Origin of the sequence: Streptomyces flavusporus (assembly GCF_046267975.1) — a bacterium.
Lineage (GTDB): Bacteria > Actinomycetota > Actinomycetes > Streptomycetales > Streptomycetaceae > Streptomyces > Streptomyces flavusporus.
This window is the reverse complement of sequence record NZ_CP176503.1, coordinates 4,138,378-4,191,903: the sequence shown is the minus strand read 5'-3', so window position 1 is coordinate 4,191,903 and position 53,526 is coordinate 4,138,378. Positions and strand designations below refer to the sequence as shown.

The 53,526-nt window shown below is 68.7% G+C and carries 64 protein-coding genes and 4 pseudogenes (2 of these 68 cut by a window edge); 33 read left to right on the top strand and 35 right to left on the bottom strand.

From position 1 onward, the window contains the following. Positions 1–55: the final stretch of a hypothetical protein gene (locus ACKTSN_RS19880; protein ID WP_409470345.1), read on the top strand. It extends 80 nt beyond the left edge of the window; 55 of the gene's 135 nt are visible here — the last part of the coding sequence; the start codon falls outside the window, past its left edge; its stop codon occupies positions 53–55. Positions 56–210: 155 nt separating this feature from the next. Here the strand turns inward: ACKTSN_RS19880 and ACKTSN_RS19875 are convergent, their stop codons facing one another. From ACKTSN_RS19875 to ACKTSN_RS19805, 14 genes and pseudogenes are all read right to left on the bottom strand, one after another. Beyond that, on the bottom strand, positions 211–1,245 hold the full coding sequence (locus ACKTSN_RS19875) for a hypothetical protein (protein ID WP_409470344.1): 1,035 nt from the start codon (positions 1,243–1,245) through the stop codon (positions 211–213). After that, positions 1,233–1,886, bottom strand: a complete 654-nt coding sequence (locus ACKTSN_RS19870; protein WP_409470343.1) for a hypothetical protein — start codon at positions 1,884–1,886, stop codon at positions 1,233–1,235. Before ACKTSN_RS19870 ends, ACKTSN_RS19875 begins: the two co-directional genes overlap by 13 nt. 591 nt (positions 1,887–2,477) lie before the next feature. Next, the gene (locus ACKTSN_RS19865; protein ID WP_409470342.1) at positions 2,478–3,371 is read right to left on the bottom strand and encodes an ISAs1 family transposase; all 894 of its coding nucleotides are present in this window, start codon (positions 3,369–3,371) and stop codon (positions 2,478–2,480) included. A gap of 95 nt (positions 3,372–3,466) precedes the next feature. After that, entirely contained in the window at positions 3,467–3,664 is a 198-nt protein-coding gene (locus tag ACKTSN_RS19860; protein ID WP_409470341.1) for a hypothetical protein, read from the bottom strand. A 398-nt stretch (positions 3,665–4,062) separates the two neighbouring features. Next, positions 4,063–4,740 (bottom strand): annotated as a pseudogene (locus ACKTSN_RS19850) (IS701 family transposase); the annotation flags it as partial. Positions 4,741–4,867: 127 nt separating this feature from the next. Next, positions 4,868–5,509, bottom strand: coding sequence for a hypothetical protein (locus ACKTSN_RS19845; RefSeq protein ID WP_409470338.1), 642 nt, complete (start codon positions 5,507–5,509; stop codon positions 4,868–4,870). 41 nt (positions 5,510–5,550) lie between these two features. Further along, the gene (locus ACKTSN_RS19840) at positions 5,551–6,183 is read right to left on the bottom strand and encodes a hypothetical protein (protein ID WP_409470337.1); all 633 of its coding nucleotides are present in this window, start codon (positions 6,181–6,183) and stop codon (positions 5,551–5,553) included. Next, positions 6,170–6,583 carry a hypothetical protein gene (locus ACKTSN_RS19835; protein WP_409470336.1) on the bottom strand — a complete coding sequence of 138 codons (414 nt, stop codon included), beginning with the start codon at positions 6,581–6,583 and terminating at the stop codon, positions 6,170–6,172. The genes ACKTSN_RS19840 and ACKTSN_RS19835 overlap by 14 nt, the downstream gene beginning before the upstream one ends. A 9-nt stretch (positions 6,584–6,592) precedes the next feature. Next, positions 6,593–7,942, bottom strand: coding sequence for a hypothetical protein (locus ACKTSN_RS19830; protein WP_409470335.1), 1,350 nt, complete (start codon positions 7,940–7,942; stop codon positions 6,593–6,595). After that, positions 7,939–8,238 (bottom strand): hypothetical protein, encoded by a 300-nt coding sequence (locus tag ACKTSN_RS19825; RefSeq protein ID WP_409470334.1) that lies wholly within the window; start codon positions 8,236–8,238, stop codon positions 7,939–7,941. The genes ACKTSN_RS19830 and ACKTSN_RS19825 overlap by 4 nt, the downstream gene beginning before the upstream one ends. 39 nt (positions 8,239–8,277) lie before the next feature. Further along, the gene (locus tag ACKTSN_RS19820; protein WP_409470333.1) at positions 8,278–9,363 is read right to left on the bottom strand and encodes a hypothetical protein; all 1,086 of its coding nucleotides are present in this window, start codon (positions 9,361–9,363) and stop codon (positions 8,278–8,280) included. Then, a complete protein-coding gene (locus ACKTSN_RS19815; RefSeq protein ID WP_409470332.1) occupies positions 9,360–10,031 on the bottom strand; it encodes a hypothetical protein in 672 nt (223 codons plus the stop codon). Before ACKTSN_RS19815 ends, ACKTSN_RS19820 begins: the two co-directional genes overlap by 4 nt. Before the next feature lie 219 nt (positions 10,032–10,250). After that, a complete protein-coding gene (locus tag ACKTSN_RS19810) occupies positions 10,251–10,592 on the bottom strand; it encodes a hypothetical protein (RefSeq protein WP_409470331.1) in 342 nt (113 codons plus the stop codon). Next, positions 10,589–10,888, bottom strand: coding sequence for a hypothetical protein (locus ACKTSN_RS19805; RefSeq protein WP_409470330.1), 300 nt, complete (start codon positions 10,886–10,888; stop codon positions 10,589–10,591). Before ACKTSN_RS19805 ends, ACKTSN_RS19810 begins: the two co-directional genes overlap by 4 nt. 163 nt (positions 10,889–11,051) lie before the next feature. Here ACKTSN_RS19805 and ACKTSN_RS19800 point away from each other — a divergent pair, with 163 nt between their 5' ends. Further along, the gene (locus ACKTSN_RS19800; RefSeq protein ID WP_409470329.1) at positions 11,052–11,342 is read left to right on the top strand and encodes a GntR family transcriptional regulator; all 291 of its coding nucleotides are present in this window, start codon (positions 11,052–11,054) and stop codon (positions 11,340–11,342) included. Positions 11,343–11,353: 11 nt separating this feature from the next. Next, positions 11,354–11,578, top strand: coding sequence for a hypothetical protein (locus ACKTSN_RS19795; protein ID WP_409470328.1), 225 nt, complete (start codon positions 11,354–11,356; stop codon positions 11,576–11,578). Positions 11,579–11,677: 99 nt separating this feature from the next. Here ACKTSN_RS19795 and ACKTSN_RS19790 read toward each other — a convergent pair whose 3' ends face one another. After that, complete coding sequence (locus ACKTSN_RS19790; protein WP_409470327.1) at positions 11,678–12,625, bottom strand: hypothetical protein; 948 nt, start codon at positions 12,623–12,625, stop codon at positions 11,678–11,680. Positions 12,626–12,868: 243 nt separating this feature from the next. Here ACKTSN_RS19790 and ACKTSN_RS19785 point away from each other — a divergent pair, with 243 nt between their 5' ends. Further along, complete coding sequence (locus ACKTSN_RS19785; RefSeq protein WP_409470326.1) at positions 12,869–13,288, top strand: transposase; 420 nt, start codon at positions 12,869–12,871, stop codon at positions 13,286–13,288. On the opposite strand, the gene ACKTSN_RS19780 is transcribed toward ACKTSN_RS19785, so the two are convergent. Then, entirely contained in the window at positions 13,259–14,500 is a 1,242-nt protein-coding gene (locus ACKTSN_RS19780) for an IS110 family transposase (protein ID WP_409470325.1), read from the bottom strand. The genes ACKTSN_RS19785 and ACKTSN_RS19780 overlap by 30 nt on opposite strands. A 525-nt stretch (positions 14,501–15,025) precedes the next feature. On the opposite strand from ACKTSN_RS19780, the gene ACKTSN_RS19775 reads away from it, so the two are divergent. Continuing rightward, on the top strand, positions 15,026–15,478 hold the full coding sequence (locus ACKTSN_RS19775) for a transposase (protein WP_409474870.1): 453 nt from the start codon (positions 15,026–15,028) through the stop codon (positions 15,476–15,478). On the opposite strand, the gene ACKTSN_RS19770 is transcribed toward ACKTSN_RS19775, so the two are convergent. The 7 genes from ACKTSN_RS19770 to ACKTSN_RS19740 all read right to left on the bottom strand — a co-directional run bounded on the left by ACKTSN_RS19770 (position 15,405) and on the right by ACKTSN_RS19740 (position 19,370). Then, entirely contained in the window at positions 15,405–15,962 is a 558-nt protein-coding gene (locus ACKTSN_RS19770) for a hypothetical protein (protein ID WP_409470324.1), read from the bottom strand. The genes ACKTSN_RS19775 and ACKTSN_RS19770 overlap by 74 nt on opposite strands. 228 nt (positions 15,963–16,190) lie before the next feature. After that, entirely contained in the window at positions 16,191–16,844 is a 654-nt protein-coding gene (locus ACKTSN_RS19765; RefSeq protein ID WP_409470323.1) for a hypothetical protein, read from the bottom strand. Between the two features lie 477 nt (positions 16,845–17,321). Next, complete coding sequence (locus tag ACKTSN_RS19760) at positions 17,322–17,807, bottom strand: hypothetical protein (protein ID WP_409470322.1); 486 nt, start codon at positions 17,805–17,807, stop codon at positions 17,322–17,324. Then, positions 17,804–18,130 (bottom strand): ribbon-helix-helix protein, CopG family, encoded by a 327-nt coding sequence (locus ACKTSN_RS19755; protein ID WP_409470321.1) that lies wholly within the window; start codon positions 18,128–18,130, stop codon positions 17,804–17,806. The genes ACKTSN_RS19760 and ACKTSN_RS19755 overlap by 4 nt, the downstream gene beginning before the upstream one ends. A gap of 119 nt (positions 18,131–18,249) precedes the next feature. Further along, positions 18,250–18,477, bottom strand: a complete 228-nt coding sequence (locus ACKTSN_RS19750; protein ID WP_409470320.1) for a hypothetical protein — start codon at positions 18,475–18,477, stop codon at positions 18,250–18,252. Between the two features lie 213 nt (positions 18,478–18,690). Beyond that, positions 18,691–18,999 (bottom strand): helix-turn-helix domain-containing protein, encoded by a 309-nt coding sequence (locus ACKTSN_RS19745; protein WP_409470319.1) that lies wholly within the window; start codon positions 18,997–18,999, stop codon positions 18,691–18,693. Then, entirely contained in the window at positions 18,996–19,370 is a 375-nt protein-coding gene (locus tag ACKTSN_RS19740; RefSeq protein WP_409470318.1) for a type II toxin-antitoxin system RelE/ParE family toxin, read from the bottom strand. Before ACKTSN_RS19740 ends, ACKTSN_RS19745 begins: the two co-directional genes overlap by 4 nt. Positions 19,371–19,547: 177 nt before the next feature. Here ACKTSN_RS19740 and ACKTSN_RS19735 point away from each other — a divergent pair, with 177 nt between their 5' ends. Continuing rightward, positions 19,548–19,718, top strand: coding sequence for a hypothetical protein (locus tag ACKTSN_RS19735; protein ID WP_409470317.1), 171 nt, complete (start codon positions 19,548–19,550; stop codon positions 19,716–19,718). A gap of 368 nt (positions 19,719–20,086) precedes the next feature. On the opposite strand, the gene ACKTSN_RS19730 is transcribed toward ACKTSN_RS19735, so the two are convergent. From ACKTSN_RS19730 to ACKTSN_RS19720, 3 genes are all read right to left on the bottom strand, one after another. After that, entirely contained in the window at positions 20,087–20,458 is a 372-nt protein-coding gene (locus tag ACKTSN_RS19730; RefSeq protein ID WP_409470316.1) for a hypothetical protein, read from the bottom strand. A gap of 295 nt (positions 20,459–20,753) precedes the next feature. Continuing rightward, the gene (locus ACKTSN_RS19725; RefSeq protein ID WP_409470315.1) at positions 20,754–21,377 is read right to left on the bottom strand and encodes a hypothetical protein; all 624 of its coding nucleotides are present in this window, start codon (positions 21,375–21,377) and stop codon (positions 20,754–20,756) included. A gap of 38 nt (positions 21,378–21,415) precedes the next feature. Then, on the bottom strand, positions 21,416–22,129 hold the full coding sequence (locus tag ACKTSN_RS19720) for a hypothetical protein (protein WP_409470314.1): 714 nt from the start codon (positions 22,127–22,129) through the stop codon (positions 21,416–21,418). Between the two features lie 472 nt (positions 22,130–22,601). Here ACKTSN_RS19720 and ACKTSN_RS19715 point away from each other — a divergent pair, with 472 nt between their 5' ends. Genes ACKTSN_RS19715 through ACKTSN_RS19675 form a run of 9 tightly spaced genes read left to right on the top strand, consistent with a single transcriptional unit; the run spans position 22,602 to position 29,063 of the window. Further along, positions 22,602–23,318, top strand: a complete 717-nt coding sequence (locus ACKTSN_RS19715; RefSeq protein WP_409470313.1) for a hypothetical protein — start codon at positions 22,602–22,604, stop codon at positions 23,316–23,318. Between the two features lie 17 nt (positions 23,319–23,335). Beyond that, positions 23,336–24,193, top strand: coding sequence for a hypothetical protein (locus ACKTSN_RS19710; protein ID WP_409470312.1), 858 nt, complete (start codon positions 23,336–23,338; stop codon positions 24,191–24,193). Next, complete coding sequence (locus ACKTSN_RS19705; protein ID WP_129799372.1) at positions 24,190–25,497, top strand: CpaF family protein; 1,308 nt, start codon at positions 24,190–24,192, stop codon at positions 25,495–25,497. Before ACKTSN_RS19710 ends, ACKTSN_RS19705 begins: the two co-directional genes overlap by 4 nt. A gap of 2 nt (positions 25,498–25,499) precedes the next feature. Then, positions 25,500–26,477: a type II secretion system F family protein gene (locus ACKTSN_RS19700; RefSeq protein WP_409474869.1), complete on the top strand. Its 978-nt coding sequence runs from the start codon at positions 25,500–25,502 to the stop codon at positions 26,475–26,477. Between the two features lie 11 nt (positions 26,478–26,488). Further along, positions 26,489–27,400, top strand: a complete 912-nt coding sequence (locus ACKTSN_RS19695) for a type II secretion system F family protein (protein WP_409474868.1) — start codon at positions 26,489–26,491, stop codon at positions 27,398–27,400. A gap of 52 nt (positions 27,401–27,452) precedes the next feature. Next, entirely contained in the window at positions 27,453–27,704 is a 252-nt protein-coding gene (locus ACKTSN_RS19690; protein WP_129799371.1) for a hypothetical protein, read from the top strand. A 17-nt stretch (positions 27,705–27,721) separates the two neighbouring features. Further along, the gene (locus ACKTSN_RS19685) at positions 27,722–28,186 is read left to right on the top strand and encodes a TadE family protein (protein WP_409470311.1); all 465 of its coding nucleotides are present in this window, start codon (positions 27,722–27,724) and stop codon (positions 28,184–28,186) included. Positions 28,187–28,188: 2 nt separating this feature from the next. Further along, positions 28,189–28,605, top strand: coding sequence for a TadE/TadG family type IV pilus assembly protein (locus ACKTSN_RS19680; protein ID WP_409470310.1), 417 nt, complete (start codon positions 28,189–28,191; stop codon positions 28,603–28,605). Then, on the top strand, positions 28,602–29,063 hold the full coding sequence (locus ACKTSN_RS19675) for a TadE/TadG family type IV pilus assembly protein (protein ID WP_409470309.1): 462 nt from the start codon (positions 28,602–28,604) through the stop codon (positions 29,061–29,063). Before ACKTSN_RS19680 ends, ACKTSN_RS19675 begins: the two co-directional genes overlap by 4 nt. Before the next feature lie 16 nt (positions 29,064–29,079). Here the strand turns inward: ACKTSN_RS19675 and ACKTSN_RS19670 are convergent, their stop codons facing one another. From ACKTSN_RS19670 to ACKTSN_RS19660, 3 genes are all read right to left on the bottom strand, one after another. Next, entirely contained in the window at positions 29,080–29,412 is a 333-nt protein-coding gene (locus ACKTSN_RS19670) for a hypothetical protein (protein WP_409470308.1), read from the bottom strand. A 166-nt stretch (positions 29,413–29,578) separates the two neighbouring features. Next, on the bottom strand, positions 29,579–29,770 hold the full coding sequence (locus ACKTSN_RS19665) for a DUF397 domain-containing protein (RefSeq protein ID WP_409470307.1): 192 nt from the start codon (positions 29,768–29,770) through the stop codon (positions 29,579–29,581). Positions 29,771–29,780: 10 nt separating this feature from the next. Next, positions 29,781–30,632 (bottom strand): helix-turn-helix domain-containing protein, encoded by an 852-nt coding sequence (locus tag ACKTSN_RS19660; protein WP_409470306.1) that lies wholly within the window; start codon positions 30,630–30,632, stop codon positions 29,781–29,783. A 220-nt stretch (positions 30,633–30,852) separates the two neighbouring features. Between ACKTSN_RS19660 and ACKTSN_RS19655 the strand changes: the two genes are divergently transcribed. Beyond that, entirely contained in the window at positions 30,853–31,269 is a 417-nt protein-coding gene (locus tag ACKTSN_RS19655; RefSeq protein WP_409470305.1) for an ATP-binding protein, read from the top strand. 4 nt (positions 31,270–31,273) lie between these two features. Next, entirely contained in the window at positions 31,274–31,600 is a 327-nt protein-coding gene (locus ACKTSN_RS19650; RefSeq protein ID WP_409470304.1) for a hypothetical protein, read from the top strand. A 180-nt stretch (positions 31,601–31,780) separates the two neighbouring features. On the opposite strand, the gene ACKTSN_RS19645 is transcribed toward ACKTSN_RS19650, so the two are convergent. After that, positions 31,781–33,100 carry an alpha/beta hydrolase domain-containing protein gene (locus tag ACKTSN_RS19645; protein WP_409470303.1) on the bottom strand — a complete coding sequence of 440 codons (1,320 nt, stop codon included), beginning with the start codon at positions 33,098–33,100 and terminating at the stop codon, positions 31,781–31,783. Positions 33,101–33,716: 616 nt separating this feature from the next. On the opposite strand from ACKTSN_RS19645, the gene ACKTSN_RS19640 reads away from it, so the two are divergent. From ACKTSN_RS19640 to ACKTSN_RS19625, 4 genes are all read left to right on the top strand, one after another. Next, positions 33,717–36,659 carry a BTAD domain-containing putative transcriptional regulator gene (locus ACKTSN_RS19640; RefSeq protein ID WP_409470302.1) on the top strand — a complete coding sequence of 981 codons (2,943 nt, stop codon included), beginning with the start codon at positions 33,717–33,719 and terminating at the stop codon, positions 36,657–36,659. Further along, positions 36,656–37,414: a prepilin peptidase gene (locus ACKTSN_RS19635; RefSeq protein WP_409470301.1), complete on the top strand. Its 759-nt coding sequence runs from the start codon at positions 36,656–36,658 to the stop codon at positions 37,412–37,414. The genes ACKTSN_RS19640 and ACKTSN_RS19635 overlap by 4 nt, the downstream gene beginning before the upstream one ends. Before the next feature lie 72 nt (positions 37,415–37,486). After that, positions 37,487–38,686: a cyclic dehypoxanthinyl futalosine synthase gene (mqnC, locus tag ACKTSN_RS19630; protein ID WP_409470300.1), complete on the top strand. Its 1,200-nt coding sequence runs from the start codon at positions 37,487–37,489 to the stop codon at positions 38,684–38,686. Position 38,687: 1 nt separating this feature from the next. Continuing rightward, entirely contained in the window at positions 38,688–39,290 is a 603-nt protein-coding gene (locus tag ACKTSN_RS19625) for an imidazolonepropionase-like domain-containing protein (RefSeq protein ID WP_409470299.1), read from the top strand. Between the two features lie 3 nt (positions 39,291–39,293). Here the strand turns inward: ACKTSN_RS19625 and ACKTSN_RS19620 are convergent. Continuing rightward, positions 39,294–39,467 (bottom strand): annotated as a pseudogene (locus ACKTSN_RS19620) (hydrolase); the annotation flags it as partial. On the opposite strand from ACKTSN_RS19620, the pseudogene ACKTSN_RS19615 reads away from it, so the two are divergent. From ACKTSN_RS19615 to ACKTSN_RS19605, 3 genes and pseudogenes are all read left to right on the top strand, one after another. Then, positions 39,466–39,651: pseudogene (locus ACKTSN_RS19615) on the top strand (hypothetical protein); the annotation flags it as partial. The pseudogenes ACKTSN_RS19620 and ACKTSN_RS19615 sit on opposite strands and share 2 nt — an antisense overlap. 9 nt (positions 39,652–39,660) lie before the next feature. After that, positions 39,661–40,130: pseudogene (locus ACKTSN_RS19610) on the top strand (hypothetical protein). A 23-nt stretch (positions 40,131–40,153) separates the two neighbouring features. Next, the gene (locus ACKTSN_RS19605) at positions 40,154–40,846 is read left to right on the top strand and encodes a demethylmenaquinone methyltransferase (protein WP_409470298.1); all 693 of its coding nucleotides are present in this window, start codon (positions 40,154–40,156) and stop codon (positions 40,844–40,846) included. Positions 40,847–40,867: 21 nt separating this feature from the next. Here ACKTSN_RS19605 and ACKTSN_RS19600 read toward each other — a convergent pair whose 3' ends face one another. Together ACKTSN_RS19600 and ACKTSN_RS19595 are read right to left on the bottom strand one after the other, a co-directional pair. Beyond that, the gene (locus ACKTSN_RS19600; RefSeq protein WP_224733301.1) at positions 40,868–41,206 is read right to left on the bottom strand and encodes a PASTA domain-containing protein; all 339 of its coding nucleotides are present in this window, start codon (positions 41,204–41,206) and stop codon (positions 40,868–40,870) included. Between the two features lie 93 nt (positions 41,207–41,299). Beyond that, a complete protein-coding gene (locus ACKTSN_RS19595) occupies positions 41,300–41,815 on the bottom strand; it encodes a GNAT family N-acetyltransferase (RefSeq protein WP_409470297.1) in 516 nt (171 codons plus the stop codon). Positions 41,816–41,912: 97 nt separating this feature from the next. Here ACKTSN_RS19595 and ACKTSN_RS19590 point away from each other — a divergent pair, with 97 nt between their 5' ends. Further along, positions 41,913–43,232 carry a geranylgeranyl reductase family protein gene (locus ACKTSN_RS19590; RefSeq protein WP_385512519.1) on the top strand — a complete coding sequence of 440 codons (1,320 nt, stop codon included), beginning with the start codon at positions 41,913–41,915 and terminating at the stop codon, positions 43,230–43,232. Between the two features lie 22 nt (positions 43,233–43,254). Here the strand turns inward: ACKTSN_RS19590 and def are convergent, their stop codons facing one another. After that, positions 43,255–43,881, bottom strand: a complete 627-nt coding sequence (gene def / locus ACKTSN_RS19585) for a peptide deformylase (RefSeq protein ID WP_409470296.1) — start codon at positions 43,879–43,881, stop codon at positions 43,255–43,257. 175 nt (positions 43,882–44,056) lie between these two features. Beyond that, positions 44,057–44,899, bottom strand: coding sequence for a C40 family peptidase (locus ACKTSN_RS19580; RefSeq protein ID WP_409470295.1), 843 nt, complete (start codon positions 44,897–44,899; stop codon positions 44,057–44,059). 713 nt (positions 44,900–45,612) lie between these two features. On the opposite strand from ACKTSN_RS19580, the gene ACKTSN_RS19575 reads away from it, so the two are divergent. The 8 genes in view from ACKTSN_RS19575 to nuoH are tightly spaced (at most 14 nt apart) and all read left to right on the top strand, a layout consistent with a single transcriptional unit that may run on beyond the window. After that, positions 45,613–45,972 (top strand): NADH-quinone oxidoreductase subunit A, encoded by a 360-nt coding sequence (locus ACKTSN_RS19575; protein ID WP_007383963.1) that lies wholly within the window; start codon positions 45,613–45,615, stop codon positions 45,970–45,972. A 14-nt stretch (positions 45,973–45,986) separates the two neighbouring features. Next, positions 45,987–46,541 carry a NuoB/complex I 20 kDa subunit family protein gene (locus ACKTSN_RS19570; protein WP_094215591.1) on the top strand — a complete coding sequence of 185 codons (555 nt, stop codon included), beginning with the start codon at positions 45,987–45,989 and terminating at the stop codon, positions 46,539–46,541. Continuing rightward, positions 46,538–47,281, top strand: coding sequence for an NADH-quinone oxidoreductase subunit C (locus ACKTSN_RS19565; RefSeq protein ID WP_409470294.1), 744 nt, complete (start codon positions 46,538–46,540; stop codon positions 47,279–47,281). Before ACKTSN_RS19570 ends, ACKTSN_RS19565 begins: the two co-directional genes overlap by 4 nt. Further along, the gene (locus tag ACKTSN_RS19560) at positions 47,278–48,609 is read left to right on the top strand and encodes an NADH-quinone oxidoreductase subunit D (protein WP_129799348.1); all 1,332 of its coding nucleotides are present in this window, start codon (positions 47,278–47,280) and stop codon (positions 48,607–48,609) included. Before ACKTSN_RS19565 ends, ACKTSN_RS19560 begins: the two co-directional genes overlap by 4 nt. Further along, positions 48,606–49,478, top strand: coding sequence for an NADH-quinone oxidoreductase subunit NuoE (nuoE, locus tag ACKTSN_RS19555; protein ID WP_409470293.1), 873 nt, complete (start codon positions 48,606–48,608; stop codon positions 49,476–49,478). Before ACKTSN_RS19560 ends, nuoE begins: the two co-directional genes overlap by 4 nt. Continuing rightward, complete coding sequence (gene nuoF, locus ACKTSN_RS19550; protein WP_409470292.1) at positions 49,478–50,824, top strand: NADH-quinone oxidoreductase subunit NuoF; 1,347 nt, start codon at positions 49,478–49,480, stop codon at positions 50,822–50,824. Before nuoE ends, nuoF begins: the two co-directional genes overlap by 1 nt. After that, complete coding sequence (locus ACKTSN_RS19545; RefSeq protein ID WP_409470291.1) at positions 50,821–53,325, top strand: NADH-quinone oxidoreductase subunit G; 2,505 nt, start codon at positions 50,821–50,823, stop codon at positions 53,323–53,325. Before nuoF ends, ACKTSN_RS19545 begins: the two co-directional genes overlap by 4 nt. Beyond that, on the top strand, positions 53,322–53,526 hold the 5' portion of the coding sequence (gene nuoH / locus ACKTSN_RS19540) for an NADH-quinone oxidoreductase subunit NuoH (protein ID WP_409470290.1). It continues 1,160 nt past the right edge of the window; the window shows 205 of its 1,365 coding nt (coding positions 1–205); the start codon lies at positions 53,322–53,324; the stop codon falls past the right edge of the window. The genes ACKTSN_RS19545 and nuoH overlap by 4 nt, the downstream gene beginning before the upstream one ends.

Here is a 53,526-nt window from a genome sequence, read left to right as displayed (position 1 = left end):
CCTGGCCTACGCGATCACCGCGATCGACATCGGCTGGCTCTGCTACCGCTGGTGACGCACGGTCCTCGACGCCCGGCGTGCGCGGGAGCGGATACGGAAGCTGTGGAACAAGGGCAAGGGCAAGAGCCGGGCGGCGCGGCGGAGTGGTTGACCGGAACTACGGCCGAGGTGGTGTCGTCGGACTCGCACTCCCCGGCCGTGGGCCCCGGCTCAACGGTTCACGGACTGGATCTCCTGCACAGTGACGGCCTGGTCGGCGCCGAACGTGCCGTCGGGGAGGTCGGTCGGGTTGGGGTTGCCCGTTCCCGTCCAGGTGATCTCCCAGGTGACGGTGGCTTGGAGGTTGAAGGTGCCGCCGCCGGAAGAGCGGAGGTACTTGAGACCGCAGGGTGGGGTGTCGTCGGCCTTGCCCTTGGCGTACGGTTCGCCGATCGAGCCGTCGCCGTTGAGCGCGCATTCGCCCGAGGCGGGGTAGGTTTCGGCGTCGGCCGTACCCGGCTCCAGCTTCAGGGAGACCGGCTTGGCGGTGGTGGTGGCCTGGATATTGACGCCCCCGGCGTTCAGCTGGGCGGTGACGGAGACCTCCTTGAACTTGGCCGCGTCCAGCCAGGCCCAGGTCGGGAGATTGACCTTGGTGATCTCGGCGGGGGCGAGGGTCACCTCGGTGGTCGGGAGCTGGAGCTGGTTGTAGGCGAGCTCTGCGAGGACCTGCGGGGTCACCGCGTTATCGACCGGCGGTGCGTCACCGGTCTCGACCCAGAAGGGCGCCTCGTCGCAGAGCTGAGCCTCGGGCTCCATCCAGCGGTCCTCGTCCTGGACGGCGACCCACCAGCTGCCCTCGTCCTTGATGTCTAGGTTGTAGTTCTTGTACTTGCCGTCCTTGTACTCGTCCCGGAACATCCCGACCGAGGTCTTGGCGTAGCTGTGCTGGCCCGGCGTGTTGACCGTCTCGGTGTACATGTCCTCGACGTACTTCGAGAACTCCTCTGCGGAGCGCGGCTCGTACCAGCAGGCGGGCGGAGTCCAGTCAGTCACCGGGGTGACGCCGCCGGTGCTGCCGTCGCTGCCCTTAATGCTTCCGGAGTACGTGATCTTCGAGGTGAGGGTGGTGCCGGAGCGGCCGCCGCTGGTGTCGATCTCGGACTCGGACTGGCCGGGCCCCTTGGCCTGCGCGGTTCCGGCGAACGTACCGAAGGCTATGACGAGAGCACTCACACCGGCAGCGCGACGGGTCAGGACGCGCATGTCTCTTCCCCCCTCTTCGACACCACGTTGGTGGTCTGCCACACACCCTTGCTGTTCTTCTTCAGCTGCGTGCTGTACGTGACGTACGGGCTCTCGTCGGAAGGTGACTTGTCCACCTTGCCGGTCTTACGGTCCTTGTTGTAGGCCTTGCTCTCGTCCGCGCAGTACACGACCGCGGCCGTATCTTGATCGGCGACCTTGATGTTCGGCTTGAAGTAGCGCGTGACGCCTGTGAAGCTGAGGTCCTCGTCGAGCCAGGCCTGGATCCACTTCTGCGCGCTGACGAGCGCGTCGCCCTGGCGGTAGTACGCGACCGCAGCCGAGTTGGTGTCGCCGCGAAGGATGGCGTCGTCGACCGCGTTGACCGTCTGGGCCACGTCGGACAGCACGGCGTCCTCGGTCGGATCGCCTGTCTTCCAGTTCTCGAACTTGTTCTCCACGTCGTCCGGGAACGTGATGTCGGGCCGGTCGGCGGGACCAGAGGCGGTTGCGCTGGGCGACGACGACTCCGTCGCACCCGTGTCGGCGCCCGCGATCTTGTCGTTGGTGTCGGACTGGTCGTCTCCACCGCCACATGCGGTCAGCAACAGGGCTGCGGACGTGGCGAGCACGACGGCAGTGGGCAACGTGCGGCGCTTCACAGTGGACTCCCCGTGAGACAGAAATTCAGTCAAGAGATCTGACGGTATCGAGGAGGCTCTTGGTTTCGCCAGAGCGAACTTCCTCGAGAACGTGGTGATTTCCGGGCGTATGGCCTCTTGCTGAATGTGCTCTGTGTCCTGATCGTGCCCAAACGGGCGGCGGCCCCGGTGCCTTGGTGTGCTGCGTCCGGGGCCGTCGTTCTGTGGAGTTTCGATTCGCTATCGCGGAGTCTTGCATCTGGGGCAGGTGCTCGGCGGATACGCCGATGTGCACGGCACCGGATCGGTGTGCCCGCCGGCCAGGATCTCGACCTCGCCGCGGTCCTCGGTCACGAACCTGACCGCCCGCCGCGCAGTCCGCGAACTCCGCGAACGCGGCTTTGTAGTCATGCCCCCCCGCGAAGGGCACCTTCGTCGCGTACCCCGCTGAAGCCGACGAGTCCGCAGACGCCGACCAGAAGCGGCGAGGGCGGCTCCGTCACACGCGTTCAACGTGGACATCGCCCGGGTTCAGCATGTCCAGGTATGCCTCGATGTCCTCTGGGTCGCTGGTGAAGATCACGGCACTGCCGTGCTTTGCGGCTGACAGGGCTAGCCAGGCATCCACAGCGTCTGGCTTCTCCTTGGTGGGGAGTTTCGCTTCTTCCAGTGCCGCGCCGATGCGGCGCCAGTCGGTGAGGTCCGGGCCGGTGGCGCACGCGATGCACTCCGGCTGACCAGCCTTCGTCGTCCGGTCTCGGAGGCGGTGTGCTGGACGGGGATGCCCCGCCATGGCAGGGCCGCGAGCTGACGGTGGGCGGTGGGCTGGTTGGTCTTGATCACGGCGATGTAATGGGCGTTCTTGCTCTCGACCCGCCAGGAGATGTTCGCCTTGACCGAGTGCAGGGCGTCGAAGGTGACGACGGTGCCGGTCAGGTCCAGTGGTGCCAGCAGCGGACGGAAGTGTCCCGTTTCGTTCGTCTTCGCACCGACCTCCACCTGAGCGAGGGGCACGACGGTGCCGTGGGTGACCGCGGAGAGCAGATGCCGGCGCGTTGCGGTGAGCCGGGCCGATCCCTTGAGTGCTTTGCCGTCGACAGCGATCACGCGCGGCCGCCCGGACGCCGAGGGCGACGGAGCCTGGACGGGCTCGGTGGCGGCGCGGTGCCGGTCGGCCAGGTAGGCACCGACCGCCCGGTCCAGGGCGTCACCGTCAACAGCCCCCAGCACACGGCCGAGCGTGGCCGGCGACGGAGTACGCCGCCATCTGAGCAGGTGGCGCCGGATCCCGATCACTGCCAGGAGTGCGTTCGAGGCACGCTGGCCCCACTCGGCGAGTTCGTCGATGCTCTTCGCTCCCGAGACGACCGCGCAGGCACACACCAGCAGGATCGCTGTCAGTGAATACCAGTGGCCCCGCCGTGCGCGCGGGTCGGGCACCGAGTCGAAGTAGGGGCGCAGGTCGGCGATCCGGCCGGTGTCCAGCGGCCCCAGTTTCACCAGCACGGCAGGGATGGGAGAGGATGCAGCAGCAGGCACGGGCCACCTCATGATCATCTGGCTTAGACATCACAATGATCACGAAGCCCGTGCCTGCTCTGCTATGCACCCCAACCGGTCGCTACCCGACCAGCCGCACGACCCCGGAACTTGCAACCGTCCTGGACCTGCACCATGCCGCCGACGGCACGCACGATCGCCAGAATCCGGCGATAGTCGGCGGGCAACGCGGCCTCGTCGTCCGTCTCACTGCGGTGCTGGACCAGCAGCACCGCACGCCCCGCCACCTGCGCTTTCACCGGATCCGCCGCCTCAACAGCCTCCGTATCGGCCCGGTCCTGTTCGGCCAGGAGGAGCAGGACCCACGCTCGGCGATCCCCAACTCCTCCCCTCCCGCTCGGCCTCGACCGCCCCGAGCCGCTTGGCCAACTCCTCGGCGAGCGCGTCCAGGTCGCTACGGCGAGCCGTGATCCGCTCCAGATCGGACATCCCACACCCTCCCCACGATCTCCGACGTACCGACACGGTGACGGATCGTAGGCGGCCCACTGACGCAGGCGCAGCAGAACCAGAGAACCCTCCCGGCCGACCGGTCAGACGATCTTCACCATGGACACCCGCCGCCGAACAGCCCGAGCACTCCCGGCCTCGCGCACACCAGCCCGCCCGATCTGCAGTTTTCACGATGCACACTGCTCAGCACATAGGGCACGGCATTCTCGTGCAGGAAGGCGCGCAGGGCGGGGTCCTTGCCGTAGTCGGCGTCGGCGGCCACTCAGGCAAAGGGCAGGCCGCGTGCGATGGCGCCGCGCAGCATGGCGATGCCCAGCTCGGGCTTGGTGGCGAAGGTGATCTCCTCGGGTACCCCCGCGTCCCGGTGGCGCGGCGCGTCCTGGGCCCAGACGGCGGGCAGGTACAGGCGCCGGTCGAAGAAGGTGTGCCCGCCCTCGGCGGCGTAGGTGAGCATCACCATGACCTGGCAGCTGCGCACGTCCCCGGTCACCCCGCAGTGCTGGCGGGCCACCCCGACCGACCGGGTCCCCTCCTTGATGACCTGGGTGTCGCCCAGCACCAGCGTGGCCTGCGCATCCCCGAGGTGGCCGGCGATGTAGCCCTGGACCTCGGCCAGCAGCGCATCCGCGTCCCAGGACGCATTACCGAGGAACTTCTGGGTCCGGTGCGGGGTGGCGTGCCCGGCCCGCTCGGCCATCGTCCAGCCGCGCTTGCGGCCCAAGCCCGACAGCAGGCCCTCGATCAGGTCCGCGAACACCTCCCGCGGCTCCGGCCGCGCAAACAAGTACCCCAACCCTGCGGTGAGCGAGGCCAGTACCTCCGCCCACCCCTCCACGTGCTCTGGCGCCACATCAACCAGCATGACTAGACAACGACATCACCGATCAGCAGTCACAAGACCTGAGGCTGTAGTACTTGGCGTCCTGGACGGGCATGCGGAATGCCGCTCAACAATGCTCACCGCTTGAATCCGCCCCAGGCGGGGCCGGTCAATGGGCCGTCCCGGGAAGTCGGAGCGTCCGCGCGAAGTCGTCCAGTGCCTCCATTGCCGCGGCGATCACTTCCGGATCGTCGTGGTGGCCGCGGAGCAGGACGTCGGGGAGGCCGGGCGGGGTGTGCCAGTGGTACGTCACCGAGGTCATCATGATGGTGCTGTCCGCAGGGTAGGAGCGGGTGACCCGGACCCCGTCCGCGCCCAGGTGCGGAGAGGCGAACGGCACGCTGCCGGTTCGCTGCTGCCACTCGGGGATTTCCGGGTGCGGCACCGTGAGCGCGGTGACTCCCTCGCAGGAGGCTGCGTCACGGGCCTCGCAGTGGAGGCGGGTGGCGTGCATCACCAGCGGCATGTAGGTCAGCGGAACGGGGTGGTAGACGAACGCCTCGTCGGCCTGGAGCTTGTCCCGGAGCGTGACGATCGTCTGCTCGTAGAAGCTCTTGTGGAAACGCCGCAGTTTGCGGGTGAGTTCGATGTCGTGGACGGCGGCCAGGCCGGTCAGGTGCAGGTCCAGCCATTCCTTGAAGGTCTTCTTGTCGATCTGGAGGTGAAGATAGCCCCAGAGGTCTGGGTTGGCATCCGTGTCGATGTGGAGCGGGGCGCCGAGGTCGGTGCTCCACAGGGTGCCTTCGGACATGAGTGGTCTCTTTCTTCGGGGGGCACGGCAGAAGGGAGCCTTCAGGCGTAGCTCCAGCGGAAGGTGCCCATCACGGCATCGAACAACTCCACAAGGGTGTCGTAGAAGGCGGGATCCGAGCCAGGCGCGATCAGGGCGCTGAAGGAGAAGGTGAGGTACTGGTCGGGGGCGCTGTCCGGGACGGGAACGAAGTACTCGACCCGGCGGTGAGCGACGTCGACGCCCTGCGCCGCGTCGGCGGGTACGTCTCGCTCCGAGCGCAGGGCCGCGGTGGCGTCGAGCTCCCGCGTCTCGGCACCGGGAGTCACGGAGGCGAGCGCCGCCAGGACCGCTTCCGGGCCGCTGTTGGGCCTGACCCGCGGAATCTCGATCGGCTCGGAGGCCACGATCGAGACGGGCAGCGCGACGCCGTGGAGGCGTTCGGTGGGGAGGTAGAGGGTCATTCCCCCCTTGGCCCTGGCCCGGCGGACGACCTTCTTCATCTCCTGGGTGAGCTTCAGCCGGGCCTTCGGAATGTCGTCCTTGGGGAAGCCGACGGGCAGCTGTGCTACGGCCTTGCGCACGATGCGGTCCATCGCTTCCTCGGTACCCGTACGCAGCGGAATCACGTCCCAGCCGGGTGGCGGCACCAGGTTGAAGCCGTTCGGGGCCCGGCGGTGCTCAGCGGTGGTCATTGCGCCCCCGCGTCACTTCCACGGCGTAAGCAACGCCTACGAAGAGCGCCCACGCCGGGGCGGCGATCATGCCCGGCCAGAAACCGAAGAACAGCGAGGGCAGGTAGAAGCCGCCGCCCATGGCGAGGTCCCGGGTGAGGTAGGGCGGACGGTCCGTGTGCCGGGGGTACTTCACGAACACCCAGACGTAGTGCAGGAGGCAGCCGACGATCCCGGCCTCATAGACGTAGAGCACGTCATTCATCAGGGACTTCGGCACCAGGATCATGATTCCCAATACCGGGAGGAACAGCGGCATCCCGATGATCAGCGTCAGCCGGAGCCGCCGGTTAGGGCCGGTGCCGAGCCCGGTGCGGGCGGCTTCGGCCTCGGCAATGCGATGCGCCGAGTTCAGGTCCATGGTCATTCCTCACCAGTGGGTGTCGGGGGCGGGCTTCAGGGTGTTGTCCTTCCAGTCCGAGTACGCCGCGTTGTACGGCTTCTCGCCGGTACCGAACGTCTCCTTGGTCCAGCTTGTCAGGTCGCTCTTTCCCAGCGACTTGTCCATGACGTCCATCCCCATGCCGGTCCAGGCGATGCCGAGGCCCACCTGATAGGACTTGTACGCCTTGTCCGCCGCAGCACCCGCGGCCTCCGGAAAGGCAGCCTTGTTCGCCTGCAGCATCTTCGCCATGCCGGCCATCTCCTTGTCGCCGAGGTGCACCAGCGTCGACAACGGGCTGACCCTCAGCGGCCCCTTGGCGACCAGGCCGACGTTCTGGGAGATGGACTTGCGCATCGCGTTACGGGCCGCTCCGAGGGCCTGCCGCCCCGGCCCTTCCGGCAATTTGGTCATCATCCGCCCCGTGTCGTCCAGGACGCCCTTGACGCCCCTGAGCCCTCGGCTCAGGCCGGCGGTCCGGGCGGCCTGAGCGGCGCCCACGGTGGCCTTGGCGCCACTGGCGAGCTTCGCGGCAGCCCCGAGGCCACCGACGACGAGCAGTCCGCCCACGACGTCGAAGATGACATCCGTCCAGCTGGCGTCGCCGGACGCCACCAGTAGGAGTCTGAGCCCGATCGTGAGCGCCGCGATGCCAAGGACGAGCAGGTTCAAGCCGGGAATGGCGAGCGCCAGGAAGCCAGCTGCCGTCGCGACCCAGCCGAGAACATCGATGAAAGCCTTGATCCCGTCCGCATGGTCATGGACCCAGCCCTTGACGTCGTCCCACCACGAGTCCTCGATCACGTCCTCGATCTCGTCGCGGATCTTCCCGGCATGATGGTTGGCGCGGGTGTCCCGGGCTCCGGTGATGTCGTTCAGCCGGTTTCGGTACGGCTGGAGGGGATCGTGGTCCGTGCCGCTGGCGGAGGGCCGGGGAGTGTCCTTGTCAGCGGAGTCGGCTTCCTTCTTCTTCTCCGCCTCGATCTCGCCCTGCTTCTCCTTCGCCTGGTGCAGGACCTTGTCGGCGTCCGACTGGAAGTCCTCCAGATCGTTCGCCCACTTGGTCAGATGGCCGTGTACACGCTCGTAACGGCCGGCCACCTCCCGCATGTGCTTCTCCAGCGTGCCGGACTCCTCGCGCAGGCGTTTGACGTACTTGCCCTTGAGGGTGTCCTCGCCGCTGATCGCCTTGAGGTTCTTGGCCTGGTCCCGGAGTTTCTTGGCGACCGAGACCATGTGCTTGACCTCGGCGCGGATCTCCTCCGGATCACCGGGCACGGGGTCGGAGTCGCACAGCGGCTGCCAGTCGACCGGACGGCGCTTGGATGTAGGTGTCACTTCTTCTGCTTCTTCTCGCCCTGTTTGGCCAACTGCTCGTCCAGGTCCTCGAACGCCTTCTTGGTTCCGGCCACCATCTCGCCCACCGACTTGAGTGACTCGACGAGCCGGGTGCGGTAGTCGTCCCAGTTGTCGACGAAGTCCTCCATGACGTCGGCTATGGCACCGGAGCCCCAGTGCCTGTCCATGTCGTCGCGACGGTTCTCGATGTCCTCGAAGGTCTTCTTGAGCTGCCCGAGCTTGCGTTCGCAGTCCGCGAGGAACGCGTAGTCGACCGTCAGGTCCGAATCGTCCATGGATACCCCTCCCCCGTGCGTGTTCTCGTCGCTCTCGGTTCACCGGTTGACGGCCTGGATCTCCTGGACGATCACCGCCTGGCCGTTGCCGAACGTCCCGTCGGGCAGGTCGCCGCCGGCGCCGCCGGTGCCGGTCCAGGCGATTTCCCAGGTGATGGTGGCCTGGAGGTTGAACGTGCCGTCGCCGGAGGAGCGGAGGTACTTGATGCCGCAGGGCGGCGTCTGGTCGGCCTTGCCCTTGGCGTAGGGCTCGCCGATGGAGCCGTCGGCGTTGATGGCGCACTCGCCGGAGGCCGGGTAGGTCTCGGCGTCCTCGGTGCCCGGCTCCAGCTTGAGGGACACCGGCGTGGCGGTGGTCGTGGCTTGGATGTTGAAGCCGGGGACGTTGATGGCGGCCGTGGCCTGGACCTCGTCGAAGACGGCCTTGTCGAGCCAGGCCCAAGTCGGCAGGTTCACTTTGGTGTTGGCCTCGGGAGCGAGGGTGACCTCGGTGTCCGGAAGCTGCATGTGCTGGTAGGCGAGGGCGGCGAGTATCTCCGGGGTGATGGCCTCTTCGTACTGGGGCGGTGGAGCCTCGCCGTTGTCGACCCAGAAGGGGACGTCGTTGCACGAGCTCCGTTTGAGCAGGTCGGGCTCGTTGGGATTCTCGACGCCCGCCCAGAACATCCCCTTGCCGTCGTTCTCTACGTTGTAGTCCTCGTAGCCGGGGGCGCCGGGAAAGCCGTACCCATTCTCGTAGTGGCGCTCCAGTTCGCCGATCGCCGCGCCGGCGGTGCCGCCCATGCCGGGTGTGTTCTTCTGGTCCTCGATGCTCTTGGACATCTCCTTCTTGAAGTCCTTGGCGCCGAGGTAGGGGGCGTACCAGCAGGGTGGTGGTGTCCAGTTGACGTCGGAGGACGTCACGTTTCCGGTGCTGCCGTCCTTGGTGACGGCTCCGGAGTACTGGATTTTTGCGGCGGCGTAGATGCCGTTGCCGTCACCGCCGCCCGACTGTTCTGTGTTGGAGCCCTGGGCGTTGCCCGGCTGTTCTCCCGCGTAGGCCGGTTCCGCGAGGACGAGGACACCCAAGGCCAGTGTCAGTGCAGCCGCGCCGGTGCTGAGGGCCGTACGCCGTGACCTGTTCACTGACACTTCGCCGCCTTTGTCTCGACGTACACCTTGGACGCCTGCCACAGAGCGTCTCCGGTGGGGAGCTTGACCATGATGATCTTGAAGTAGTCGAAGTCCGTGATGCTGGGCGTACCCTTCAGGATCTTTCCGGTCTTGACCTCTTTGGAGTAGAACTTGCTGGAGTCCACGCAGAACGCAACCTCCACCGAGTTGCCGTTCGATGCGGACCGGGTGGTGGCCTGGTAGTGGCGCCGGGTGCCGGTTGCCGTCCAGCCGCCTTCGAGCCTGACGTCGATTTGCGTCTTCGCGTACTTCAGCCCATCGCCTGTGGAGTAGGCGGCCAAGGCGGCGTCCTTGGTCGTGCGCTTGTCGACGCCCCGGTAGATGGCACGGAAGAAGTTGGCCGTGTCGGCCATCGCGGCCGCCTCGTTCTTGTCCTCCGGCTTGTCCCAGTCGAAGACCAGGTTCATGTCCTTGGGCAGGGAAACATCAACGCCGTCCGGCTTGTCCTCTGCCGGTGCTCCCGAGGGCTCCGCCGACTTCGTCGGCTTCTCCGTTCCCTGGTCGGCGCCGACGATCTTGTCATTGTCGCTGGATTCGTCGTCCCCGCTGCCGCAGGCCGTCAGGAGAAGGGCTGCGGTCGCGGCCAGCGCGGCAGCAACGGGCAAAGGGCGGCGCTTCACAGTGGGCTCCCCGTGAGACAGAAGTTCAGTCAGGAGGTCTGACGGTATCGAGGAGGTTCTTGGTTTCGCCAGAGCGAACTTCCGCGAGAACGTGGTGATTTCCGGGCGTATGGCCCCTTGCCGACTGTGCTCTGTGTCCTGATCGTGCCCAAACGGGCGGCGGCCCCGGTGCCTTGGTGTGCTGCATCCGGGGCCGTCGTTCTGTGGAGTTTCGATTCGCTATCGCGGGGTCTTGCATCTGGGGCAGTTGCACGGCGGGTACGCCGACGTGAACGGCACCGGATCGGTGCGCCCGCCGGCCAGGATCTCGACCTCGCCGCGGTCCTCGGTCACGGTGCCCTCGGCATTGACCTTGAGGACGTGGAGGGTGAGGCGGGAGCGGCGGCGGGCGGTGTCGAGGAGTTCCAGTGCGTTCGTCAGGGGCGGGTAGTGCTCGACGCAGTCCGGGCACGCGTAGACGTTGAAGCCCGGGCCTGTGGCGGCGTGGACCTCGTGGACCAGGACCGGTTCGTCTGTCGTGCGCTGACAGCGCGCGCACATACGGACGGCGGGGCGGGTCATCGGGTGGCCGCCGGTACTCGTGCGCCGTGGATGTGTTTCGGGCCTACGTCGATGCCGAGAGTTGCCAGGCGAGCGGCTCGGCGGCGTTCGCGTTGGCGGCGGTGTTCGGCGGTGTCCAGGAGGTAGGGGCGTACGAGACGGGAGGCGTTTCCGTCGAGCGGTTCGGTGAAGCGGGGCGGTGGGGGAATGGGGGTGATCCGCAGGGGCTGCAGTGCGCCTTGGCGGTGACGGCCGCGCGGGCGTGGGGTGCAGATACTCAGCATCCACGCGAGGGCACGGACGATAAGGTCCAGCATGTCGACGCTCCTTTTCAGCGTTGGCCATGCCCCGGGACGGCTTGCCTCCGTCGCCGGGGTCTTTCCATGGAAAGACACGCTACAGGGTGCAGCTGGGAGGTGTATAGCGGTTGGGCGCACTCCATGGAGACATGGTGCTGACTGCTGTCGTACGTTGTTCGATATGACGCCAGATCCCGGTCAGTCTCCGATCGACCCGAACAAGATCGCGTACGTCTATATGCAGATGGCTGACCACATCGCTGAACGGATTGCCCGAGGAGAGCTGCGGCCGGGTGCGCGGCTCCCCGGGGAGCGTGATCTTGCTGCTGAGTATGGGGTCGCGCATCTGACCGCCCGCCGCGCCACACGCGAACTCCGCGAACGCGGCCTCGTAGTCACGCTCCCCGCCAAGGGCACCTTCGTCGCGTACCCCCAAACCGATGAGGCTGTGGACGGCGAGGGACAGGAGTAGTACTCACGCCGGTGAAGGCCGCAGGGATCGCTCAGGAACGCGTCTTCGGAGACGTGCTCATCACCTTTCCCGGCGCGGTCTGCCCGACCCTCGCCGTGGGGTCGTTGTTGTACCTGATCAGCGGCCTGTCAGCTCCTGGCCTACGCGACCACGGCGGCTGCCCTGGGCTGGCTGTGCTGCCGCTGGCGGGGGTGCGGTCGTCGAGGGGACGGCGCGAGCGGATGCGCAGGCTGTGAAATAAGGGCGAGGGCCGGGCGGCGCGAACGCGCGGTTGACTTGCTGCACGCACGGCCGAGGCGACATACGGTCACGCGCCTCGGCCGTGCGAGACCTGCTCAGCGGTTCACGGACTGGATTTCCTGGACCGTGACGGCCTGATCGGCGCCGAAGGTGCCGTCGGGGAGGTCGGTCGGGTTGGGGTTGCCCGTTCCCGTCCAGGTGATCTCCCAGGTGACCGTGGCTTGGAGGTTGAAGGTGCCGTCGCCGGAGGAGCGGAGGTACTTGAGGCCGCAGGGGGGAGTCTGGTCGGCCTTGCCCTTGGCGTACGGCTCGCCGATCGAGCCGTCGCCGTTGAGCGCGCATTCGCCCGAGGCTGGGTAGGTCTCGGCGTCCGTCGTGCCGGGCTCCAGCTTGAGCGAGACCGGTTTGGCGGTGGTGGTGGCCTGAATGTTGAAGCCGCCGGCGTTCAGCTGGGCGGTGACGGAGACCTCCTTGAACCTGGCCTTGTCCAGCCACGCCCAGGTGGGCAGGTTGACCTTGGTGGTCTCGGCCGGAGCGAGGGCCACCTCGGTGGTCGGGAGCTGGAGCCGGTTGTAGGCGAGCTCCGCGAGGACTTGCGGGGTCACGGCGTTCTCGACCGGCGGTGTGTCTCCGTTCTCGACCCAGAACGGTTGCTTGTCACAGGTGTTGGCCTCCGGCTCCATCCAGCGGTCCTCGTCGCGGACGGCGACCCACCAGTTGCCTTCGTCCTCCTTGGCGAGGTTGTAGTTCTTGTACTCCTCGTCCTTGTACTTGGCCCGCGTCTCGCCCGCGCTCGACTTGGCGTAGCTGTGCTGGCCGGGAGCGTTGACGGTGGTCTCGTACATGTTCTCGATGTACTTGGCGAATTCCGTGGCGTACCTCGGCTCGTACCAGCAGGCCGGCGGGGTCCAGTCGCCGACCGGTGTGACGGCTCCGGAGGTTGAGCCCTTGCCTCTTGTGGCACCGGAGAAGGTGATACGGGACTCAAGGGATCCACCAGACTGGCTGCCACTGGCTTCAGAAGCCGTATCTCTATCGATCATGAGGACGGTTCTGATCGAACACGTTCCTTGCTCGGGTGATCTCGGCCGGGTGGATGCATGAGTACAGGGCCCCTTGGTAGCTCGGGGTTGCGACCACTCGAGCGCCAGGAGGCCCTGTTGTTCCAGTCTTGCGTGACGGTCCCCGTCTCGTCCAACTCCCGCGTGTCGTCGTGCGATTGCCTCGCGCACAGGTTCGGGAACGCGGCCGACCGCCCGGAGAGGGTGCCGGTGTATCCGTCGGACATGACGGACGCGGAGTGGGCAGTGGTGCGGGACGCGATGCCGGTGCCGGCCTGGCTGGAGGGCCGCGGCGGGCAGCCGGAGGGCTACTGCCACCGCGTGATGCTGGACGCGATCCGGTACGTCACCGACAACGGCATCAAGTGGCGCTCTATGCCAGCCGACTTCCCTGCCTGGGACCGGGTGTATGCCTTCTTCCGCAGGTGGCGGGAGCACGGCCTGGTCAGGGAGTTCCACGACCGGCTGCGCGGCCGGACCCGCGAGGCCGAGGGCCGGGACCAGGAGCCGACCGCGGCGGTCATCGACTCGCAGTCGGTCAAGGGCGCCGCCTCGGTGCCCGCCGCTTCACGCGGCTATGACGGCGGCAAGAAGACATCCGATGCGGAAGAACTGTCAAGCGGCCTCGGCGAGTTGCGTGTCTGATGATGCGGGGAAGGCGACGGCTTCGCTGTAGTGGACGCGGTGGGTGAGGCAGTGGTGGAGGCAGCCGAGCATGCGGTTGAAAAGGTTGCGCTGGGCGGCGGTGTGGCGGTCTCCTGCCTCGCGGCGACGGTCGTAGTGGGCTCTGGCGCCGTCTGAGTGAGCCATGGCTGCAAAGGCCCACACGTAACCGACGCCGGCCAGCCGCTGGTTCTTGACCCGGCGGGCCAGGACGGCCACGCTCTTGCCGGAGGCCCTGGTGATCGGGGCCGATCCGGCGTAGGCCCTGAGGCTTTTCGCGCCGGCGAAGCGGGATCGGTCGTCTCCGATCTCGGCGAACACCCGGGCGCCGCTGAGCGCGCTGAGCCCTGGGAAGCCGGTGATGATCTCGGCGTCCGGGTGCTTCTCAAAAGACTCCATCGCGGCTTCGGCGAGGTCTTCGGCGCTGGTGCAGGCGGCGTCCAGCTGCCGAAGCAGCGCGAGCGTCTGGCGGCCCATGGCCTCTTCGACCAGAGGGAGCTGGCGCATCTGCGGGGCACGCAGCGTCGTCTGGAGGCGCTCGGCCTCTGCGTCGATGGTGTTCTTGCGGCCGGCCTTCTTCAACAGCGACCGCAGCTGGGCGCGGGTCAGCCGGGCGGCCTGGCCTGGGGTGGGGGCGGCCGCAAGCAGGACGCGGGCGATGGGGTGGCAGACGCCCTCGCGGCGGACGCCGACGGCGGTCAGGAAGCCAGGGAAGTACTCGCGCAGGTGCGAGGTGAGCTTGTTGGCGGCCTGGGTGCGGTCCCACACGGCGTCCTGCTGAGCGCGGGCGAGTACTGCGATGGCCTGGGCGAGCTCGGAGTCGGCGGGCAGTTTGCGGTGGGCGGCGGCGTCGGTCCGCAGGATGTTCGCGAGGACCATGGCGTCGAGGTGGTCGGACTTCTTGCGTGAGACCGAATGCCGGTCGCGGTAGCGGGCGGCGGCCATCGGGTTGATCGCGTAGATGGGGCGGCCGGTTGCACGCAGGCAGGCGACCAGCAGGCCGCGGGAGGTCTCGATGGCCACCGGGATGGGGTCTTGGGCGGTGTCGCCGTGCTCGGCGAGCATGTGCAGGAGCTGGGCCAGGCCGTCGGCGTTGTCGTCGATGCGGGCCTTGTCCAGTAAGGATCCGGTGTGGTCGACCAGGACGACGTCGTGGTGGTCGCTGGCCCAGTCGATGCCGCAGAACACGCTCAATACGGTTCACGTCCTCTCGGGTGAGTCGCGTATTTTTGCTGGTCACAGCCGTGCGGGGCACGCGTCTCCCTAATGGCAGGGCTCGATGGCCCGTCATCCGATTAGCCGTTCGTGACCCCAGCGACCCTCAGGGCCCTCAGTCTTGAGAAGAGCTCGGTGGCTCCCGAACAGGTCAGAGGTGATCCCTGCGAGCGGCTCGGACCATGAACATCAACGGTCCGATCATGTGATCGGTCACGCTGCCGACCACGAGCGCCAACACCCGCCAGTCTTTTTCAAGGGCTCAAGCCCGGATCAACGGAGGGCATCGTGCTGGCGCCGGTGCTCGGCAACGTGACCGGGACAGCGGGAGGAGCGGCGGCTCGACTCTGCATTCAAGGGGTCCTGGCCCCGGGAACCCACGACGAGTACAACCCGCCCCTCCCGCCATCGATTGGAGTCAGAACCATCGAGCCACTCTCGATTTCAGGGTTCATCGACCTGGGTCAGGACGAGGCTTCTCCGGCTCCAACTGCTGCCCATTAGATCAACGGAAGGCGCCGGCACGTCATCACGGACTGCCTGGGCCTGCTGCTGATGGTGCTGGTGTGTGCCGCCGACGTCACCGACCGCCAGGCCGCCCGCATCATGCTGCCCCGCCTGCGATCCCGGTTCCGCAAGATCACGCTGGTGTGGGCCGACGGCGGCTACACCGGCCGCCTGGTCACCTGGGCGAAGGAGAAACTCCGGCTCACGCTGCAGATCGTCAAACGCAGCGATGACATGAAGGGGTTCGTGGTACTCCCAAGACGCTGGGTAGTAGAGCGCACGCTGGGGTGGCTGATGCGCTCGCGCCGCCTGGTGCGGGACTTCGAGACACTGCCCGCCAGCAGCGAGGCGTTCATCTACTTCTCGCAGGCCATGCTCATGAGCCGTCGCCTCGCCCGCCCGGCTTCCCGGCGGCGGCAGGAACAGCCACGGTGGGCTGCCGCGGCGTGAACCGTCCGGACGGCGACAGGGCCAGCCAGCCCCGTTCGGCAAGGCGCCTCGCCTTGGACCGCACCCCCTCGATCTTCGCCGGCACCAACTCCAGCCCCAAACCGGACGCGATCTCCTTCGCCGACACCCCCTCACCGCCTTCCGGACCGGACTCCACCAGCCCCACGATCCGCCGGTAATCCGGCGCGAGCGCCTCCACCGTCATCCCCTCCCCGAAGTGCGGCACGATCGACCCCACGACCGGGACCTTCACCGCTTTGGCCGCCGGCACCGGCTCCGGCGCCTCCTCCACGGCCGCATCCGCCGCATCACCGGGAGCGGCCAGGGCCTCGGCCAGCTCCACCCGAGCAATTGCCCGGCGTTCCAACACCGCCTGGGCCACGGCGAGTTCGGACAGGATCCGGTCCGCCTCCGCCTGAAGCTCCTCCACCCGCACCCGGGCAGCGGCCTCCCGCTCCTCCAGCAAACCCATCACCGATGCCACCGGCCACCTCCGCATCGTCGAGGACGAACTGATCGCCCGAACGCTCCCACGAGGACACCAGAACCATGCCTGAGCAGCGGAAACTCAGTCATCACATCCGGTAAGACAACGGCTTCTCATAGCTGCCCTGGGAGGGTTGACCGCGCCCCCGGTCGGCGAGAGCCGTGCCGGGCAACAATGCGAGTGCGGTGGCGCTGGCTATCACTGCCAGCCGTTTCGCGCGTGTCTTCACGGCGTGCACTTCTTGTTGCCCCTTTCAGAGCTCAGCATGCTGGTCTGCCAGACACCCTTCGCGTTCCGGTCCATCCGGGTGTTGTAGAAGACGTAGGACTGGTCCGTGACAGGTGTTTTGTCGACCTTGTTGGTCTTACGGTCTTTGTCGTACGCCTTACTCTCGTCTGCGCAGTAGGTGAGCACAAGTGAGTCCTTGTCGAAACTCGTGAGCTGAGGGTTGTAGTAACGAACCGTGCCAGTGATCGTGTAGTTGTCGTCCGTGTAGCCCTTGATCCAGTCGGCGGCGCCGACGAGGGCATCACCCGTGTAGTAGAACGGAATTGCCTCGGACTCGACATTGCCGCTCGCGATGGCGGCATCCGTGGCATCAATGCGGTGCTTCGCGTCGGCCAGCGCCGTCGCCTCATCCGTGTCGCTCGAGGTCCAGCTCTCGTAGACGTTCTTCACGTCTGCGGGCAAGGACACCTCGGGACGCTCGACAGTGTCCGGCGACGCGCTGGGTGAGACTGTCTCGGTGGCGCCCTCTGTCTCGGCACCTGCGATCTCGCCCTTCGACTTGGAGTTTTCATCTCCGCTGCCACATGCGGTCAGCAACAGGGCTGCGGACGCGGCGAGCGCGACGGCAGTGGGCAACGTGCGGCGCTTCACAGTGGACTCCCCGCGAGACAGAAGTTCAGTCAAGAGCACTGACGGTATCCAGGAGGTTCTCGGTTTCGCCAGAGCGAACTTCCTCAAGAACATGGCCAATTCCGGACGTATGGCCCCTCGCCGACTGTGCTCTGTGTCCTGATCGTGCCCAAACGGGCTACGGCCCCGGGCACCTTGGTGAGCGTCTTCGGAGCCGTCGTTGCTGCAGGGTTTCGATTCGCTATCGCGGGGCCGTGCACCTGGGGCACGCGCGCGGCGGATACGCCGACGTGAACGGCACCGGATCGGTGCGCCCGCCGGCCAGGATCTCGACCTCGCCGCGGTCTTCGGTCACGAACCTGGTCGCCCGCCGCGCAGTCCGCGAACTCCGCGAGCGCAGCCTCGTATTCACGCTCCTCGCGAAGGGCATCTTCGTCGCGTACCTGCTGAAGCCGACGAGTCCGCAGACGCCGACCAGAAGCGGCGAGGGCGGCTCCGTCACACGCGTTCAACGTGGACATCGTCGGGGTTCAGCATGTCCAGGTACGCCTCGATGTCCTCCGGGTCGCTGGTGAAGATCACCGCACTGCCGTGCTTTACGGCCGACAGGGCCACCCAGGCATCCACCGCGTCCGGCCTCTTCTTGGCGGGGAGTTTCGCTTCTCCCAGTGCCGCGCCGATGCGGCGCCAGTCGGTGAGGTCGGGACCGGTGGCGCACGCGATGCACTCCGGCTGACCAGCCTTCGTCTCACGCATGGGCGGTTCGGATGCGCGAGCCCTAGGCACGGTGCAGTCCCTCAGGGCGCCGGCCAGGGCATGGATGACCGCCGGTCGGGGGCGCCAGACCTGGGCCAGGACCGGGCCGAGGACGAGTGCGCGATGGGGCGTGGCCTTGATGCCGTTGTGCAGTGCCACAGCCTTCGCCTTGCGGTCGGCGAGGGCGATGAGCATTCCGGTGTCGTACACCGGGACCCGTGCGGTCACGCGACCCGCCCGGGGCGGGCGTCCTGGCGGTCTTCGCCGTAGACCAGATTCAGGGCGGCATCGACGTCCCGCCGTTCCTGTTCGGTCAACTCCTCTGCAGCCTCGTCCGGTTCGTCCGGCAGGGTCGCCGCTTCCGCTTCGGCCTTCGCGATGAGGGCGTCGATTCCGGAGAACTGTTCCTCTATGGCCTCGGTCTCCGCCATCTGGCGCGTCGCGGCGTACACGAGGTACGCCGAGACGTCCAGCCCGGCCCGCTCGGCGTGCCGCCTGATGCGCTCCGCCTGCTCCTGCTCGAGGCTGATGCTGATCCTGGTTCTGGCCATGGAAAGAGTGTATGACGCGTATTACGGTCTGCTCAAGCGGAAGCAGGCGTGGGGAATGGGGATCGGCCTCGGCCGCGCTTCCCCGGCTGCTCCGCGAGTCCGATGGCCGCCTCTTTGATTCAGGCCTCGTCCGCCACGAACAGTTTCTCGGCTGCTTCGACATGCACGGCTCGGATGACCCACGTGCGGAGTGTGTCGAGGTCCGTGCAGGTCATGATCCGTTCGCGCGTGGCCTCCGGGACCTCGATGCCGCGTGACTCGAGGATCAGGAGGACGTCCTCGGCGCGCCCCATGGCCCGCAGCCGCTGGGAGGTCTGTGAGCGGAAGAAGGACAGGTCCACGGACATCAGTTGCCTCCAGGTCTCGGCCGCGGGGGTGGCGCCGAGGCCGAGTTCGGTGAGCTCGGCGAAGATCCTCGCGGTCTCCTCGTCGATGGTCCTCAGGGCGACGGCCAGGGTTTTGAGTACGGCAGGAGCATTCGGGTCCTTACCGTGCGTGATGGCGTTCAGTGTGGCGAGATGGGCGATGCATGACGAGGGGGCCGCTGTGGCTTTTCGGGTTCAGGCGGCGCTGTCCTCGAACCGGAACTCGGGGCTGGTACGCGGATCGATGTGCGCACCGGCGTCCATGGCGGTCGCCAGCCGTTCGATCAGCTCGAGGGTCGGATCGACACCGCTCTCCTCGATGGACTCGATGTCCGCTTCGGGCAAGCCAGCCCGACGGGCCAGCTCGGCGGTAGTCCAGCCGAGAGCGGCCCGCCGCTCGTAGACAGCCTGCGCGAAGTCCATACGGCGCCCTGCGGCGCGGTACGCCGGATCCTCGCGGTGCTCGGCCGGGACCTTCCAGCCGGTGTGGTATCCGCTGCTCATCGGGCCTCCTCGTCCCTACTGTAAACGTCGTGCTCACTGGCCGGAGGGTGTTCGGCCTCGCACAGCTTCCGCGCCCGCTGCGCCCTCAGCACTTCCTCCGTCTCCCGCATCCGGGTCTTGCGGAAGACGGTGAGCAGAATCGCTCGCCGCCCTGGAGCGAGCCAGTAGGTGACGCGGAAGGCCCCGATACGCAGCTCCCGCAGCCCGTCGCCGAGGTGACTCGCCAAGGGAAAGGGCAGAGCAGGCCCGTCGGTGGCCAGCCGGTCGGCGAAGCGCTCGACAGCCCTGTACTCGGGCAACGAAAGCGTTTCGAGCCAGGCGTGCACCTCGGGCTCGAGTTCGATCGTGTACAGGCCGGGTGGTTCGGGCACGGTGATCCATTCGTGTGAGGTCGTAGGCCCCCACTCAAGTGAGCTGGTCGGCGCGCTCTGGATCGGTTCCTGGAATTTCATCCGATCGGGGATCGCGCGGCAGCCCTGTATCGAGACAAAGCACACCACTGCACCGTTGCTCAGCGAAGTCACTGTTACGGGCACAGGACCCTGCCGGTGCTGTCGGATCTGCCCGGTGGCTCCTGGACGGTCGGTCTCGTGCGGGGGCTGGTCACTGTCCTCGGGTGCGTCGGTGGCTGGGCGCTGGTGAGCCAGGGGGCGGGCGGCGCGGGGCGGCCCGGCTCGCTGGTGCGTGTGGTGGGCTCGTGGTGGGCGGCTGCTGGGTAGCGGTCGGGCCCTTGTCTCTCCTCGCCAGTGGCGTTCCGGGGTGGAGCTGCCGTTCGTCCAGGCCGGAGTGCACGTATGTCCCCGGTACAGGGACCGCACTCCTCGTCTACCTGGGCAGCGCCGCCCTGATCGGCCGGATCTGGCACCGGTGGCACAGCTCGGTGGTCGAGGCGCGGCAGGCGCGGGAGCGGGAGCGACTGCGGAAGCTGCGCAAGAAGGGGAAGGGCAAGAGCCGGGCGGCGGCGCGGCAGCGGGAGCGCCCGCCCGGCACGAGGCGGGCGTGTCAGCGGGCGGTGATCACCGTCTCGTTCAGCCCTCCGTGCCGGCGAGGCGTGGCGGAGGGCTGCCCGCCGTGGACTGCCTTTGATTCAGGCTTCGTCCGTCACGAACAGTTCCTCGGCCGCTTCGACATGCACGGCCCGGGCGACCCACGTGCGGAGTGTGTCGAGGTCCGTGCAGGTCGTGATCTGTTCGCGGGTGGCCTCCGGGACCTCGATGCCGCGTGACTCGAGGATCAGGAGGATGTCCTCGGCGCGGCCCTCGGCACGCCCCTCCGCGCGCCCCTTGGCGCGCCCCATGGCCCGCAGCTGCTGGGAGGTCTGTGAGCGGAAGAAGGACAGGTCGACGGACATCAGTTGCCTCCAGGTCTCGGCCGCGGGGGTGGTGCCGAGGCCGAGTTCGGTGAGCTCGGCGAAGATCCTCGCGGTCTCCTCGTCGATGGTCTTCAGGGCGACGGCCAAGGCTTGCAGTATGGCAGGAGCATTCGGGTCCTTACCATGCGTGACGGCGCTCAGAGTGGCGAGAGGGATGTCCCGGGCCGCGACTGACGGGTCGGTGATGGCGGGGACGTTGTGCGGTCCCAGGACGAGGGCGCGCAGGGTGAGCGTGGGCCACTGCGGAGGGCCGATGCGGAAGGGTTTCGCCGCCTGCTCCGCAGTGGCCCTGTCCTGGCATGTGACGAGAAGGACCGGCGGGATCCCGTACTTCCCCCGGAGGTGCGCGACGTAGTAGCGCAGGCGACCGCATGTCCCGCCGTCACAACCCGTCCAGCCGGTTCAGGATGCGGCCGGGCAGGGACACCAGGGCGCCGGGGAGGGAGAGATTCCGTGTGTAGGCGCCCTCGAAGACAAGGGCCAGGCCGATGTCCAGGGCGTCCGTCGGGCCGTGGCAGACGCCGGAGATGAGGTGGGGTTTCTTCCAGTGTGAGCGGGTGATGTGCACGCGTATGCCGTCGCGGATCAGTTCGTGGTTTCGCTTGTTCTGGAGCTGCCGGTAGCGGTACGTCCGGCCCTCCGCGGTGATGCGGAGGGCCCGGCCCTGTTTGGAGATACGGAAGGAACCTCGCCTGATCTTCGCTGGGTTCCAGTCGACGCGCAGCTCTTGCCGGGCCAGGAGGGGGCGGTGCCCGTAGCTCAGGGCCAGGTAGGTGATCAAGGGAAAGCCGGGGCCCGTGACCGACACCTGGCTGTAGCTGTCGGGGTAGTTTTCGTGCTTCGTGGGGAAGGCGACCTCTACCGCACCGAGTGCGCCGACGGTGCCGCCCCAGGCGTACCGACCATCCTTGAGCGCCCTCGGCGCCTCGGGCGTCGGCTCCAGTTCGCGCAGTTCGAACCGGAACGGACCGAGGCCTGTGGCAATCGTCTCGTCTTGTGGGTTCACTGGTTCCCGCCCGCCTCTCCTGACTGTCGGCTCATGCGTCAGCTCAGCTTCCCGTTCTGCGCCTTCACCACCGCCGTCGACAACTCCGCATCGCTCGGGTGCCCGTTGGCCATGGCCATGCCGTCGGCCGAGAAGTAGACGGCGATGACGTCGGCGCTGCGAACTGCCTGGGTGTGGAAGGTGTGGGAGGTGCCGCGGAAGGTCATCGTGGCGTTGAAGGCGACCGTCTCGTCGCCGGCGGGTGCGGCGGGCTCCTCCGCCGCGACCGAGTCGTACGTGCTGGTGTTGCCGTTGGCCTCGGCCTTGAACCCGTCGCCGCAGGCGTCGATGCCCTTCGACAGGTCGGTCATCGTCGACTCCGCCTCGCCGTCGGCGTAGGTGGTCAGCGTGATGTGCGTGAACGGGTCCTCCATGCCGCCCGAGACGTAGCGAGTGAGGTCGGCCTGCGGGGCGCCGAGGGGGAGTTGGTTCATCGCGTACGCCAGTGGGGCGCAGGCCGGCTTGTCGACGGTGACCTCGTCCGGGGACTTGGCGAAGACGAACTCGTCGTCGACCTCCTGCACCTCCTTGCCGGAGATGTCCGTCTTGGTGATCATCAGCTGCGCGAGGCGTTCGGCGGGGGAGACCTGCTTTGCCTGGGAGGCCGAGGACTTGGGGGCGGCGGAGGTCTCGGCATCATCGTCGTTGGCCGAGCACGCGGTCAGCAGTACGGCTGCGGAGAGTGCGGTGGCGGTCAGTGCGGTGCGCTTCATGGGGGGTCCTCAGTGGTCCGTCTGTCGGTCTGTCGTGACCGCGAGGGGGACGAGGGCGATGGCGAGGTTTCCGGCTTCGGCCCGATCGGTTCCCCCATACCTTCCTACGGCGACCAACGATCATGGCATGCCGGTCCCACCCCTTCGTGAGTGAGTCGTGCAGGGCTGGTGGTCGCCGCGTGATGGCGTGCCCGATTCGCTCCCGCACAGCGGTGGGTTCGCCTCGGCCCGCGTGGCAACGGGAAGGAAGGGGGCTCAAGTTGCAGCTGGATAACGGTGCGTCCGCTGCGGTGCGGGGCGCAGGGCGCGCCTTGAGGGGGTTATGTGCGGCTGATACGGTGCGATGGCTTGACACTCTGCCTCGCGCTGGCTAGTTCGTCCCGGCGCGTCCTGTGCAGGCGCACACGGGCGAAGTGTCCGGATTTACAGAGAACTTGGCAGACGAATTCTTGGGTGTACGGGGAGCGGTTGCGTGAAGATCCAAGAGCGTACGGGGGCGGGCGCGGGGCGTTCCGCGGTTCCGGCTCAACCGTCGGTCGGTGACCGGCTTCCCACGCCTCCTCGCGAGCGCAAACCGGCGTTGGCCGCGCTTGCGGTGCTGTTGATTCTGGTGGGCGCGCTGGGCGCGACGATGCTGGTTCTGCAAGCCGGGGACCGGATCGAGGTCGTCAAGGTGACGAAGGACATCCAGGCCGGTGAGTCCGTCACGGAGAAGGACGTCACCTCCGTGATGGTCGCCGACGACCCGAGCATCAACTACATCAAGTGGTCCCAGCTCGAGACGCTCAAGACTCTCAAGGCCCGCACGACTATCTACGACGACACGATCGTGATGGGGCAGATGTTCGGCGAGAACGCCGAGTTCCCCGCCGGTAAGGCCTCCGTGGGCCTGGCCCTCAAGGAGGGCCAGTACCCGTCGGACATCAAGGTCGGCGACACCGTGGCCGTCTACAACGTCGACAGCAGCAGCTCCGACTCGACCGACAGCGACTCGTCCTCAGCGTCGACGTCGTCCGGTGGTCTCCTCGTCGACAAGGCGAAGGTCAACACCAAGAAGGACAGCGGTGACGCCACCGTGAGCACCGGCAACCTCTCCCTGACGCTGCTCGTCGACCAGGCCGACGCCGAAGCCGTGGCCAAGGCCGCCGCGGCCGGTGCGGTCGCCATCGTGCACGTCTCCGGCAACTAGAAGGCGAACGCACACCCATGGCGCTCATCGCTCTCGCCGCCGACAAGGGTTCCCCCGGCGTCACCACCGCAGCCGTCGCCCTCGCCGCGGTCTGGCCGCGGCGCGTCCTGCTCGCCGAGACCGACCCGGCCGGCGGCGATCTGGTGTACCGCTCCGCCGCGGCGCACGGCGGTCTGCTCAACCCCAACACCGGCATGCTGTCCATCGCGGCCACCGCCCGACGCGGACTGGTCCCCGACCAACTCTGGGACCACGTCCAGCCGTTGAGCGGCGGCCTCGAGGTCCTCGTAGGACTCGGGATCGCCGAGCAGGCCGCCGGGCTCGCGGGCCTCTGGCCCACCCTCGGCCGGGCCTTCGCCTCCCTCGCCGACTCCCCGCACGCGCCCGCCGATGTCATCGCCGACTGCGGCCGGATCAGCGGGGACACGCCTGCCGTCGAGCTGTTCCCGCACGCGGCCCTCGTGCTGCTCGTCTCCCGTACCGAGCCGGAGGCCATCGCCCGCGTCCGTGACCGCGCCGCCGCCCTCTCCGCCAAGCTGCACGGCGGCCCGCGCGGTGCCGCGAGCCTTGCCACCCCGCTGATCGGTGTCGTCCTCATCGTCGATCCGAACAACGCCGGCAAGCTGGCGGGGCAGGTCAACGACATGCTCGTGCATGCCCAGACCGGCGCCCGCGTCGTGGGGACGATCGCCGATGACCCTGCCGGCGCCGACCAGTTGGCCGGGCGTAAGCGCGGGCGCCTCGACAAGTCGCTGCTGATCCGGTCGGCCCGTAAGGTCACCGCGGATCTGTACCAGCAGTACGGCGCCGCCTGGACCGTACCCTCACAGAGCCAGAGCCAGAGTCACCAGGCCCCGCAGGGAGCCGGCCGATGACCGCTGTCGACCACCAGTTGGTCAAGCGGTTCCGGCAGGACGCCGGTGACCGTATCGCCGAGCAGCGTCGCCTCGACCAGGTCAACGGCGTCACGCCGATGTCCAGCGAGGACGAGCGGCACTACGCCCGCGCGGTCATAGCCCAGATCCTGGAGGAGTACGCCCGCACCGAGATCAACGCGGGTCGTACGCCGCTCGACGCCGAGACCGAGGAGCAGTACGCGGCCGCGGTGCACGCCGCCCTGTTCGGCGTGGGCCGTCTCCAGCCTCTCCTCGACGATCCGCAGGTCGAGAACATCGACATCAACGGCTGCGACCAGGTCTTCGTCGGGTACGCCGACGGGCGTGAGGTGAAGGGTGAGCCGGTCGCGGAGACCGACGAGGAGCTCATCGAGCTCATCCAGGTGCTCGGCGCGTACTCCGGCCTCTCCTCCCGGCCCTTCGACTCCGCCAATCCCCAGCTCGACCTCCGGCTGCCGGACGGTTCGCGCCTGTCGGCCGTCATGGACGTGGCCCGGCGGCCCGCCCTCTCCATTCGTCGCGCGCGGATGGGCAAGGTCTTCATCTCCGACCTCGTCGGCAACGGCACCCTGACCCCCGAGATCGGGCACTTCCTCGCCTGCGCGGTCCGGGCCCGCAAGAACATCATGATCGCGGGCGCTACGAACGCCGGTAAGACGACGCTGCTGCGCGCCCTCGCCAACGAGATCCCGCCGCACGAGCGGCTCATCACCGTCGAGCGGGCGCTGGAGCTCGGGCTGGACACCTTTCCCGAACTCCACCCGAACGTCGTGGCGTTCGAGGAGCGGCTGCCCAACTCCGAGGGGCAGGGCGCCATCTCCATGGCGGAACTCGTCCGCCGCTCCCTCCGTATGAACCCCTCCCGCGTCATCGTCGGTGAGGTCCTCGGCGACGAGATCGTGACCATGCTCAACGCGATGTCGCAGGGCAACGACGGATCGCTCTCCACGATCCACGCCAACAGCTCCAGCGAGGTCTTCAACCGTATTTCCACCTACGCCCTTCAGGCCTCCGAACGCCTCCCCATCGAGGCCAGCCAGATGCTGATAGCCGGCGCGGTGAACTTCGTCGTCTTCATCCAGCGGCGCAACGACTTCCAGAACGGCGGGCGCCTGCAACGTATGGTCACCTCCGTCCGTGAGGTCAACGGCGTCGACGGCCGCGTGCTGTCCAGCGAGGTGTTCGCCGAAATGCCCGACGGGCGGGTGGTGCCGCACGCGCCGATCGCCTGCGTGGAGGATCTGATCGCGCAGGGCTACCGGCCGACCGGGACGTGGGGGTGACCATGAACAACCTCGGCTCCATGGGCGGTCTGTTCTCGACCACCGTCCTGTACTCCATCGCCTGCGGCGTCGCCGTCGGCGGCGGGCTCGCGCTGTTCGCCGTCGCCGTCCGCGGACTGCCCGCGAAGCCCGAGCACGAGAAGCAGAAGGCGAGCGAGCGCGCGAACGAGCTCATACGGTTCGCCGGGCGACGCGGTTCGCTCGCCGCCCTGGTCGGTCTCGCCGTACTGCTCCTCACCCGCTGGGCGGTCGCCGGCATCGCCGCCGGTGTCCTCGTCTTCTTCTGGGACCGCCTCTTCGGCGGCGCTGCGGAGGAGCGGGCCGCCATGCGGCGCGTCGAGGCCCTCGCCTCCTGGACGGAGTCCCTGCGCGACACGATTGCCGGCGCCGTGGGCCTGGAGCAGGCCATTCCGGCCTCCGCCCGCGCCGCCGCGCCCGTACTCCGCCCCCACCTGGACGCCCTGGTCGACCGCCTGCGCGCCCGCACCCCGCTGCCGGAGGCCCTGCAGGTCCTGGCCGACGAGATCGACGATGCGTCGGCGGACATCATCGTCGCCGCACTCATCCTGAATGCGCGGTTGCGCGGCCCGGGTCTGCGGCAGGTGCTCGGCGCGCTGGCCAAGTCGGCGCGCGAGGAGGTCGACATGCGGCAGCGCGTGATGGCCCAGCGTGCGTCGACCCGTCGCTCGGTGCAGATCGTCGTGGGCGTGTCGATTGCTTTCGTCCTCGGTCTGTCCATCTTCAACCGGGAGTTCGTCGAGCCGTACGGCACCCCGGTCGGCCAGCTCGTACTCGCCTGCGTCTGCGGCCTGTTCGCGCTGGGCTTCTGGTGGCTGCGCAAGCTGTCGACGATCGAGACGCCCGAGCGTTTCCTGGTGCGGGACGAGTCGTCGGTGCAGTTCGTACGACCCCGGACGCCGGCGCAGGCTTCTTCCGGTTCCGCTCAGACTCTTCCGTCGGACGAGGGGGTACGACGGTGAACGACCTGACGATGCCGATCGTGGTCGGCGCGGTCATCGGCCTGGGCGTCTACGCCCTCGTGCGCGCCCTGATGCCCAGCAAGCGGAGCCCGATCGCGCAGGTCGCGCGGATCGACGCGATGCGGGCGCGTGGGGCGGCGTACGAGTCGGCGCGGACGGCGCAGGATTCGGGTGGCCGTTTCGGCTCGCTGCGGGCCCAAGTGGGCGTGCGGGTCGCGGAGTTCTATCTCCAGCAGGGGTGGGAGCAGCGCTCGCTGCGGGCGGACCTGGCGGTCCTGGACCGCAGCTGGGAGAAGTTCCTGGCGACGAAGGCGCTGCTGGCCGCGGCGGGGTTGTTCTTCGGGCCGTTCTTGTTCGCGGTCGTCTGGACGATGGGCTTCGGCAGCAGCCCGATCATCCCGGTGTGGCTGGCGCTGCTCTGCGCGGTGATCTTCTTCTTCCTGCCCGATGTGGAGGTACGGCGGGACGCGGCCGAGAAGCGCCGTGACTTGCGGCGCGTGATCGGCGCGTACCTCGACCTGGTGTCGATGAGCCTGGCCGGCGGACGCGGTCTGCCCGAGGCGCTGATGGCGGCGGCGGAGGTGTCGGACGGTTGGGCCACGCACCGCATCCGCAACGCCCTCGCCGACGCCCGTATCACCGGCATCAGCCAGTGGCAGGCGCTGGGGCAGCTGGGCGAGGAGATCGGAGTCGAGGAACTCAAGGACCTGTCGGCGTCGTTGGCCCTGGTCGCCGACGACGGTGCGAAGGTCCGTGAGTCGCTCGCCTCCCGCGCCGAGACCATGCGGCACCGGGAACTGGCCGAGATCGAGGGCAGCGCGGGCGAGAAGTCGCAGTCGATGCTCGTGGCGCAGCTGCTGCTGTGCGCCGGGTTCCTGGTGTTCCTGATCTTCCCGGCGGCGATGAGGGTGTTCCAGGTCTGAACCGTTGCTCGCCAGAACTGCTCCCAACTGTCTCGAGAGGAATCAACTCACCATGAACGGACGGAACTTCAGCACCGGGATCCCGGCGATGGACTTCCTGGTCACCTTCCTGCGGGCCCGCGTGGAGCGCGCCCGCTCCGGCGAGCTGGACCGCGGTGCGTCCGCGGTCGAGTGGGTCATCATCTCCGCGGTCGTCGTGGCGATCGTCGGCGTCGTGGCCGCGATCATCAACGCCGCCCTGAGCGAGGGCGCCAACAAGGTCGGCGACTGCATCAAGGGCGCAGACGCGGGCAAGACCTGCTGAACGCACGTACAACGGGGATGACAGTGGGCGTCGTGGGCGGATGGGTGCGCCGCAGGGTGGAGGCCGCGCGGAAGGCGGCGGCCACCCGCGGCGACTCCGGCATGACGGCGATCGAGTTCGTGCTGCTCACACCCGTGCTGTTCTTCATGATCTTCGCGACGGTGCAGTTCGCGCTGTACTTCTTCGCCGACCATGTGGCCCAGGCGGCGGCCCAGGCGGGCGCGCGGAAGGCGCGGGCCACGGCCGACGCCCAGCCGGGCGGCTGGCGGGGTGAGGCGCAGGACGTCGTCGACAGCTACATCAGCCAGCTCGGCCCACAGCTGGTCCTGTCGCCCGACGTGACCATGCTCCAGCCGGAGGCGAACACCGTGGGCGTGGAGATCACCGCCCAGGTGCCGACGGTGTTCCCCGGACTGGATCTGACGGTGCATGCGCAGTCGGTGGGGCCGGTGGAGAGGTTTGTGCAGGATGGGGGCAACTGAGCATGTCCCTCGCTGATGTGCGCGAACGGGATGACCGGGGTCTGTCCACGGTCGAGGTCGTGATCCTCGCCCCGGTGATGATCCTGTTCATCCTCGTGCTGGTGGCCTTCGGCCAGCTGGTCGACGGCCGCGGCGCGATCGACGGCGCGGCCCGGGACGCCGCCCGCGCGGGCTCGATCCAGAAGGACCACGCCACGGCGATGGCGGAGGCGCGCAAGGCGGCGGAGGCGAACCTGGAGGACGTCTGCTCGGGCCCGGTGTCGGTACGACAGACCAGCGCCGGCTTCGAAGCCGACACCATCTTCACGGTCGAGGTCAGCTGCGAGGTGCGCGGCCTGGCGATGCTGGGCCTGGACATCCCGACGACGCTGACGGCGAGCTTCAGCTCACCGCTGGATCCGTTCCGGAGGTCGGCGTGAGGGATGTCGTACGTGCATGGTGGGCCGCTCGTCGGACGGAGCTGGACGACCGGGGCTCGGGCGCCGGCGCGGTCATCATCTTCGCCCTGGTGTTCCTGTCGCTGTCGGCCTTCGTCATCGACGGCGGCCTGTCCATCTCCAAGCGCGAACGCGCGGCCGACATCGCGGAACAGGCCGCCCGCTACGCCGCCCAGGACATCGACCGCGAGGCCCTCTACGACAACGTCGGCGGCCCCGCACCGATCAACTTCCAGAACTGCAACGCCCGCGTGAAGGCCTTCGCCGGCGAGATGAACATGACCGGCGCGGACATCGCGGCGAGCCACTGCGTGGCGGCCAACGCCCAGCAGGTGGAGGTCGAGATCCAGCTAACGTACTCGCCGGTCTTCACGGGGATGTTCTACGGCGGGGACGTGGTCGTGCACGGGCAGGCGGTGGCGGAAAACGAGGTGGGCTGAGCGGGGGTGCGCGGCGCTACTTGCCGCCGCCCTTCTTCTCCTCCTTCGTCTTCACTCCCTCGCGGGCCTGCTTGGCCAGGTCCACGTCGAGCTTGCGGAACTCGCGGACGACCGCGTCGGACATCTCGGCGAGGGCGTCGAGCGGCTGGGTGATGTCCTCGCGGCCGTCCTCCCAGTTGGACTCGAAGTCGTCGAGGGCGTCGTTGACGTTGCCGTGGGCGATGTCGTCCTTGTAGGACTCGAAGAGCTTCTTGGTGTGGTTGAGCCGCGTCTTGATGGAGCGCAGGCGGCTGCCGTAGCTCTCCAGCTCGCTCAGCGGGAGTGCGAGGTCGCTCTTGCTCTTGCCCATGCGTCAGTCCCCCTGCAGTCAGACGAACCGGAACGTGCTCGTCACGGCGTCGAAGATGTCGTGGAACGCCTCGGCCGGGTCCAGCGCCGGGCTGGCTCCCGAGACGAGCACAACCTGATCGGTGGTTCCCGGGGCGGATGCCGAACTCCCACCAGGACTCCGGCACCTATCGTGCGTCGGGCTTGAGGCTATCGAGGAACGCCGTGAAGGTTTCGGTGGCGAAGGTGAGGGTGGCGTGGGTGGGGCGCTTTGAGTCGCGGATAGCTATGCGGATGGGAAGCTTTGCGATCTCGACGCAGGTGTTGCCCTCGGCGCCGCCGGAGTAAGTGGACTTCTGCCAGTGCAGGGCCTGAGTCATGGGGCGCGCCTCACAGTTCCTTCGACAGGTGGTGGATGAAGTCCCGGGACGCTCTGGGGTCAAGCGTCGCCTTCTCCACCTTACGGAAGAGTGTTCGAAGGTGCTCCAGTTGGGGCTCCGTGTCGATGAACGCGGTGCTGGTGGCGCCGTCCCGGAATCCGGTGTCGAGTTGGGGTACCGGACCACCCATGTACATCATCGAGGCTCCGGCACCGCCGAAGCCGTCCTGGTCGGTGGGGATGACGCGCACGGTGATGTGTCCCTGCTCGATCTCGTCCAGGATCTGCCGGATTTGGGCACGGGAGACGTGGCGGTCGGCCACGCGGATCCGCAGGGCGAACTCGTGGATGACCGTCTCGTACGGCGTGGGGTCGTCGCCTTCGATGACCGCACGCCGCCTCATCCGGTGTTCCACTCGGGGCGCCAGCTCGCTCTCGGGCAGCTCTGGGCGCATGTACCCGAAGACGGCGCGGGCGTAGTTCGGGGTCTGGAGGAGTCCGGGAACGTAGGTAATGACGATTTCCCGTAGGAACTTCGCATGGTGCTCCGCCTCGGCCACGTCCAGGTTCACCTCGGGGAGGACTCCCCGGTACTCGTCCCACCAGCCACGCGTTCGCTCTTCCGCCATGGCTGCAAGCGCATCAATCAACGCCCCGTCTGTGCAGGCGTAATGGGCTGCCAGGCGACGGACGCGTGCCGCGCTGACGCCCGCGATCCCCGCTTCCATCTGGCTCATCTGGGTTGAGGTTGAGTTCAGGAAAGCCGCCACGTCGCGGGCCTTCAAACCTGCGGCCTCGCGCAGCTTGCGCAGTTCGGTCCCCAGGCGCACTTGTCGCGCTGTGGGATGACTCCTCGGTGGCACGCGTCCCTCCCGTTCCCAACGCCCTTGTGGCCATGCCACGTTCGGGTGCCAGACTACGCCAACCAGTTGCGGCGGCATGAATTAATGCCCTACCGTCAGTGACACGTCGCACACACTGCGAAACACCGGGACCCCGGAAGCGCACCGCTCCGCCCTGCCACGACGGCTGCGGCACTGCCACCGCCCCGCCAATCCCCCTCCAGCCTCCAGGAGTTCACGCATGCCCGAAACCGAAGCCCCCGCCCCCTGGGAGTACACCCTCTACATCCCCCACGACCCCCGCGCCGTCACCGTCTGTCGCCGCACCCTCCGGCTGATCCTCACCATGCACGGCCTGATCCGCCTCGCCGACACCGCCGAGCTGCTGGCGACGGAGCTGGTCGCGAACGCCGTACTGCACACCAAGGGGCCCGCCGCTCTACGGGTGCGTTGGTCGGCGGGCGTGCTGCGGATCGGGGCGTGGGACGCGGATCCGGCGCCGCCCGATCCGCCGGCGCCGGTGGAATCCCTCGCCGAAGCGGAGCGCGGCCGCGGGCTGGCTCTCGTCCGTGCCTGCGCCGACCTGTGGGGGTGGCAGCCGCTGGCCAGGGAGGGCAATCGCGGCAAGTACGTGTGGTGTGACCTCGTCGCGGCGTAGTTCGTTGGCGCAGTTCGTCGAGTCATGCCTGGTCGACGCCCAGGCCAAGCAGATCTGGAAGGAGCTGATGATGCCGGTCAACTACTTCTTCCGGCACGAGGTAGCCGAGAAGGTGCGTGAAGAGGGCATCGAGCAGGGCATCGAGCAGGGCATTGAGCGGGAGCGTAGGGCTACGGTCATCCGGATTCTTGGATGGCGCGACATCCCGGTGCCGGATTTCGTCCGGGACCGGGCGGAGGCATGCTCGGACTTGGACCAACTCGACCTCTGGGCTCAGCGGGCGCTCCACGCGACGCGAGCGGAGGATCTGTTCGATTGCGATCGAACCTGATGTGGCCCGCCGACGGCTCCCGGCGGTTCAGCGGTTGCGGAATGTTCGCCCATCACCGGCCAGGGAGGCGGGAGCTCGGGGCCGGCGACTCGACGTGTCTGGCCCGCCCCGAGCTTGGCCGCGGTCTCGGACGCGCTTCCCGGTCTCCGTGTCATCCGGCCGGTGACGCCCCGCCGGGGCTCATCGGGCTGTGCAGGGGCGGATCTCGACGAATTCGGTGTAGTGGTCGCGGTAGGTCTCGGTGAATGTGGAAGGCGGGCACAGCCTGGCGCGGCGGCGCATGTCGTCGGCGTCCTCCGGCAGGATGAAGCCGGCCCTTCGGTAGTCACGGAGTTTGTCGTCGAAGGCCCTGGCATAGGCCCGGTGGCTGCTGAAGCCGAGTTGCTGAACGGTGCGTACGTTGTCGTAGCTGCCGATGAAGCCGGTGATGAAGCGGGCTTCGCCGACGTCCACGAACGGCAGCCGGGGCACGCGCCGGCCGGTGCGGTCCTCGGTGATCGCGTTGCCGTTGGCGTCCCGGACGATGCTGTTGTCGCTCGCGGTGCGCAACTGCGTGCTCGTCGGCGGCGGTGACCCCTTGCGTACCCAGTCGTGCCCCTGCAGGAAATGCGCGCGCAGCGCGGGCACGAAGCTCGCCGGTGTCGACCGCCGCACCGGGAACGGCACGTTCAGCGGCGCGTCCAGCGGATCCGGAATGTGCGGGCTCCCCGCGACGACGTAGAACCGGTACCGCTTGGTCACGATGCCCCGGTCGGTCAGGTTCGTCGGATCGTCGGCTTCGGAGTTCACGATGAGCACCTTGCCCTTGTAGCGGCCCGCGGCGAGGTCGGCCTGGGGGTCGAAGCCCTCCGTGGTGATGGGCAGCACCAGGTCGAACGCGCCTGTGGCGTCGCCGGAACGGACAAGACGCAGGAGCGGATACGAGCTGTCGGAGAAGCCCGTGCCGTACGTGCGGGGCACCTTGCCGACCAGTGGACGCGCGCCGGAGGAGCGGGAGGAGAGTGCCCTGGCGAAGTCCGTGATGATCTCGTCGTCGACCCTGGTTCCGTCCTCTTCGAAGCCGCCCTCGATGAAGGTGCCGGGCACCGACGGGTCGAGGATGCGGTTGCCGAGCGTGCTCCAGACGATGCCTGCGTGCACGAAGCCCTGGCGGAACAGGAAGTCTCTGCGCAGGTAGACATTGAGTGCGCCGAGCCCCACCACGAAGTGGGACGGCTCGACGAGAGCGGTGCCGTTGGTGCGGTTCGGATCGGCAGGAGCGCTGATCCGGTAGGGCACGCGGAACCGCCCGGTCGACGTCTCGCCCTCGAACACACCGTCGTACTGCACATAGCGAATTCCGCCGTACGAACCGAGGGGCGTAACCACCGGATCGCTGAGCCGGTCTTCGGCACCGCCCTGTGGGCTGCTCACCGTGTGGCGGGGAGCCAGGGCCGGCCGGGAGTCATGGGCCACCGCCTGGGCGGGCGAAGCCGGAAGGACCGGCGTCAGCCCCGCCATCAACAGCGCACCTACCTGGAGAAACCGCGCTCGCCAGAGGCGCGGAACGGGACGTTTGTGTCGGAAACTCAGCCAGGGCATCGGGTACTCCTCCTTCCGCGCCGGAGGCACTCGTCCGGTGCACTGGCGCTGGAGTCAGCCGATCACCCGATGTCCGCGTCGGCCTTCCGCGTGATCCAAAGGAGCGAGGCGTCTCCCTCGCCCAGCCGATCGGCGACCGGACTGCCCGCGGCACAGCCCGGCCGGCCGGAGCAGCCGAAATCCGGGTCGGGTAGGGGATTCGTCCGGTCGCCCCGTCAGAACGCCTCCGGCCTTCCAGGCGTGCCGAACGCCGGGAAGGCCGGACAAGGCGTTGCTCGCAGGGCTTACGGCGAGGAGATGAGCGACAGCTGGGACAGAGAAAGGCGGGTAGAGGCCTTTCAGTGTGAACCGAGAGATTTTTAGGTGGATTTCGGGCTTACATGGATCGGAGGTGAGGAATCGGGCTATGGCAGGCGGGAGTTGGTGGCTCTCCGCTTTCGCCGGTGTCAGTGCCTGTACCTAAGATCTCTGTAGGCTCGATCCACCCCCACGACCCACAACTCAACGCCCTCCCCACACGACCAGGACACCCGCCATGCCGCGACGCAGCACTCCCAGCTCGACGGGCCCGTCGACCCCGAGGAACCGGACACCGCAGCCCATGCGGGTGCGGCGGCGTACGGTCGGGGACTTTGTGAAGGCGTTCTTCGCCTTCCTGGCGCTCGCCGGACTCGTCGTAGCGGTGCCGGTTGCGCTCGCGATGACCGCAGGGTGGCCGTTGCCGACCGAGGCGCCGAGTCTCGAGTGGCTCCAGCAGGAGATCACCGTCGGGATGTTCCTGGACATCCTCACCTTCATCGTCTGGCTCGCCTGGGCGCAGTTCACCGCGTGCGTGCTCGTCGAGGTGAAGGCCGCCCTGTCGGGGGTCGGCGTGCCGGGGCGGGTGCCCGGGGCCGGGCCCAGTCAGATGCTCGCCCGGCAGCTCGTCGCCGCGCTGCTGCTGGTCGGTGCCACCGCGGCCAGCTTCACTCCCGGCCTGTCGCAGCTCGGGCAGAGCATGGAGGGGAATCAGAAGGGGACCGTTGCTGCGGCACAGCAGACGCCGGGGCTGTTCGCCCAGCAGCAGGAGCAGGCGGCGAACACCGCTGCCGCCCTTGCCGAGCAGGCCTCGAACGTTGCCGCGCAGGCCGACGACGGCAAGGCGGCCAAGCAGGGGGACACGAAGTACTACCGGATCCAGCCGCCCGAGGGGCGCCATCACGACTCCCTGTGGGAGGTCGCCGAGCGGCACCTCGGTGACGGACGGCGGTACAAGGAGATCTTCGAGCTCAACAAGGACCGCGTGCAGCCGGACGGCTCCAAGCTGACCGAGGCCAGTCTCATCCGGCCCGGGTGGATCATGGAGATGCCGGGCGATGCGGTGGGTGGCGAGCTGGTCGAGATGCCCGACGAGGCGCCGAACGTCTCGCCCGACGTGCAGCAGCAGATCAACGAGTACGCCAAGAGCGGGGATCACGCGCAGGGGCAGCAGGGCGGGGGTGCCTCTGAAGGCTCCCACGTCTCCCTGCCCGAGCAGCGGCCCGCTCCCGACCAGCCTGCTCAGCATCAGCAACCGCAGCAGCACGCCACCCCCGCCGCCGACTCCGGCCACTCCTTCGGCCTCCCCGAAGCCCTCCTCGGCGCCCCCCTCCTCGCCGCCGGTCTCCTCGGCGCTCTCGGGCGGCGGCGTCGGCAGGCGCTGTGGCAGTCGGCGCTCGGGGCCGTCGGCGGGCGGCGCGGTATGGAGCCGCCCACGCCGACCGGGGACGCGCTGGACATGCAGGACGCGTTGCTCGTGGGCGCCGATCCCGAGGGCGTACGACTGCTGGACCGGTCGCTGCGCGGGCTCGCCGCGTCTCTCGCCGCCGAGTCGCGGCCGCTGCCGACCGTGTACGCGGCCTGGCTCAGCAACGGCGATCTGCATCTGCAACTGGCCCAGCCCGCCGGCAAACCGCCCGCGCCCTGGCAGCTTGGGCAGGACCAGACGTTCTGGATGCTGGCCCGCAGCGACGCCGAGCGCTACGAGGACGTCGACACCGCCGCCCCGTACCCCGGCCTCGTCAGCCTCGGCACCATGGACGACTCCCGTCTGCTGCTCAATCTGGAGGCCGTGCCCGGCATCGTCTCCCTGAGCGGGCGTGAGGCCGACCGGGCCGCCGTCTTCGCGTCGGTCGCGGCCGAACTGGCCACCAACGGCTGGTCGGACCGCATGACCATCACCCTCGTCGGCTTCGGGCAGGATCTGACACCGCTCGCGCCGAACCGGCTCCGCCACATCGACGGCATCGACGATCTGATCGAGACCATGGAGGCGGAGACGCGACAGCGGCGCGGCGCGCTGGGGGCTGCCGGGCACGACTCCGTGCTCACCGGGCGCACCGGCCCTGCCCAGCACACCCGTTGGGCCCCGCACCTCGTCCTCCTCGCCGCCGAGCCGTCCGCCGAGGACGCCGTCAAGCTCGCCGAACTCGCCGCCGACGCCAGCCGGCTCGGCATCGGCTACCTGGCCGGCAGCGAGAGCGGTGAACTGCCCGGCGCCGCCTGGGAGATGGAGATCACCGGCGAGGGCCGGCTGCTCGCCCCGCTGCTCGGCCTCGAACTCGACGCCCAGCTCCTGCCCCTGGAACAGCAGCGCGCCGTCGTCGAGCTGTTCGTCGACGCCGACCCCGAGCGCGGGCCCGACGGGCCGAGCAACACCCCGCCATTCCTCGTCGACGTCAGCGAGCAGGGGCGGCCCGCGGTGTACGCGCGGCTGGTGGGGTCGTACGAGATCATCGGCCTGGAGACCCCGGACGGCGAGCGCAGTGCGCTGCTGCACGAGGCGCTCGCGCTGCTGCTTCTGCACCGCGAGGGCGTCCACCCGCGCGTGCTGTCCTCCGCCCTGTGGCCGCGCGGTGTCACCGACGACGTACGCGAGGCGCTCCTCGAGCGGCTGCGCGCCTGGCTCGGCACCGACCCCGACGGCAGCGCCCGGCTGCGCACCGACGCGGCCGGGCGGCTCACGCTCGCCAAGTCCGTCGTGTCCGACCTGGACGTGCTGCGGTCCCTCTACTACGAGGCCACGCAGGGCAAGGGCGTCGACAACCGTGCCGTACGCGGACGACTGCTGACGGACGCGCTGGTGCTGGTGCGCGGGCCGCTGCTGGCCGAACGGCCCGAGGGCCGCTACCGCTGGCTCACCCACGAGATCATCGACGCCCAACTGCCACTGCTCGTCGCGGACATCGGGCTCGCGCTGTCCGCGTTCCACCTGGAGAAGGACCGCGCGGAGAAGGCCATCGAGGCGCTGGGTGCGGCGCTGCGGACGGCACCCGCGGACGAGCGGCTGTGGAACGAGCTGCTGCGTGCCACCCACGCCACCGGCGACCCCGCCCGGCTCCAGGCCCTCGCCGCCGACCTCGTCGGCCGCAGCGGGGCGCGCGGACTGCCGCCGCGCACCGAGGCGCTCCTCGACGAGCTGCTCCCGACCTGGCGCAACGGCGTCGCCGCGGCGGGATGAACGGGCCCCTGCTGATCGCCTGCGCGGCCGTGTGGGGAGCGGCAGCGGGCGCGCTGCTGCCGCGGGCCGCGTATCGGTTCTCCGTGCCGTCCGAGGAGGACTGGCGGGAGCGGTGCCCGGGCGGGCATGCCATCCGGGGGTGGATCGGGCGGGCGCGGTGCGCGGAATGTACGGCGGCCCCGTCGCCGTACGGCCCAGGCACTCACCTCATGGAGTCGTACGGCCCCAGCACGCCCCTCCTCGCCACGGCAACCGTCCTCCTCTGCGCCGCCCTCGCCGCCGTCACCGGCCCGCGGCCCGAACTCGCCGTCTGGCTGCTGATCGTGCCCGTCGGTGTGCTGCTCGCGGCCGTCGACCTGCGGGTGCAGCGGCTGCCCGATGTGCTCACCCTGCCCCTCGCAGCCGCCGCCCTCGTCCTGCTCGGCCTGGTCGCGCTGCTGCCCGGGCACGCCGGCGACTGGACGACCGCCCTGCTCGGCGCCCTCGCGCTCGGCGCCGGATACTTCGTCCTCTTTCTGATCAACCCCAGCGGTATGGGCTTCGGCGATGTGAAGCTGGCGCTCGGGGCGGGGGCGGTGCTCGGGTGGTACGGGTGGCAGGCCGTGCTGCTCGGGACCTTTGCGGGGTTCGTGTTCGGGGCGCTGTACGGGGGTGCCCTCGTCGTCGTGGGGAAGGCGGGGCGCAAGACGGCGATTCCGTTCGGGCCGTTTCTGCTCGCCGGGGCGTATACCGGTCTGCTCGTGGGCGCGGCCTGACGGCAACGTGGGAAAACGGCTGGCGTAGGCTGGTTCAGTCCGTCCACAACCCTTGACGAAAGGGACGCTTCGGTGACCGAGAAGGCCGACCTCCAGTCTGTGCTCGACCGTGCCGCGGCCGGCGGACGGATCACCCCCGAAGAAGCCCTCGACCTCTACCGCGACGCGCCCCTGCACGCACTGGGTTCCGCCGCCGACGCCGCACGCCGCCGCCGTTACGCCGGCGTCGAGCACATCGCGACGTACATCATCGAGCGGAACATCAACTACACGAACGTGTGCGTCACGGCGTGCAAGTTCTGCGCCTTCTACGCCCCGCCGAAGGACAAGGCGAAGGGCTGGACGCGCGACCTGGACGACATCCTGCGCCGGTGCGCGGAGACCGTCGAGCTCGGCGGTACGCAGATCATGTTCCAGGGCGGTCACCACCCGGACTACGGCGTCGAGTACTACGAGAAGCACTTCTCGGCCATCAAGAGGGAGTTCCCGCAGCTCGTCATCCACAGCCTGGGGGCGAGCGAGGTCGAGCACATGGCGAAGATCTCGGGCGTGTCCGTGGAGGAAGCCATCCGGCGGATCCACGCCGCCGGCCTCGACTCCTTCGCCGGAGCCGGTGCCGAGCTGCTCCCCGAGCGGCCGCGCAAGGCCATCGCCCCGCTGAAGGAGAGCGGTGAGCGGTGGCTGGAGATCATGGAGACGGCGCACAACCTCGGCGTCGAGTCCACGTCCACCATGCTCATGGGCACCGGCGAGACCAACGCCGAGCGGATCGAGCACCTGCGGATGATCCGTGACGTACAGGACCGCACGGGCGGCTTCCGCGCCTTCATCCCGTACCTCTACCAGCCGCAGAACAACCACCTGAAGGGCCGCACACAGGCCACCATCTTCGAGTACCTGCGGATGATCGCGATCGCCCGTCTCTTCCTCGACAACGTCGCCCACATCCAGGGCTCCTGGCTGACCACCGGAAAGGACGCCGGCCAGCTGACCCTGCACTACGGCGCGGACGACCTCGGCTCGATCATGCTGGAGGAGAACGTCGTCTCGGCGGCCGGTGCCAAGCACCGCTCCAACCTGCTGGAAATGATCGAGATGATCCGTACGGCGGACCGCGTCCCGGCCCAGCGCTCCACGACGTACGAGCACCTCGTCGTCCACGACGACCCGGCGAACGACCCCGTCGACGACCGCGTCATGTCCCACATCTCGTCCACGGCGATCGAGGGCGGCACGGCTCATCCGGAGCTGAAGCTGCTCGCCTCCAACTGAGTTGCTGACACTGCACGCCGACTCCAGGGGCCGATGCCTGGCCGTGCGCGGTGAGTGGATCGCCGCCGTCGGCACCCTGGAGGAACTCCTCGCCACGCATCCGCAGGCGCGGGTGCGGCAGTGGCCCGGCATTCTCACCCCGGGGCTGGTCAACCTCCACGGGCCCGAGCTGCTGGAGCAGGCCTACCACCCGGACCCGCGCGAGGCCGACACCCTCGGCACCGAGCCGCTGACCGGGGACGCGCTTGCCGCGCTCCCCATGGACGAGGCCCGCTGGGGGGCCAGCGCCCGGCGCGGGGTGCAGCGGATGCTGGCGAACGGGACGGTCGCGGTGGCGGGGGAGCTGCGCAACCGGGCCGTGGTGGCTGCCGTACGGCGGTCCGGGATCGGCGTGGTGGGGCGGCTCGGGGTGCCCGGGGGAGTGCCCGCGCTCGATCCGTTCGCCTCCGGGGTGCCGGTGGAGTTTTCGCCGGAGCGGGAGAGCGGGTCCGCCGCACGGTTCGCCGTGTTCGACGTACGGGACGAGGACGAGCTGGCCGAGCGTGGGGGCGGGAGCTGTGTGGCCACGGTGGTGGCGGGGCGGATCGTCTACCGGCGCCGATAGCGGTCAGCCCGCGAAAGCCTCCCCGAAGGCCCCCGAACTCTGCTCCACCCCGCTGCAGTTGGTCGACGCGTCGTCCTGCGCCGTGTCCTCGTCCGCGCACTGCCGGTCGCGGAACGCCGACCACATCGACACCCACGCGATTCCCTTCTCCTCCGCGAACTCCCGTACCTGGACGGCGGCGTACGCCTTCCGCCTGGACCGCGAGAAGTACCGCTACCTGCTGATGATGCCGCTGCAACAGCTGGCCTACCGCCAGATGACGTACCTCGTCCTCATCCATTCCTGCATCACCGCCCTCACCGGCGGCCGCCTGCGCTGGCAGAAGCTGAAGCGGACGGGCGAAGTGGGGACACCGGCGGGGCGGGCTGAAGTGGGCTCGCATCGCAAGGGCAGTCCGATTGCTGCGGCTGCCGCTGTGGGCAGCGGTGCCAGGGACCGCTACTTCGACACCCTCCGTGCCGCCGCCCTCATCCGCGTCGTCACCTACCACGCCTTCGGCTGGCCCTGGGCGGGCATGGTCTTCCCCTCGATGGGGGTCATGTTCGCCCTGGCCGGCACCCTGATGGCGAAGTCCCTGGAACGCCCCGCCGGCTCGACCGGATCGTGACGGTCTTCAACGCGCGCGCGGTGACCGTCTACCTGTGGCACGGGATCGCACTGATTCTCGCCGTCCCGCTGATCGACCAGCTCTGGAAGGTGCCCGCGTTCGAGGTGTACCTGCCGCTGGAGAGCCAGCGGTTCCTGTTCGGCGTGGGAGGGGCGCTGATCGCCGGCTTCGTGCTGCTGTGCGGGTGGGTGGAGGACGTGGTGGCGCGGAGGAAGCCCAGACTCCTCCCGTGAACGCGGGCTGCAAGAATGGGCCCGTGACCCGCGCATCCCTGAACAAGCAGCCGCACGAAGTCGCCTCGATGTTCGACGACGTCGCGGAACGGTACGACCTGACGAACGACGTGCTGTCGCTCGGCCAGGACCGGGTGTGGCGCAGGGAGGTCGCGAAGGCGGTCGACGCCCGGCCCGCGCAGAAGGTCCTGGACCTGGCCGCCGGTACGGCCACCTCCTCGCTGCCCTTCACGCGGGCGGGCGCGTATGTCGTCCCCTGCGACTTCTCCCTCGGCATGCTCCAGGTCGGCAAGCAGAAGCACCCCTGGCTGCCGCTGACGGCGGGTGACGCGACGCGGCTGCCCTTCAGGGACGACGTGTTCGACGCCGTCACCATCTCCTTCGGGCTGCGCAACGTACAGGACACGGACGCCGCGCTGCGCGAGATGTACCGGGTGACCCGGCCGGGCGGGCGCGTCGTGATCTGCGAGTTCTCGCATCCGACCTGGGAGCCGTTCCGCAAGGTGTACACCGAGTACCTGATGCGGGCGCTGCCGCCGGTCGCCCGGGCGGTGTCGTCGAACCCGGACGCGTACGTCTACCTCGCCGAGTCCATCCGCGCCTGGCCCGACCAGCCCGCGCTGGCCGAACGGCTGCGCAAGGCCGGCTGGTCGAGGGTGGCGTGGCGGAACCTCACGGGTGGAGTGGTGGCGCTGCACCGGGGGTTCAAGGCCTGAAGCCACCTTCGGGGCGGGCGCTCACCGGATCACCTCGAACGCATCCCCCGGTGCGTCCAGCTCGCGTTGCAGCCCGCCCCCGGGCGGCTTCGGCAGGCGCGGTTCGCGGACGCCCGCGCCACCGCCGCCCCCGCCCTCGCCGAAGTCGAACCACACGGTGACGACGGCACCGCGGGGCACCTCGACGCCGGGCAGCGGGTACTGCCGTACGACGTAGTCGACGACGGTGAGATGGAAGTCGGGCCGGTCCGGCGCGGCGAGCAGCACTCCGTGTGTCTCGGCCGTCTCGCGGGCGTCCACGGCCATCAGTCCGACGAACTTGGGCACGCGCACTTCGGGCGTCTTGGGTGTGATGCGCACAGATGTCACCCCCCAGCGGTACTGGAAGGGTAACCGCCCGGGGTGCGGTCCGGAAGCGTCAAGTGGCTTTCTGTAGCTGGCCGTTACAGTCTGTCACGTCTGCCGCAGCTCGAGTCGGTAGCAGTACCCCAGCAGATCCGACTCGGGGCTGGTGAAGGTCTCGGCGAGGTGCATGCCCAGCCGCTGGGTGACCGCGATCGACCGGGTGTTGCGCGCGTTGACCATCGCCACCACACTGCCCACGCCCGTCGCGCGCACCCGCTCCAGCGTCATCTGCGCGGCCGCGGTGACGTACCCCCGGCCCCAGTGCTCCCGTCCCAGCCGCCAGCCGATCTCGATCTCGCCCTTCGGGCCCCACTCCCGCGGCCATGGCTGCGCGCCGGTGAAGCCGATGACCCGGTCCTCCGCGTCGAGCATCGTCCACAGACAGAAGCCCAGCTCGGCGTCGTGCTTGCGCTGACGGGCGGTGAGCTCCTCGTAGACGGACAGGTCGGCGGACTTGCCGCCGTGGAACTCCATGACGTCCGGGTGGTCGAAAACCCGGTGCCACGCCACGGCGTCCTCGTCGGTGGGGACACGCAGCCGTACCACGGGGAGAGCTCGGTTCACTGGGTATCCCTTCAGCCGGTTGATCAATTCTGCTGCATAGACTGCCCATGTCCAGTGCCGGTCGGCACACAGTTTCCGAACTTGGGGAGATCCAGCCGTGACCGCCGTGACCGAGCCCCACTCCCAGCCCGTCTCCGAGCCCTTCTCCGAGAACACCGCCGATGTGATCGTCGTGGGCGCGGGACCGGCCGGCTCCACTACGGCGTACTACCTCGCCAAGGCCGGACTCGACGTACTGCTCCTGGAGAAGACCGAGTTCCCGCGGGAGAAGGTCTGCGGCGACGGCCTCACCCCACGCGCCACCAAGCAGCTCGTGGCGATGGGCATCGACATCTCCGAGGAGGCAGGCTGGCTGCGCAACAAGGGGCTCAGGATCATCGGCGGCGGTGTGCGGCTGCAGCTGGACTGGCCGGATCTCGCCTCCTTCCCCGACTACGGCCTCGTCCGCAAGCGCGACGACTTCGACGAGCAGCTCGCCCGGCAGGCCCAGAAGGCGGGGGCGCGCCTGTACGAGCGCTGCAACGTCGGCGCTCCGGTCATCGACGACCGCACCGGCCGCATCACCGGCGTACACGCCAAGCTCGGTGAGGAGAAGCGCGAGGTCACCTTCCATGCGCCGCTCGTGGTGGCCGCCGACGGCAACTCCACCCGCCTCTCCCTCGCGATGGGCCTGCACCGCCGCGAGGACCGGCCGATGGGCGTCGCGGTCCGTACGTACTTCACCTCCCCACGCCACGAGGACGACTACCTGGAGTCCTGGCTGGAGCTGTGGGACCGCCGCGGTCCCGGCGAGGACCGGCTGCTCCCCGGCTACGGCTGGATCTTCGGCATGGGCGACGGCACGTCCAATGTGGGCCTCGGCGTGTTGAACACCTCCGACTCCTTCAAGGAGCTGGACTGGCGGGAGGTGCTGAAGGCGTGGTGCGCGTCCATGCCCGAGGAATGGGGCTACACGCCCGACAACATGACCGGACCCATCCGCGGGGCGGCGTTGCCGATGGCCTTCAACCGCCAGCCCCACTACACGAAGGGGCTGCTGCTGGTCGGCGACGCCGGCGGCCTGGTGAACCCCTTCAACGGTGAGGGCATCGCCTACGCCATGGAGTCCGGTCAGATCGCCGCCGACGTCATCGTCCAGGCGCACGCGCGGGCCACGCCGGCCCAGCGGGAGGCCGCGCTCCAGCGCTACCCGCGCGTGCTCAAGGACACCTACGGCGGCTACTACACCCTCGGCCGCGCCTTCGTGAAGCTCATCGGCAACCCGAAGGTCATGAAGATCGCGGCCCAGCGCGGCCTCACGCACCCCATGCTCATGAGGTTCACCCTGAAACTGCTCGCCAACCTCACCGACCCGACGGGCGGCGACGCGATGGACCGGATCATCAACGGGCTGAGCAAGGTCGCCCCGAAGGCCTGATCAGGCGTTCGGTGCGGCCTGATCAGCCGGTCAGTGCGGCCGTCTTGGCGGCCCGGCGGGCGAAAACCTCCTCCTGCCGGTCCGCCACCTGCCGCAGCGCCTCTTTCCGCTCCCGGCTGGAGAGCCGGTCCAGGTACACGTGCCCGTTGACGTGATCGGTCTCGTGCGCGAGGCACCGGGCGAAGTACCCGGTCCCCTCGATCACCAGCGGCCGGCCCTCCTGGTCGTACCCGCGGACGACGGCCCGGTCCGGACGCGCTACGTCCATCACCGCGCCCGGCACCGACAGACACCCCTCGCCCTCGTCGAGCAGCCGTCGCCCGGCCGGGTCGAGCGGTTCCAGCACCGGGTTGACGATGTGCCCGACATGTCGGACACCGTCGTCGTCCGGACAGTCGTACACGAACAGGCGCAAATCGACGCCGACTTGGTTCGCGGCGAGCCCCGCCCCGTCGGCGATGTACATGGTGAGGAACATGTCGTCGATGAGCGCGGCGAGATCGGGTCCGAACTCGGTGACGTCCCGGCACGGCTTGTGCAGGACCTCCTCACCGACTTCGGTGATCCGCCGCACCTTGCCGCGCCGGGCCTCGGGCGCGAGCGGGGGATACGAGTCGACGGGCCGTCCCTGCACGAAGACGCTCGGCATCGCTGTCTCTCCTTCTGCTGACCGGTGTGTGAGGTGCTGCAGGCGGCCGGCAATCGACCTTCCGGCCGTTGCCGCCCGTCCCTACCCTCTCGCACTCACGACAGCAGAACAGGCAGACGGAAGGGCCGCTGCCCCCGAGCGGCTGCGGCCCTTCCGTATGTCGATGTGCCCTGCGTCAGAGCACGCGCACCGCGCCCGACGCCGGGTAGCCGGAGAGGTCCTGGATGACGACGCCCTTGGAGGGGTTGGCCGCGTCCAGGTACTGGCCGTTCCCGATGTACACACCCGTGTGGTACGCCGAACCCTTGCCGCCCCAGTACAGGATGTCGCCGACCTGGATGTCGGACAGGGGGATGTCGGTGCCCACCATCGACTGGTCCTGCGACACGCGGGGGAGGTCCACGCCGACCTGCTTGAAGGCGGCCTGGACGAGGCTGGAGCAGTCCCAGGCGTTGGGGCCGGTGGCGCCCATGACGTAGGCGTCGCCCACCTGTGCCTGGAGGAAGGAGATGACCGTCGCCACGCTGCCGCTGGCCGGCGCGGACGCCGTCGTGGACGTGGCGGTTTCGGCGGTCGTGGAGAGGGTGGCCCGCTCGGCGTCGCGTGCGGCACGCTCGGCGGCGGCCTGCCGTGCGGCCTCCGCGGCCTTCTTCCGGGCCTCGGCCTTCTTCTTGGCCTCCGCGAGGTCGGCCTTGGCCTCCTTGGCGGCCTGGGCGGCGGCCGCGTCACGCTCGGCCTGCAGCTCGTAGTTCGCGGCCGCCTGCTGGGTGACGTCCGCGGACTGGGCGACCTGGACGGACAGGTCGGCCGTCAGGGTGGGCAGTTCGAGTGTCTGCGTCACCGGCTCGGCGGCGTTCGCCGAAGCCGACGCACCCGCCACTGCCACGGTGCTGAGGATGCCACCGGCAACTCCGGCCCGCATCGCGAGCGTCGAGGCGCTGCGCGGGCGGGGTTTTCGGTGGCTTCGTATGTGAGCGGTGTGGGACATGGGAACAACCGGTATCAGGGGCTCCTCCATACCTTCAAGAAACGTGTGGTGCGCCACAGTTGTTCAACCGGCACCCCGAAACCCTGGCGTTACTTTCCTTATTGACGCCGTAACGGACATTGCGGACGCGGCCCATCAAGCCTGTGATCATGGGCTTTCTTCGTTTGGTCCGAATTGCTCCCCGCCTACCACTCGTTGGGGTGGTTGGCCAAGCCTCCTTCTTGGGCGCCTCTCATGGATGTGACGGAGGTCACGGAACGGTCACCGCGGCCACGGCGTCTGCCGCACGTGTCCACCCGCGGCGCTCGTGAACGCGTGCACGCGTCCACACTGCGGCGCCCTCCTTCCTCTGAGGTGTGAACGCCGCCCACTATCAGGACGCGACGTCCATCACCAATTTGCATGCAACGGAAGTCTCTTGATATTGAGACGACCCCTCCGAGCTGCGCCGACGAGCAGAAATGTCACGTCTGGTGATCACTTGGACGCTTCATGTGCGAAGATCGCTGCTCATCCGACTTCATGATCCTTCATCAGGTGGTGGAGATCACAAAGCTTGTGGAATACCCCGTGTCGCAGATCACAGAGCGGCGGGCATAAGATGCGAGGCAGTTGGGCTTGTGACCTGCTTCACATGTTCTCGATCTTCGCCGGGACGAGCGGGGGTCGTGGGGCCGGTGAGGCAGGTGTGAAGCCTGATGCAACCGCCAGCAGTCAGTGCCGACTGAGAGGAGCGAGGAGCGGTGAACGCGTATGCGCCCATCCTCGTACTGGGAGCCCTCGGGGCAGGCTTTGCGATCTTCTCCGTGGTCATGGCCACGCTGATCGGTCCGAAGCGGTACAACCGGGCCAAGCTCGAGGCCTATGAGTGCGGTATCGAGCCGACGCCCACGCCGGCCGGTGGCGGGCGCTTCCCCATCAAGTACTACCTGACGGCGATGCTCTTCATCGTCTTCGACATCGAGATCGTCTTCCTCTACCCCTGGGCCGTCACGTTCGACGCCCTGGGGGTGTTCGGGCTCGTGGAGATGCTGCTCTTCGTGCTCACCGTCTTCGTCGCGTACGCGTACGTGTGGCGGCGCGGCGGCCTGGAATGGGACTGAGGGGCCTTTAAGTCATGGGACTCGAAGAAAAGCTGCCGAGCGGTTTCCTGCTGACCACCGTCGAGCAGGCCGCGGGCTGGGTGCGCAAGGCGTCGGTCTTCCCCGCCACGTTCGGCCTCGCCTGCTGTGCCATCGAGATGATGACCACCGGCGCAGGCCGCTACGACCTGGCGCGCTTCGGCATGGAGGTCTTCCGCGGTTCACCCCGGCAGGCGGACCTGATGATCGTCGCCGGCCGGGTCAGCCAGAAGATGGCGCCCGTGCTGCGGCAGGTCTACGACCAGATGCCGAACCCCAAGTGGGTGATCTCCATGGGCGTGTGCGCGTCCTCGGGCGGCATGTTCAACAACTACGCCATCGTCCAGGGCGTCGACCACATCGTCCCGGTCGACATCTATCTCCCCGGCTGCCCGCCCCGGCCGGAGATGCTGTTGGACGCGATCCTCAAGCTCCACCACAAGATCCAGACCTCCAAGCTCGGCGTGAACGCCGAGGAGGCGGCCCGGGAGGCGGAGGAAGCGGCGCTCAAGGCCCTGCCGACGATCGAGATGAAGGGGCTGCTGCGATGAGCGACGCGAACGGCACCAACGGGGTCAACCCCGAGAAGGACCTCGGCGCCTCCAACCTCCCCGGACAGCGCGGCGAGCACGGTGAGGAGATCCGCGTCCAGCGCGGCATGTTCGGCGCCAACAACGGCGGCGACACCTCCGGCTACGGCGGTCTGGTCCGCTCGGTCCGGCTCCCGGGACCGGCGGCCCGCCCATACGGCGGCTGGTTCGACGAGGTCGCCGACGAGCTCGAGGGCGCCCTGGAGGAGCAGGGCCTGCTCCCCGAGAACGCCATCGAGAAGACGGTCGTCGACCGCGGCGAACTCACCTTCCACATCGAACGCGAGCACCTGGTCCGCGTCGCCCGCACTCTGCGCGACGACCCGGCCCTGCGCTTCGAACTGTGCACCGGCGTCAGCGGCGTCCACTACCCGAACGACAAGGGCCGCGAGCTGCACGCCGTCTACCACCTGCGCTCGATCACCCACAACCGGCTGATCCGCCTCGAAGTCAGCGCCCCCGACAGCGATCGGCACATCCCGTCGCTGGTCTCCGTCTATCCGACCAACGACTGGCACGAGCGCGAGACCTACGACTTCTTCGGCATCGTCTTCGACGGTCACCCGGCCCTGACGCGGATCATGATGCCGGACGACTGGCAGGGCCATCCGCAGCGCAAGGACTACCCCCTCGGCGGCATCCCCGTCGAGTACAAGGGCGCCCAGATCCCGGCTCCGGACCAGCGGAGGTCGTACTCGTGAGCACGCACTCAACAGCCGCCGCGTCGGCACGCGAGACCACCGAGGGCACCGTATATACGGTCACCGGTGGCGACTGGGACGAGGTCGTCCAGTCCGCGGCCCGGGCCGACGACGAACGCATCGTCGTCAACATGGGCCCCCAGCACCCGTCCACCCACGGCGTGCTCCGCCTCATCCTGGAGATCGAGGGCGAGACGGTCACCGAGGCCCGCTGCGGCATCGGCTACCTCCACACCGGCATCGAGAAGAACCTCGAGTTCCGCACGTGGACGCAGGGCACCACGTTCGTGACGCGCATGGACTACCTGACGTCCTTCTTCAACGAGACCGGCTACTGCCTCGCCGTCGAGAAACTCCTCGGCATCGAGGACCAGATCCCCGACCGGGCCACGATCATCCGGGTGCTCCTGATGGAGCTGAACAGGCTCTCCTCGCACCTGGTGTGCATCGCGACCGGCGGCATGGAGCTGGGCGCCACCACGATCATGATCTACGGATTCCGTGATCGTGAAATGATTCTCGACATCTACGAGCTCATCACGGGCCTCAGGATGAACCACGCGTACATCCGGCCCGGCGGACTCGCCCAGGACCTGCCGCCCGGTGCGGTGGATCAGATCCGCGAGTTCGTGAAGAAGATGAAGAAGAACCTCCCGGAGTACGACAAGCTCGCCACCGGGAACCCCGTCTTCAAGGCCCGCATGCAGGACATCGGCTATCTCGACCTGGCCGGCTGCATGGCCCTCGGCGCCACCGGACCGATCCTGCGCGCCACCGGCCTGCCGCACGACCTGCGCAAGGCCCAGCCGTACTGCGGCTACGAGACGTACGACTTCGACATCCCGACCGCAGACACCTGTGACGCATACGGCCGCTTCCTGATCCGCCTCGAGGAGATGCGCCAGTCGCTCAGAATCGTCGAGCAGTGCCTGGACCGGCTGCAGCCGGGACCGGTCATGGTCGCCGACAAGAAGATCGCCTGGCCGGCCCAGCTCGCCCTCGGACCGGACGGACTGGGCAACTCCCTCGACCACATCAAGAAGATCATGGGCACCTCCATGGAGGCCCTGATCCACCACTTCAAGCTGGTGACCGAGGGCTTCCGCGTCCCGCCGGGACAGGCGTACACGGCGGTCGAGTCGCCCAAGGGCGAGCTCGGAGTGCACGCCGTGTCCGACGGCGGCACCCGTCCCTACCGGGTCCACTTCCGCGACCCGTCCTTCACCAATCTGCAGGCCATGGCGGCGATGTGCGAGGGCGGCCAGGTCGCCGACGTCATCGTCGCCGTCGCGTCCATCGACCCCGTGATGGGAGGCGTCGACCGGTGACCACCAGTTCCTCGGAGCGGGGCGTCAGCCTGGGCATGCCCGAACTGCCCGCGCCCGACTACCCGGACGACGTTCGAGCCCGGCTCGAGCGGGACGCGCGCGAGATCATCGCCCGCTACCCCGACTCCCGGTCCGCCCTCCTGCCGTTGCTGCACCTGGTGCAGTCGGAGGAGGGCCACGTCACGCGCACCGGAATGAGGTTCTGCGCGGACATGCTGGACCTGACCACGGCGGAGGTCACCGCGGTCGCCACCTTCTACACCATGTACCGGCGCAGGCCCTCCGGTGACTACCAGGTCGGGGTGTGCACCAACACGCTGTGCGCGGTGATGGGCGGTGACGCGATCTTTGAGGCGCTCCAGGAGCACCTGGGCGTCGGCAACGGCGAGACCACCGACGACGGCAAGGTGACCCTGGAACACATCGAGTGCAACGCGGCCTGCGACTTCGCGCCGGTCGTGATGGTCAACTGGGAGTTCTTCGACAACCAGACCGTGGACAGCGCGAAGCGCCTGGTGGACGACCTGCGCGCGGGAGCGCAGGTCGCGCCGACCCGCGGGGCCCCGCTGTGCACGTTCAAGGAGACCGCCCGGATCCTGGCGGGCTTCCCCGACGAGCGGGCCGGGGCCGTCGAGGCGGCCGGCAGCGCGGGACCCGCTTCGCTGGTGGGTCTCCGCCTGGCCAGGGGAGAGACCGCACCCGCGCGTGTGGTCCACCCGCGGGAGGGGGGACCGCACGACGAGCCGCAGGACAGGGCCGTACACGAGCCGTCGCCCGCCGAACACCTCAGCTCGCACGACGCGCCGCAGGACACATCGGCATCCGACCCCGCGCACCCCGCCGGGCCTGTCGCAGAGGAGGGGGAGTGATGACGTTGGCACCCGAGCTCAAGGACCCGAGCCCCGAGAAGCTGCTGGCACCCGTGCTGTCGGCCTTCTGGGACGAGGACAGGTCCTGGACGCTGGACGTATACCGAAGGCACGAGGGATACGAGGGGCTCCGCAAGGCGCTCGCGATGTCGCCGGACGACCTCATCGCGTACGTCAAGGACTCCGGGCTGCGCGGCCGCGGCGGCGCGGGATTCCCGACGGGAATGAAATGGCAGTTCATTCCCCAGGGTGATGGAAAACCGCACTATCTAGTTGTCAACGCCGACGAATCGGAGCCCGGAACCTGCAAGGACATTCCGCTCCTCTTCGCGAACCCGCACAGCCTCATCGAGGGCATGATCATTGCGTGTTATGCCATCAGGTCGTCGCATGCCTTCATCTATCTACGTGGTGAAGTCGTCCCCGTATTGCGGCGGTTGCACTCAGCTGTCGCTGAGGCCTACGCGGCCGGCTACCTCGGCAAGAACATCCTGGGCAGCGGACTCGACCTCGACATCACCGTGCACGCGGGCGCGGGCGCGTACATCTGCGGTGAGGAGACCGCACTGCTCGACTCGCTCGAAGGCCGCCGTGGTCAACCGCGGCTCCGTCCCCCCTTCCCTGCTGTCGCGGGCCTCTATGCGTGCCCGACTGTGGTGAACAACGTCGAGTCGATCGCGTCGGTTCCCGCCATCCTGAAAAACGGCAAGGAATGGTTCAGGTCAATGGGCAGCGAGAAGTCCCCGGGCTTCACGCTCTACTCGCTCAGCGGCCACGTCGCGAGCCCCGGCCAGTACGAGGCCCCGCTCGGCATCACACTGCGCCAGCTCCTCGAGATGAGCGGCGGGATGCGACCCGGCCACCGTCTGAAGTTCTGGACGCCGGGCGGCTCCTCGACACCGATGTTCACCGACGAGCATCTCGATGTCCCTCTTGACTACGAAGGAGTGGGCGCCGCGGGTTCCATGCTCGGCACGAAAGCCCTGCAGTGCTTCGACGAGACGACCTGCGTCGTGCGCGCCGTCACCCGCTGGACCGAGTTCTACGCCCACGAGTCCTGCGGCAAGTGCACACCCTGCCGCGAAGGCACGTACTGGCTCGTGCAGTTGCTGCACGACATCGAGGCCGGCAAGGGCGTGATGAGTGATCTCGACAAGCTGAACGACATCGCCGACAACATCAACGGCAAGTCCTTCTGTGCCCTCGGCGACGGTGCCGCCTCGCCGATCTTCTCCTCGCTGAAGTACTTCCGCGAGGAGTACGAGCAGCACATCACGGGCCGCGGCTGCCCCTTCGACCCGGCCAAGTCGACGGCCTGGGCCGACCGCACGGAGGTGAACGCATGACTGTGACCACCAGCGCTGCCTCAGGTGGGGGAGAAGCGGCGGTCCCGCCGGAAGATCTGGTGACGCTGACGATCGACGGCGTCGAGATCAGCGTGCCCAAGGGCACCCTGGTCATCCGGGCTGCCGAGCAACTCGGCATCGAGATCCCCCGGTTCTGCGACCATCCCCTCCTCGACCCGGCCGGCGCCTGCCGCCAGTGCATCGTCGAGGTCGAGGGTCAGCGCAAGCCCATGGCGTCCTGCACCATCACCTGCACCGACGGGATGGTGGTGAAGACCCACCTCACCTCGCCGGTCGCCGAGAAGGCCCAGAAGGGTGTGATGGAGCTGCTGCTCATCAACCACCCGCTGGACTGCCCGGTCTGCGACAAGGGCGGCGAGTGTCCGCTGCAGAACCAGGCCATGTCGCACGGCAACGCCGAGTCCCGCTTCGAGGGCAGGAAGCGGACCTTCGAGAAGCCGGTCCCGATCTCCACGCAGGTGCTGCTCGACCGCGAGCGGTGCGTGCTGTGTGCGCGCTGCACCCGGTTCTCCAACCAGGTCGCCGGCGACCCGATGATCGAGCTGCTCGAGCGCGGCGCGCTCCAGCAGGTCGGGACCGGTGAGGGCGACCCCTTCGAGTCGTACTTCTCCGGGAACACCATCCAGATCTGCCCGGTCGGCGCACTCACCTCGGCGGCGTACCGCTTCCGCTCCCGTCCCTTCGACCTCGTCTCCTCGCCTTCCGTGTGCGAGCACTGCTCCGGCGGCTGCGCGACGCGCACCGACCACCGGCGCGGCAAGGTCATGCGGCGGCTCGCCGCGAACGACCCCGAGGTCAACGAGGAGTGGATCTGCGACAAGGGGCGCTTCGCGTTCCGGTACGCGCAGCTGCGGGACCGGCTGGAGACGCCTCTGGTACGCAACCCCGAGGGCGATCTGGTGCCCGCTTCCTGGCCGGAAGCGCTGCAGATCGCCGCTCAGGGACTCCTCGCCTCGAGCGGGCGCACCGGTGTCCTCACGGGCGGCCGCCTCACCATCGAGGACGCCTACGCCTACAGCAAGTTCGCGCGGGTGGCGCTCGACACCAACGACATCGACTTCCGTGCGCGTCCGCACAGCAGCGAGGAGGCCGACTTCCTCGCCGCGCGGATCGCCGGACGCGGCCGCGACCTCGACGGTACGGGCGTCACGTACACCTCCCTGGAGAAGGCGCCCGCCGTCCTGCTGGCCGGGTTCGAGTCGGAGGAGGAGGCCCCCGGCGTCTTCCTGCGGCTGCGCAAGGCCTGGCGCAAGCACGGACAGAAGGTGTTCTCGCTGGCCACGCACACCACGCGGGGTCTGGAGAAGGCCGGCGGCACGCTGCTGCCGGCGGCTCCGGGCACCGAGACCGAGTGGCTGGACGCGCTCGCGAGCGGGGTCGGCCTGGAGGAGGACGGCGCCAGGGCCGCTCAGGCGCTGCGCACCGAGGGTGCGGTGATCGTCGTCGGCGAGCGGCTGGCCGGGGTCGCCGGTGGTCTCACCGCCGCCGCACGGGCCGCCTCCGCGACCGGCGCGCAGCTGGTGTGGATCCCGCGTCGCGCAGGAGAGCGGGGCGCCATCGAAGCGGGCGCGCTGCCGTCGCTGCTGCCGGGCGGACGTCCGGCCACCGACCCACGCGCGCGTGAGGAGGTCGCCGCCGCCTGGGGTGTCGCCGACCTCCCGCACCGCTACGGCCGTGACACCGGCCGGATCATCCAGGCCGCCGCAAACGGCGACCTGCAGGCATTGCTGGTCGCGGGCGTGGAGGTCGCCGACCTGCCCGACCCGGCACGCGCGCGTGAGGCCCTCGCCGAAGTCGGCTTCGTGGTGTCGCTCGAACTGCGGCCCAGCGAGGTCACGGAACTCGCGGACGTGGTCCTCCCGGTCGCCGCGGTCGCCGAGAAGGCGGGCGCCTTCCTCAACTGGGAGGGCCGGGTCCGCTTCTTCGAGGCCGCGCTCAAGCCCGACCAGATGAGCCGCCGACTGGCACCCACCGACGCACGCGTGCTGCAGATGCTGGCCGACGCCATGGACGTACACCTGGGTCTGCCGGATCTACGGACCGCGCGCGCGGAGCTGGACCGGCTGGGGGTCTGGGACGGACCGCGGGCCACCGAACCCCTCGAGACGGCGGGCGTGCTGCCGCGTCCGGCGGCCGGGGAAGCCGTACTGGCCGGGCACCGGCTGCTGCTCGACGGGGGTGTGCTCCAGGAGGGCGACGAGGCGCTCGCCGGGACCCGGCACGCGGCACGCGCGCGTGTGTCGCCCGCCACGGCCGCCGAGGCGGGCGTCAAGGACGGCGACGCGCTCGCCGTGACCGGCCCCGCCGGCACCGTCGAACTCCCGCTGCAGATCACCGAGATGCCCGACCGCGTGGTCTGGCTCCCGCTGAACTCGGTCGGCGGCGGCGTCGCCTCCGACACCGGGGCGCTGCCCGGCTCCCTCGTCCGCATCGGCCCGGCGACCCTCGCCGGCGAGGCCCCCAAGGAGGTGGAGGCATGAGCCCGTACCTCGCCGCTGAAGACCTCTCGATGTTCGGCCGCGACCCGTGGTGGCTGATCGCCGTCAAGGCGGTCTTCTGCTTCGCCTTCCTGATGGTGACCGTGCTGTTCTCCATCGTCTGGGAGCGCAAGGTCGTCGCCTGGATGCAGCTGCGCATCGGCCCCAACCGGCACGGCCCCTGGGGCATGCTCCAGTCGCTCG

What these genes read in the sequence shown, in the direction of transcription:
- ACKTSN_RS19875 (WP_409470344.1), bottom strand. Translation starts at nt 1,245, where the DNA reads ATGCGCGTCCTGACCCGTCGCGCTGCCGGTGTGAGTGCTCTCGTCATA.
- ACKTSN_RS19845 (WP_409470338.1), bottom strand. Translation starts at nt 5,509, where the DNA reads ATGTCCGAAGGCACCCTGTGGAGCACCGACCTCGGCGCCCCGCTCCAC.
- ACKTSN_RS19840 (WP_409470337.1), bottom strand. Translation starts at nt 6,183, where the DNA reads ATGACCACCGCTGAGCACCGCCGGGCCCCGAACGGCTTCAACCTGGTG.
- ACKTSN_RS19835 (WP_409470336.1), bottom strand. Translation starts at nt 6,583, where the DNA reads ATGGACCTGAACTCGGCGCATCGCATTGCCGAGGCCGAAGCCGCCCGC.
- ACKTSN_RS19825 (WP_409470334.1), bottom strand. Translation starts at nt 8,238, where the DNA reads ATGGACGATTCGGACCTGACGGTCGACTACGCGTTCCTCGCGGACTGC.
- ACKTSN_RS19810 (WP_409470331.1), bottom strand. Translation starts at nt 10,592, where the DNA reads ATGACCCGCCCCGCCGTCCGTATGTGCGCGCGCTGTCAGCGCACGACA.
- ACKTSN_RS19805 (WP_409470330.1), bottom strand. Translation starts at nt 10,888, where the DNA reads ATGCTGGACCTTATCGTCCGTGCCCTCGCGTGGATGCTGAGTATCTGC.
- ACKTSN_RS19800 (WP_409470329.1), top strand. Translation starts at nt 11,052, where the DNA reads ATGACGCCAGATCCCGGTCAGTCTCCGATCGACCCGAACAAGATCGCG.
- ACKTSN_RS19790 (WP_409470327.1), bottom strand. Translation starts at nt 12,625, where the DNA reads ATGATCGATAGAGATACGGCTTCTGAAGCCAGTGGCAGCCAGTCTGGT.
- ACKTSN_RS19785 (WP_409470326.1), top strand. Translation starts at nt 12,869, where the DNA reads ATGACGGACGCGGAGTGGGCAGTGGTGCGGGACGCGATGCCGGTGCCG.
- ACKTSN_RS19755 (WP_409470321.1), bottom strand. Translation starts at nt 18,130, where the DNA reads ATGGCCAGAACCAGGATCAGCATCAGCCTCGAGCAGGAGCAGGCGGAG.
- ACKTSN_RS19750 (WP_409470320.1), bottom strand. Translation starts at nt 18,477, where the DNA reads ATGTCCGTGGACCTGTCCTTCTTCCGCTCACAGACCTCCCAGCGGCTG.
- ACKTSN_RS19745 (WP_409470319.1), bottom strand. Translation starts at nt 18,999, where the DNA reads ATGAGCAGCGGATACCACACCGGCTGGAAGGTCCCGGCCGAGCACCGC.
- ACKTSN_RS19720 (WP_409470314.1), bottom strand. Translation starts at nt 22,129, where the DNA reads ATGAAGCGCACCGCACTGACCGCCACCGCACTCTCCGCAGCCGTACTG.
- ACKTSN_RS19710 (WP_409470312.1), top strand. Translation starts at nt 23,336, where the DNA reads ATGGCGCTCATCGCTCTCGCCGCCGACAAGGGTTCCCCCGGCGTCACC.
- ACKTSN_RS19705 (WP_129799372.1), top strand. Translation starts at nt 24,190, where the DNA reads ATGACCGCTGTCGACCACCAGTTGGTCAAGCGGTTCCGGCAGGACGCC.
- ACKTSN_RS19700 (WP_409474869.1), top strand. Translation starts at nt 25,500, where the DNA reads ATGAACAACCTCGGCTCCATGGGCGGTCTGTTCTCGACCACCGTCCTG.
- ACKTSN_RS19695 (WP_409474868.1), top strand. Translation starts at nt 26,489, where the DNA reads ATGCCGATCGTGGTCGGCGCGGTCATCGGCCTGGGCGTCTACGCCCTC.
- ACKTSN_RS19690 (WP_129799371.1), top strand. Translation starts at nt 27,453, where the DNA reads ATGAACGGACGGAACTTCAGCACCGGGATCCCGGCGATGGACTTCCTG.
- ACKTSN_RS19685 (WP_409470311.1), top strand. Translation starts at nt 27,722, where the DNA reads ATGACAGTGGGCGTCGTGGGCGGATGGGTGCGCCGCAGGGTGGAGGCC.
- ACKTSN_RS19680 (WP_409470310.1), top strand. Translation starts at nt 28,189, where the DNA reads ATGTCCCTCGCTGATGTGCGCGAACGGGATGACCGGGGTCTGTCCACG.
- ACKTSN_RS19670 (WP_409470308.1), bottom strand. Translation starts at nt 29,412, where the DNA reads ATGGGCAAGAGCAAGAGCGACCTCGCACTCCCGCTGAGCGAGCTGGAG.
- ACKTSN_RS19665 (WP_409470307.1), bottom strand. Translation starts at nt 29,770, where the DNA reads ATGACTCAGGCCCTGCACTGGCAGAAGTCCACTTACTCCGGCGGCGCC.
- ACKTSN_RS19655 (WP_409470305.1), top strand. Translation starts at nt 30,853, where the DNA reads ATGCCCGAAACCGAAGCCCCCGCCCCCTGGGAGTACACCCTCTACATC.
- ACKTSN_RS19645 (WP_409470303.1), bottom strand. Translation starts at nt 33,100, where the DNA reads ATGGCGGGGCTGACGCCGGTCCTTCCGGCTTCGCCCGCCCAGGCGGTG.
- ACKTSN_RS19640 (WP_409470302.1), top strand. Translation starts at nt 33,717, where the DNA reads ATGCCGCGACGCAGCACTCCCAGCTCGACGGGCCCGTCGACCCCGAGG.
- ACKTSN_RS19635 (WP_409470301.1), top strand. Translation starts at nt 36,656, where the DNA reads ATGAACGGGCCCCTGCTGATCGCCTGCGCGGCCGTGTGGGGAGCGGCA.
- def (WP_409470296.1), bottom strand. Translation starts at nt 43,881, where the DNA reads ATGCCGAGCGTCTTCGTGCAGGGACGGCCCGTCGACTCGTATCCCCCG.
- ACKTSN_RS19580 (WP_409470295.1), bottom strand. Translation starts at nt 44,899, where the DNA reads ATGGAGGAGCCCCTGATACCGGTTGTTCCCATGTCCCACACCGCTCAC.
- ACKTSN_RS19570 (WP_094215591.1), top strand. Translation starts at nt 45,987, where the DNA reads ATGGGACTCGAAGAAAAGCTGCCGAGCGGTTTCCTGCTGACCACCGTC.
- ACKTSN_RS19565 (WP_409470294.1), top strand. Translation starts at nt 46,538, where the DNA reads ATGAGCGACGCGAACGGCACCAACGGGGTCAACCCCGAGAAGGACCTC.
- nuoF (WP_409470292.1), top strand. Translation starts at nt 49,478, where the DNA reads ATGACGTTGGCACCCGAGCTCAAGGACCCGAGCCCCGAGAAGCTGCTG.
- ACKTSN_RS19545 (WP_409470291.1), top strand. Translation starts at nt 50,821, where the DNA reads ATGACTGTGACCACCAGCGCTGCCTCAGGTGGGGGAGAAGCGGCGGTC.